General features: G+C 40.4%; 49 protein-coding genes and 4 pseudogenes (1 of these 53 cut by a window edge). 33 read left to right on the top strand and 20 right to left on the bottom strand.

What is annotated here, in order from left to right; all coding sequences use genetic code 11:
• Both ACM0OW_RS12745 and ACM0OW_RS12740 read left to right on the top strand, forming a co-directional pair.
• A protein-coding gene (locus ACM0OW_RS12745; protein ID WP_414550471.1) for an ABC transporter substrate-binding protein crosses the window boundary here: on the top strand, positions 1-364 show its 3' portion. It extends 839 nt beyond the left edge of the window; only the last 364 of its 1,203 coding nucleotides appear in the window; the start codon falls outside the window, past its left edge; the stop codon is at positions 362-364.
• A gap of 31 nt (positions 365-395) precedes the next feature.
• Positions 396-1,496 (top strand): iron chelate uptake ABC transporter family permease subunit, encoded by a 1,101-nt coding sequence (locus ACM0OW_RS12740; protein WP_414550470.1) that lies wholly within the window; start codon positions 396-398, stop codon positions 1,494-1,496.
• Between the two features lie 37 nt (positions 1,497-1,533).
• Here the strand turns inward: ACM0OW_RS12740 and ACM0OW_RS12735 are convergent.
• Together ACM0OW_RS12735 and ACM0OW_RS12730 are read right to left on the bottom strand one after the other, a co-directional pair.
• A pseudogene (locus tag ACM0OW_RS12735) lies at positions 1,534-2,319 on the bottom strand (precorrin-8X methylmutase); the annotation flags it as partial.
• A 179-nt stretch (positions 2,320-2,498) separates the two neighbouring features.
• Positions 2,499-2,807, bottom strand: a pseudogene (locus tag ACM0OW_RS12730) (MerR family transcriptional regulator); the annotation flags it as partial.
• A gap of 126 nt (positions 2,808-2,933) precedes the next feature.
• On the opposite strand from ACM0OW_RS12730, the gene ACM0OW_RS12725 reads away from it, so the two are divergent.
• From ACM0OW_RS12725 to ACM0OW_RS12715, 3 genes are all read left to right on the top strand, one after another.
• On the top strand, positions 2,934-4,841 hold the full coding sequence (locus ACM0OW_RS12725; RefSeq protein ID WP_414550469.1) for a heavy metal translocating P-type ATPase: 1,908 nt from the start codon (positions 2,934-2,936) through the stop codon (positions 4,839-4,841).
• Positions 4,842-4,958: 117 nt separating this feature from the next.
• Entirely contained in the window at positions 4,959-5,396 is a 438-nt protein-coding gene (locus tag ACM0OW_RS12720; protein WP_414550468.1) for a DUF6918 family protein, read from the top strand.
• Positions 5,397-6,167: 771 nt separating this feature from the next.
• A complete protein-coding gene (locus ACM0OW_RS12715) occupies positions 6,168-6,839 on the top strand; it encodes a PEP-CTERM sorting domain-containing protein (protein WP_414550467.1) in 672 nt (223 codons plus the stop codon).
• Between the two features lie 308 nt (positions 6,840-7,147).
• Here the strand turns inward: ACM0OW_RS12715 and ACM0OW_RS12710 are convergent.
• Positions 7,148-7,261, bottom strand: a pseudogene (locus ACM0OW_RS12710) (carbohydrate porin); the annotation flags it as partial.
• Positions 7,262-7,956: 695 nt separating this feature from the next.
• Here ACM0OW_RS12710 and glyS point away from each other — a divergent pair.
• The 7 genes from glyS to ACM0OW_RS12675 all read left to right on the top strand — a co-directional run bounded on the left by glyS (position 7,957) and on the right by ACM0OW_RS12675 (position 19,011).
• Positions 7,957-10,107, top strand: a complete 2,151-nt coding sequence (gene glyS, locus ACM0OW_RS12705) for a glycine--tRNA ligase subunit beta (protein WP_414550466.1) — start codon at positions 7,957-7,959, stop codon at positions 10,105-10,107.
• Positions 10,108-10,544: 437 nt separating this feature from the next.
• Positions 10,545-11,912, top strand: coding sequence for a UDP-N-acetylmuramoyl-L-alanine--D-glutamate ligase (gene murD / locus ACM0OW_RS12700; RefSeq protein WP_414550465.1), 1,368 nt, complete (start codon positions 10,545-10,547; stop codon positions 11,910-11,912).
• 142 nt (positions 11,913-12,054) lie between these two features.
• Positions 12,055-13,776, top strand: a complete 1,722-nt coding sequence (locus tag ACM0OW_RS12695) for a protein kinase domain-containing protein (RefSeq protein WP_414550464.1) — start codon at positions 12,055-12,057, stop codon at positions 13,774-13,776.
• 29 nt (positions 13,777-13,805) lie between these two features.
• Complete coding sequence (locus ACM0OW_RS12690) at positions 13,806-15,911, top strand: protein kinase domain-containing protein (RefSeq protein WP_414550463.1); 2,106 nt, start codon at positions 13,806-13,808, stop codon at positions 15,909-15,911.
• Between the two features lie 54 nt (positions 15,912-15,965).
• Positions 15,966-17,693, top strand: a complete 1,728-nt coding sequence (locus ACM0OW_RS12685; RefSeq protein WP_414550462.1) for an ankyrin repeat domain-containing protein — start codon at positions 15,966-15,968, stop codon at positions 17,691-17,693.
• A gap of 107 nt (positions 17,694-17,800) precedes the next feature.
• Positions 17,801-18,772 (top strand): deoxyhypusine synthase family protein, encoded by a 972-nt coding sequence (locus ACM0OW_RS12680; protein WP_414550460.1) that lies wholly within the window; start codon positions 17,801-17,803, stop codon positions 18,770-18,772.
• Between the two features lie 20 nt (positions 18,773-18,792).
• Positions 18,793-19,011, top strand: a complete 219-nt coding sequence (locus ACM0OW_RS12675) for a type II toxin-antitoxin system HicB family antitoxin (RefSeq protein WP_414550458.1) — start codon at positions 18,793-18,795, stop codon at positions 19,009-19,011.
• 80 nt (positions 19,012-19,091) lie between these two features.
• On the opposite strand, the gene ACM0OW_RS12670 is transcribed toward ACM0OW_RS12675, so the two are convergent.
• Positions 19,092-20,294, bottom strand: coding sequence for a phosphoglycerate kinase (locus ACM0OW_RS12670; protein ID WP_414550456.1), 1,203 nt, complete (start codon positions 20,292-20,294; stop codon positions 19,092-19,094).
• Positions 20,295-20,383: 89 nt separating this feature from the next.
• On the opposite strand from ACM0OW_RS12670, the gene ACM0OW_RS12665 reads away from it, so the two are divergent.
• The 3 genes from ACM0OW_RS12665 (at position 20,384) to ACM0OW_RS12655 (ending at position 23,896) form a co-directional block, all read left to right on the top strand.
• Positions 20,384-20,791 carry a universal stress protein gene (locus tag ACM0OW_RS12665; RefSeq protein WP_414550454.1) on the top strand — a complete coding sequence of 136 codons (408 nt, stop codon included), beginning with the start codon at positions 20,384-20,386 and terminating at the stop codon, positions 20,789-20,791.
• Positions 20,792-21,497: 706 nt separating this feature from the next.
• Positions 21,498-22,481 carry an RNA polymerase sigma factor, RpoD/SigA family gene (locus ACM0OW_RS12660; protein WP_414550452.1) on the top strand — a complete coding sequence of 328 codons (984 nt, stop codon included), beginning with the start codon at positions 21,498-21,500 and terminating at the stop codon, positions 22,479-22,481.
• Positions 22,482-23,104: 623 nt separating this feature from the next.
• Complete coding sequence (locus tag ACM0OW_RS12655) at positions 23,105-23,896, top strand: hypothetical protein (RefSeq protein WP_414550451.1); 792 nt, start codon at positions 23,105-23,107, stop codon at positions 23,894-23,896.
• Between the two features lie 6 nt (positions 23,897-23,902).
• On the opposite strand, the gene cobO is transcribed toward ACM0OW_RS12655, so the two are convergent.
• From cobO to ACM0OW_RS12640, 3 genes are all read right to left on the bottom strand, one after another.
• Positions 23,903-24,589: a cob(I)yrinic acid a,c-diamide adenosyltransferase gene (gene cobO / locus ACM0OW_RS12650; protein WP_414550450.1), complete on the bottom strand. Its 687-nt coding sequence runs from the start codon at positions 24,587-24,589 to the stop codon at positions 23,903-23,905.
• 726 nt (positions 24,590-25,315) lie between these two features.
• Complete coding sequence (locus tag ACM0OW_RS12645) at positions 25,316-26,623, bottom strand: vWA domain-containing protein (protein WP_414550449.1); 1,308 nt, start codon at positions 26,621-26,623, stop codon at positions 25,316-25,318.
• Positions 26,620-27,876 carry a vWA domain-containing protein gene (locus tag ACM0OW_RS12640; protein WP_414550448.1) on the bottom strand — a complete coding sequence of 419 codons (1,257 nt, stop codon included), beginning with the start codon at positions 27,874-27,876 and terminating at the stop codon, positions 26,620-26,622. The genes ACM0OW_RS12645 and ACM0OW_RS12640 overlap by 4 nt, the downstream gene beginning before the upstream one ends.
• A 282-nt stretch (positions 27,877-28,158) precedes the next feature.
• On the opposite strand from ACM0OW_RS12640, the gene ACM0OW_RS12635 reads away from it, so the two are divergent.
• The 5 genes from ACM0OW_RS12635 (at position 28,159) to ACM0OW_RS12615 (ending at position 31,578) form a co-directional block, all read left to right on the top strand.
• Positions 28,159-28,821, top strand: coding sequence for an ATP-dependent Clp protease proteolytic subunit (locus ACM0OW_RS12635; protein ID WP_323214542.1), 663 nt, complete (start codon positions 28,159-28,161; stop codon positions 28,819-28,821).
• A 73-nt stretch (positions 28,822-28,894) separates the two neighbouring features.
• Entirely contained in the window at positions 28,895-29,488 is a 594-nt protein-coding gene (locus tag ACM0OW_RS12630; protein ID WP_414550447.1) for an ATP-dependent Clp protease proteolytic subunit, read from the top strand.
• Positions 29,489-29,951: 463 nt separating this feature from the next.
• The gene (locus ACM0OW_RS12625) at positions 29,952-30,656 is read left to right on the top strand and encodes a phosphoribosyltransferase (RefSeq protein WP_414550496.1); all 705 of its coding nucleotides are present in this window, start codon (positions 29,952-29,954) and stop codon (positions 30,654-30,656) included.
• A 69-nt stretch (positions 30,657-30,725) separates the two neighbouring features.
• A complete protein-coding gene (locus tag ACM0OW_RS12620; RefSeq protein ID WP_414550446.1) occupies positions 30,726-31,355 on the top strand; it encodes an HPF/RaiA family ribosome-associated protein in 630 nt (209 codons plus the stop codon).
• 4 nt (positions 31,356-31,359) lie between these two features.
• Positions 31,360-31,578 carry a hypothetical protein gene (locus ACM0OW_RS12615; protein ID WP_414550445.1) on the top strand — a complete coding sequence of 73 codons (219 nt, stop codon included), beginning with the start codon at positions 31,360-31,362 and terminating at the stop codon, positions 31,576-31,578.
• Between the two features lie 317 nt (positions 31,579-31,895).
• Here ACM0OW_RS12615 and ACM0OW_RS12610 read toward each other — a convergent pair whose 3' ends face one another.
• The 3 genes from ACM0OW_RS12610 to ACM0OW_RS12600 are packed head-to-tail and all read right to left on the bottom strand — an operon-like array spanning position 31,896 to position 33,128.
• Positions 31,896-32,411 carry a hypothetical protein gene (locus ACM0OW_RS12610; RefSeq protein ID WP_414550444.1) on the bottom strand — a complete coding sequence of 172 codons (516 nt, stop codon included), beginning with the start codon at positions 32,409-32,411 and terminating at the stop codon, positions 31,896-31,898.
• 21 nt (positions 32,412-32,432) lie between these two features.
• The gene (locus ACM0OW_RS12605) at positions 32,433-32,636 is read right to left on the bottom strand and encodes a ChaB family protein (protein WP_414550443.1); all 204 of its coding nucleotides are present in this window, start codon (positions 32,634-32,636) and stop codon (positions 32,433-32,435) included.
• Between the two features lie 42 nt (positions 32,637-32,678).
• Entirely contained in the window at positions 32,679-33,128 is a 450-nt protein-coding gene (locus ACM0OW_RS12600; RefSeq protein WP_414550442.1) for a pyridoxamine 5'-phosphate oxidase family protein, read from the bottom strand.
• Positions 33,129-33,579: 451 nt separating this feature from the next.
• On the opposite strand from ACM0OW_RS12600, the gene ACM0OW_RS12595 reads away from it, so the two are divergent.
• From ACM0OW_RS12595 to ACM0OW_RS12585, 3 genes are all read left to right on the top strand, one after another.
• Positions 33,580-33,807, top strand: coding sequence for a hypothetical protein (locus ACM0OW_RS12595; RefSeq protein ID WP_414550441.1), 228 nt, complete (start codon positions 33,580-33,582; stop codon positions 33,805-33,807).
• 118 nt (positions 33,808-33,925) lie between these two features.
• Positions 33,926-34,435, top strand: coding sequence for a DUF5132 domain-containing protein (locus ACM0OW_RS12590; RefSeq protein WP_414550440.1), 510 nt, complete (start codon positions 33,926-33,928; stop codon positions 34,433-34,435).
• 269 nt (positions 34,436-34,704) lie between these two features.
• The gene (locus ACM0OW_RS12585; RefSeq protein ID WP_414550495.1) at positions 34,705-37,716 is read left to right on the top strand and encodes a cation-translocating P-type ATPase; all 3,012 of its coding nucleotides are present in this window, start codon (positions 34,705-34,707) and stop codon (positions 37,714-37,716) included.
• Positions 37,717-37,875: 159 nt separating this feature from the next.
• Here ACM0OW_RS12585 and ACM0OW_RS12580 read toward each other — a convergent pair whose 3' ends face one another.
• Positions 37,876-39,129 (bottom strand): NAD(P)/FAD-dependent oxidoreductase, encoded by a 1,254-nt coding sequence (locus tag ACM0OW_RS12580; protein ID WP_414550439.1) that lies wholly within the window; start codon positions 39,127-39,129, stop codon positions 37,876-37,878.
• Between the two features lie 3 nt (positions 39,130-39,132).
• Positions 39,133-39,465: a lipopolysaccharide assembly protein LapA domain-containing protein gene (locus ACM0OW_RS12575; RefSeq protein ID WP_414550438.1), complete on the bottom strand. Its 333-nt coding sequence runs from the start codon at positions 39,463-39,465 to the stop codon at positions 39,133-39,135.
• A gap of 285 nt (positions 39,466-39,750) precedes the next feature.
• Here ACM0OW_RS12575 and ACM0OW_RS12570 point away from each other — a divergent pair, with 285 nt between their 5' ends.
• Entirely contained in the window at positions 39,751-40,488 is a 738-nt protein-coding gene (locus ACM0OW_RS12570) for a PRC-barrel domain-containing protein (RefSeq protein ID WP_414550437.1), read from the top strand.
• 8 nt (positions 40,489-40,496) lie between these two features.
• Here the strand turns inward: ACM0OW_RS12570 and ACM0OW_RS12565 are convergent, their stop codons facing one another.
• The 3 genes from ACM0OW_RS12565 to ACM0OW_RS12555 form a co-directional block, all read right to left on the bottom strand.
• Complete coding sequence (locus ACM0OW_RS12565) at positions 40,497-40,922, bottom strand: hypothetical protein (RefSeq protein WP_414550436.1); 426 nt, start codon at positions 40,920-40,922, stop codon at positions 40,497-40,499.
• Positions 40,923-41,002: 80 nt separating this feature from the next.
• Positions 41,003-41,212, bottom strand: coding sequence for a hypothetical protein (locus ACM0OW_RS12560; protein ID WP_414550435.1), 210 nt, complete (start codon positions 41,210-41,212; stop codon positions 41,003-41,005).
• 253 nt (positions 41,213-41,465) lie between these two features.
• Entirely contained in the window at positions 41,466-42,833 is a 1,368-nt protein-coding gene (locus tag ACM0OW_RS12555; RefSeq protein ID WP_414550434.1) for an ATP-binding protein, read from the bottom strand.
• Positions 42,834-43,007: 174 nt separating this feature from the next.
• Between ACM0OW_RS12555 and ACM0OW_RS12550 the strand changes: the two genes are divergently transcribed.
• The 4 genes from ACM0OW_RS12550 (at position 43,008) to ACM0OW_RS12535 (ending at position 46,468) form a co-directional block, all read left to right on the top strand.
• Complete coding sequence (locus ACM0OW_RS12550) at positions 43,008-43,700, top strand: response regulator transcription factor (protein ID WP_414550433.1); 693 nt, start codon at positions 43,008-43,010, stop codon at positions 43,698-43,700.
• 516 nt (positions 43,701-44,216) lie between these two features.
• A complete protein-coding gene (locus ACM0OW_RS12545; protein ID WP_414550431.1) occupies positions 44,217-44,528 on the top strand; it encodes a hypothetical protein in 312 nt (103 codons plus the stop codon).
• A gap of 711 nt (positions 44,529-45,239) precedes the next feature.
• Positions 45,240-45,485: a hypothetical protein gene (locus tag ACM0OW_RS12540; protein WP_414550430.1), complete on the top strand. Its 246-nt coding sequence runs from the start codon at positions 45,240-45,242 to the stop codon at positions 45,483-45,485.
• An 11-nt stretch (positions 45,486-45,496) separates the two neighbouring features.
• Positions 45,497-46,468: a hypothetical protein gene (locus ACM0OW_RS12535; protein ID WP_414550429.1), complete on the top strand. Its 972-nt coding sequence runs from the start codon at positions 45,497-45,499 to the stop codon at positions 46,466-46,468.
• Positions 46,469-46,549: 81 nt separating this feature from the next.
• Here the strand turns inward: ACM0OW_RS12535 and ACM0OW_RS12530 are convergent, their stop codons facing one another.
• From ACM0OW_RS12530 to ACM0OW_RS12520, 3 genes are all read right to left on the bottom strand, one after another.
• Entirely contained in the window at positions 46,550-47,713 is a 1,164-nt protein-coding gene (locus ACM0OW_RS12530) for a PAS domain-containing protein (RefSeq protein ID WP_414550428.1), read from the bottom strand.
• A gap of 473 nt (positions 47,714-48,186) precedes the next feature.
• A complete protein-coding gene (locus ACM0OW_RS12525; RefSeq protein WP_414550427.1) occupies positions 48,187-48,606 on the bottom strand; it encodes a hypothetical protein in 420 nt (139 codons plus the stop codon).
• Between the two features lie 622 nt (positions 48,607-49,228).
• On the bottom strand, positions 49,229-50,470 hold the full coding sequence (locus tag ACM0OW_RS12520) for a glycosyltransferase family 4 protein (protein WP_414550425.1): 1,242 nt from the start codon (positions 50,468-50,470) through the stop codon (positions 49,229-49,231).
• Between the two features lie 269 nt (positions 50,471-50,739).
• On the opposite strand from ACM0OW_RS12520, the gene ACM0OW_RS12515 reads away from it, so the two are divergent.
• The 5 genes and pseudogenes from ACM0OW_RS12515 to ACM0OW_RS12495 form a co-directional block, all read left to right on the top strand.
• Positions 50,740-51,762: an Npun_R2821/Npun_R2822 family protein gene (locus ACM0OW_RS12515; RefSeq protein WP_414550424.1), complete on the top strand. Its 1,023-nt coding sequence runs from the start codon at positions 50,740-50,742 to the stop codon at positions 51,760-51,762.
• A 39-nt stretch (positions 51,763-51,801) separates the two neighbouring features.
• The gene (locus ACM0OW_RS12510; protein ID WP_414550423.1) at positions 51,802-52,578 is read left to right on the top strand and encodes a glycosyltransferase family 2 protein; all 777 of its coding nucleotides are present in this window, start codon (positions 51,802-51,804) and stop codon (positions 52,576-52,578) included.
• A 37-nt stretch (positions 52,579-52,615) separates the two neighbouring features.
• On the top strand, positions 52,616-53,536 hold the full coding sequence (locus ACM0OW_RS12505; RefSeq protein WP_414550422.1) for a polysaccharide pyruvyl transferase family protein: 921 nt from the start codon (positions 52,616-52,618) through the stop codon (positions 53,534-53,536).
• A gap of 36 nt (positions 53,537-53,572) precedes the next feature.
• Positions 53,573-54,520 carry a glycosyltransferase family 2 protein gene (locus ACM0OW_RS12500; protein ID WP_414550421.1) on the top strand — a complete coding sequence of 316 codons (948 nt, stop codon included), beginning with the start codon at positions 53,573-53,575 and terminating at the stop codon, positions 54,518-54,520.
• A 72-nt stretch (positions 54,521-54,592) separates the two neighbouring features.
• A pseudogene (locus ACM0OW_RS12495) lies at positions 54,593-55,123 on the top strand (cell division protein FtsK); the annotation flags it as partial.
• Between the two features lie 231 nt (positions 55,124-55,354).
• Here the strand turns inward: ACM0OW_RS12495 and ACM0OW_RS12490 are convergent.
• Positions 55,355-56,101: a ParB N-terminal domain-containing protein gene (locus ACM0OW_RS12490; protein WP_414550420.1), complete on the bottom strand. Its 747-nt coding sequence runs from the start codon at positions 56,099-56,101 to the stop codon at positions 55,355-55,357.
• Positions 56,101-57,465, bottom strand: coding sequence for an AAA family ATPase (locus ACM0OW_RS12485; RefSeq protein WP_414550419.1), 1,365 nt, complete (start codon positions 57,463-57,465; stop codon positions 56,101-56,103). Before ACM0OW_RS12485 ends, ACM0OW_RS12490 begins: the two co-directional genes overlap by 1 nt.
• Between the last annotated feature and the right edge of the window lie 206 nt (positions 57,466-57,671).

Below are 57,671 nucleotides of genomic sequence, written 5' to 3'. Positions count from 1 at the left end.
TAAATATCTCAATGACGCTGGCGCAAATTATCTGTGGAATGATGATAACACATCTGGTAGCCTTCCCCTATCTTTCGAGATTATCTTAGAACGTGCTGCTAATGCTGACTACTGGCTGAATTTTAGTCAAGCTTGGCAGAATTTAACAGATTTATTGAATGCAGATAATCGCTATGGTGATTTTCAGGCTGTAAAAATAGGCAACCTTTATAATAATGATGCTCGATTAAACGAACATCAAGGAAACGACTATTGGGAAGGTGGTATTAGTAACCCTGATGTAGTTTTAGCTGATTTAATTAAAATATTTCATCCTGAATTATTACCCAATCATCAACTCGTTTATTACCGTAAATTAACTTGAGGACTAAAGTCCTCACTACGAATTTTAAACAATGCGTGAAATCCTCTCTTTCTTCTCTTGGCGTACTTGGCGCACTTGGCGGTTCGTTAAATTCCTAACTCATAAAAAATCAACCAAACAATATCTAATTTTCCTCACCTTACTATCAGCCTTAATCTTCGCCTTTTTACTAGATTTAGGTTTTGGTTCAGTCAATATACCCGTCAACCAAGTCCTTAGCATCTTACTAGGAGGAGAACCAGAAAAAGCCACTTGGACTAATATTATCCTCAAGTTTCGCTTACCTAAAGCCTTAACAGCCACCTTAGCCGGCGCAGCTTTGGGAGTCAGTGGTTTACAAATGCAAACCTTATTTAGAAATGCTTTAGCGGGACCTTTTGTATTAGGAATTAGTTCTGGTGCAAGTTTAGGAGTAGCTTTGGTTGTTCTGACCACAAGTGCTACTGGTGCTGGTGTTATGTTTAAAGGTTTAGGAATAATTGGTGATTTAAGTTTAGTTATAGCCGCCAGTTTAGGCGCAGGTTTAGCTTTAGGTTTAGTTTTACTGGTGGCGCGTCGGGTTCAAGATACAATGCAATTGCTGATTTTAGGTTTATTGTTTGGCTATGCTACCAGTGCTTTAGTGAGTATTTTGCTGCAATTTAGTGAAACGAATAATATTCAAACTTACTTACAATGGACTTTTGGCAGTTTTGGCGGTGTGACTTGGACACAAATTTTAGTTTTAGCCCCTGTGGTGGTTTTGGGGTTGGCTGTGGCTATTCTGTTGTCGAAACCTTTGAATGCGCTGCTGCTGGGTGAATCTTATGCTAGCACTCTGGGTTTGGCTGTGGAACGGACTCGGTTTTGGTTGATTACTAGTGCTTCTATTTTAGCAGGGGCGATTACGGCTTTTTGTGGACCGATCGCTTTTTTGGGGGTTTCGGTTCCTCATCTTTGTCGGAGTTTGTTTAATACTTCTGACCATCGGGTTTTGGTTCCTGCGGTGACTATGATGGGGGGTATTTTGGCTTTGGTTGCAGATTTGGTTTCTCAGTTACCTGGAAATCAGTTGGTTTTACCTCTCAATTCGGTGACGGCTTTAATTGGGACTCCGGTTGTTACTTGGTTGGTTTTGCGGCGGAGGGGGTAGGAGGAATGTTTCGCGCAAAGGCGCAAAGTCGCAAAGGTTAGGAGGTAAGATGGCAGTGGCAATGGGGTTTATTTATTAGGGTTTCTAGTAGGGAGTTGAGGGTTGTGGCGGCTAGGAGTCCTCCGCCCAGGGTTCCTTCTATGGTTATGTATGGTATGGGTTGTTGCATGAGTCTGCGTTTGGCTGCGGGGGCGTGACTGAAGCCTATGGGTAAGCCGATGATGAGGGCGGGTTGGATTTTTTTCTGGTCTATGGCTTGGCAGATTTCTAAGAGGACTGAGGGGGCGTATCCTATGACTAATATACTGTTGTTAGTGATTTGGGTAAGTTTTTTTCGCCATTTCTGCTGTTGCCAAAATTCTGTTTCGGCTTCTGGGGCGGTGGTAATATGGGGGTTGTCTATTAAGGTGATGGTTTCACAACCTAGATGGGTGAGTCTGGTTTGATCTAAGGCTGCGGCGACGGTGGGAATATCTACGACGATGTTACACCCGGATTTGAGGCTTTCTCTACTGGCGGCGATCGCACCTTGACTAATTTTCACAAAGGAGACTAAACTAACATCACCGCAGGCTATGACTAATTGGGCAATTAAATCTTGTTCGATTTCGGAACGCTGGGATAAGTCGGGTAAAATTCTCTGCAATGATTCGGTGAATGATTCTGGATGATGATGTACTTCTGCATCTAAGCCATTCCACAGCTGATTGAGTTCTCCTACTCCGATTTGGGTTTCTACTTCTAAATGTTTGAGTTGCGATAGAACTTCGGCTTGCATGATTTGACAATGGCGATCGCGTCCGAGTAAGTTCTCTAATGCTGAGGGGAGCAACGCGAAAATGTGAGATCGGATTTTATATCTCAATTACCAGGGCTGATTCCTAATAAACCCTGGTTGAAATTCCCTATTTTTACCTTTTCTAGGTAGCGATCGCTCAAAACTTAGGTAACTTATATTACCAAATTTCCGAACCTCACAAAATCGCGTTGCTCCCATGCTGAGGCTGTTTGTCGGAGTTGGGTTATTTGCTGCATCACAGCCCGATATTGCTGCTGGAGTTGTCCTATGAGGTTGTCTGTCTGTGGTTCGGTTTCTAAAATGTGGCGAATATGGTTGAGTTGGAAACCTTGATTTTTTAAGGCGACGATACGCTGCAATCTGATTATATCTCTATCTGTGTACAGTCGGTAGTTGCTAGGCGATCGCTCTGGTTGTGGTAGGAGTCCTAGTTGATGGTAATGTCTCACCATGCGAGGGGTGATGCTTTGTCCTACTGCGTCGGTGAGTTCTTTGATGGTTAGGGTTTTCATTGTTTTTTTAACGCAAAGGTACGCTGAGGTTAACGCAGAGGTGCGCGGAGAGGTTTTGGTTGTGGGGTTGACATTGACAGTAATGTTAAGGTTTAGGGTGAGGAGGTGATGATTTAGGGGATTTTTATGCTTTACCCTCAGCGTTTTCGAGAATTTACTCAGGAACATTCTGATACTTTAGCAGCTTTGGTTTGTGGAATGCTGTTGTTTTTGGGTTGGTTGGCTTTACATATTGGTTGGTTGGGATGGGCTTTGCTGTTTTTACCTGCTGCTTATGTAATTGGTGGTTATGACAGCGCCCGTGAGGGTTTGACTACTCTTTTTAAAGAAAAGGAATTGGATGTTGATTTGCTGATGATTGTGGCGGCGCTGGGGGCTGCTAGTCTGGGTTTATGGCGTGGGGAATATTACCTAATTATTGATGGGGCGATTTTGATTCTCATCTTTGCCATTAGTGGGGCTTTGGAAGGTTACGCCATGCGGCGCACTGAACGCAGTATTAAGGGTTTAATGAGTCTGACTCCAGATACAGCTAGGGTTTTACTGAAGGGAGAGGAAGAAATGCTTCCCATTACTCAGCTGAAGGTGGGTGATGAAATTATTGTGAAACCAGGTGAGTTGATTCCTACTGATGGGATGATTATCTCTGGTTATAGTACTCTAAATCAAGCCGCAATTACAGGGGAGTCTTTACCTATTGAGAAGTCGGTAGGAGATGAAGTTTTTGCGGGGACTCTCAACGGTTTTGGGGCTTTGAAGCTTCAGGTACATAAACCAGCTTCTAGTAGTTTGATTCAGCGCGTGATTCGATTGGTGGAACAAGCACAGACGGAAGCACCTCCTTCTCAAGAATTTATTGAACGATTTGAACGGATATACGCGCGGGTAATTGTGGTAGCTGGTTTATTGTTAGTATTTTTACCACCCTTTATTTGGGGTTGGACTTGGGAAGTGACGATTTATCGGGCTTTGACTTTTTTGGTGGTGGCTTCTCCCTGTGCGCTAATGGCGGCAATTATGCCTACACTGTTATCAGGAATTGCAAATGGGGCGCTACAGGGGATTTTGTTTAAGAATGGGGCGCAGTTGGAAAAGATTGGTAAAGTTCGCGCGATCGCTTTTGATAAAACTGGTACTTTAACTACAGGTAATGTCCAAGTATCTCAAGTAATTCCTAGTAGTGAATATTCGGTGAATGAAGTATTAAAAGCCGCAGCCGCTTTGGAATCTTGCTCAGAACATCCCATAGGTAAAGCTATTGTCCAGGCGGCTGGGACAGATTGGGTGCGTGGGGTTGATGTCCAAGCTATACCGGGACAGGGAATTGTCGGCTTTGTCAATAACCAACAGGTGTTTGTGGGGAATACAACTTTTGTCCAGCAATATGTGACCCAGTTCCCAGAGGAATTGCAGAAATCGGCGCAATCTATGGAAAGTGAAGGTAAAACGGTGGTTTGGGTAGCAAAAGCTGAACAAGTTATGGGTGCGATCGCCATTTCCGATATGCTCAGAACAGAAGCAAAAGTTATGATTACCCGCTTGCGAAAATTGGGAGTTGAGCAAATTGTCATGATTACCGGCGATAATCAACGCACGGCTGACAGTGTAGCGCAAACTGTGGGTATTGACCGAGTTTATGCCGAACTCCTCCCTGAAGATAAGCTGGATGTCATCCGTAAGCTCCAGGAAGAGTATCAAACCGTGGCAATGGTGGGGGACGGAATTAATGATGCTCCAGCCCTCGCCCAGGCTTCTGTAGGTATTGCTATGGGCATCGCCGGCAGTGATGTGGCCTTGGAAACCGCAGATATCGTTTTAATGGCAGATAAGTTAGAGAAACTCGCCACAGCCATAGAATTGGGCAGGCGATCGCACTCTGTGGTCAAACAGAATATAGTTGTAGCGCTAGGGTTTATTCTCTTGTTATTAATCGGTAACTTTTTAGGCAACATTAACCTACCCATCGGCGTAATTGGTCATGAAGGTTCCACAGTCTTAGTGACACTCAGTGGATTAAGATTACTGAAAAATTAAATTGAATAGAATTCCGGGTTTGATCGGTAATCACGTGGACATGATATAAGCTATTAAAATTAGCTAAAATTTCCCTTTTCTAGGGTAATTAATTGCATTGAATTCAGGAGGAATAAAATGGGATTGAGTGATCAGGTGTTAAGTCCAAACAACAAGGCTATGGTTGTAGATGATTGCTGCAAAATGATTGACCAGCAACTAGCTGCCAAATCAGGGATGAGTGGTATAGCCATCAAAACAGCCTTCTCAGCCTTGAAAGGAGTAAAACCCGGATACATCCCCTACATTGTCGAACAGCTACTACCGCAGTTCTTGACAGCCCTTGACCCCCTGTGGAGTGAGGGTATAGAAAAGGGTGATCCCGCTGCCCACCTCATCGCCAGTCGTTCTGATACAGCAGATGCCATGCTAGGCATTACCGATGCTAGGGTGAAGAACACACAGCGTCAAATTATCAAAGGAACCTATGAAAAATTCCGTGGTTCCGCTAAGAAACACGTAGAAGAAGCCGTACCAGACTTAGCTAAGATAGTCGATAAATATACTAAAGTCTAATCAAAAATTACGTAATTTTATCCGATTTAATTCAGTTTCGTAGGGTGTGTTATGCCGTAGGCTAACGCACCATCCATCCTATTAACCAGTTAAATTTTTACAGATAAACCTCAATCGGCTTTACTCGGATTTCTCACAAAGAAATCCGGGCTAAAGGTTTGCTTAACGCTAACCCATGACTAAACTTCCTCTTGCCTCCGATTGAGTGGCACTCTCGCACGGTCAGGCTTTCATGGTCTGCACTCCATCAGATTTATTACTTACTACTGATGTGACCCTTTTATGTGGGGACTGAGGGGAAGGAACCCCAGGAGGAGACAGCTTTTCAGTAAAATATGCTACTGCCTCTACGCATAATTTTCACGTCGTGCATCTCGCCTCAATATCTACTGAGAAGACAACGCGGAAAAAACTGTTCAGGCCAGCTGTGGGAGGCTGGCTTTTTTGTTGGATACTTTTCAGTAATTTCCGTATGGTAGTTTTTTAATTTAGTGAAATACACCATCACATTTTCTTTGTCCTCCTTCTGAAAGACTTAAAATTAGTAAATTATACTGAGATTTTTCTGCTTTATTGAAATAAAATATACTAGCATACCTTTGTTTAGCGTAGATATAGTTTCTTCAAATAAGCTTTTTTGAATATTTTTTTATCATCTTTATATTCCTATATATAAATATATTTTTTATGTAAAAGCTCTACTCAATCACTATACAAAAATCTGCTTCGTATGCCAAATTGTTTACATCAATCATCCGTAAAAATAAATCAATGTCTCTTCTACAAAAGCTATCATTGGCGTTAATCGGTACTTCTGTTGTTTTCATGGGTGCTAACCCAGCTAGTGCTATTAGCCTGACTAAAGGAGGTTCTACCCCTGTTCTTAATCAAGGTCAATATACTAATATTCAAGGAGCTACAACCATTAACTTTAATGATGGAATAGCACCTGATTCTGGATATGTTAGTTATTCTGCAAACAGTGCCATTGTCCAAGGAAATTTATCAGGACAATATGCTACCCCTTTTGGTAATACTAGCAAATATCTCACAGTTTCTCCACGCACCGGTGATGTGACTATTAATTTTGCTGCGGCTATCGATTATTTTGGTTTCTACTGGGGGTCAATAGACGCATATAACTTTGTGGATGTTTATAGCGGAGGCACTCTACTCCAAACGTTCACTGGCGCAAATGTTCCTGGTGCGCCCGCTAATGGTCAACAAAGTGACGACGCGAATAATGTTTACGTTAATTTGTTGGCCGATCAAGGAGAATCTTTTGACAAAGTAGTTTTCCGGTCAACCAGTTTTGCATTTGAAACCGATAACCATAGCTATAGATTAGCTAGTGTTCCTGAACCGACTACTATCTTAGGTCTATTAGCATTTGGTGTTGTAGGTACTGGATCGGTGATCAAACGGAAATCAAAAATAGCCTAAAATCTCAATTGGAAGGAAAAACTAGGGGTAATTAATAATCTTTACTCTAGTCTTGGAAAGAAAATTCTTCCCAAAATTGCTGCCCCGAAGTTGGGGAATTTTAAATGTGAGCAATTAATATCATACAAAAAAAAAGACGCAACCTGATTCTTTGCGTCTTTTCTGCATTTATGGAAATTAGAACCTAAGTAAGTCGGCACAAATAAACCTAACTATGTAACAAAATGTAAAAACTTCAAAACCCTTGTGATTGCTTCATTCCACTCCGTTCCATTCGCAGTGACATACATTGAAACTTTCACACCGACTTACTTAAATGTAGTTCGCAACGCACCAATCACAACATTACTGTTGTTATTATGGTCTAGAGATTTCAGCCAGATTACACCAGGAGTAATGGTGATATTGTCACTTACCTTGTAAATGACTTTTCACGGGATGTGGAAAGTCAGGTAATCAGATGGGGTAGTTGGTTAGTAAGAGTTTTGGTTAGTCTTTTGAATCTATCCAACTAATAATATTTTGTTGATCCAGATGTGGATGGTGGCAAGGTCTATGAATACGTCAAAATACAGCGCTTCCGTCTGTAAATGTATATTTCAACAAATCCGGTATCTGAGTCTCTCGGTAAAGAGCTAATCAGCCAGGATTGTTAGATATATTGGTATTTTTCTTGTCCTTTTTTTTATCAGCATCTTTTTTGGGTTTTTTAACTTCTTTATTGCTCTTTCTTTCTTTAGACATAATGACTCTCCAGTGTGGTGATAAATAAAGTAGCTACAACGCTAGGAAACTCTTTCTCAAAAAAGATTCTTTTACAAAGAAATTTGTTTCTAAATCAAGAATCTTCAAGTTTTCTATTCAGCAATAATAGATATTTTATTAAATCGTAGGCTCTTACTATAGCAGTTATATATACTAAATAATTGTATATAAGTAAAACTCATTATTTTGACACTTAGCTGTTTTTTAGCTTTCAGGCTGAGTTGATACAGAATGCTACCAGTTAAAAACGTGTAAAATAGCTGGCGATGGTGGCTAAATTTGGGTGAGGATGTCTCCCGCCTCGTGCCAAATGTTAGTAAACTGTGGGAACGCCAAGTTAAAACATTGTCCTATGACTGCATTTTTATTAGAAGTTGGTACAGAAGAACTACCCGCAGGTTTTCTCAGTGATGCCATATTACAATGGCGATCGCGCATTCCTCAAAGTTTAGCAGCCAATAGTCTCAGCAGCGCTGCTGTGGAAGTTTACGGTACTCCCCGGCGGTTGGCAATTCTCATCACAGGTCTACCGTCCCAGCAACCAGACCGAGAAGAGGAAATTAAGGGACCTCCCGCCCAAGCTGCTTTTAAGGATGGTCAGCCCACACCAGCCGCTACAGGGTTTGCTAAAAAGCAAGGTGTGGATATCGCCGCTTTGGAAATTCGCCCCACGGAGAAGGGGGATTTTGTCTTTGTGAAAAAAAGCATTCCCGGTCGTCCGTTGGCGGAAATTCTCACAGAACTAATTCCTGAGTGGATTTCGGGTTTGGAAGGAAAGCGGTTAATGCGCTGGGGTAATGGGGAGATGAAGTTTTCTCGCCCTATTCGCTGGCTGGTGGCTTTGTTAGATGATATAATTTTGCCGATTGAATTGGTGAATGGATCAAAGACAATTACAAGCGATCGCATTACCTACGGTCATCGTGTCTTACATCCCGCAACTGTGACTATTTCTGAAGCTACAGATTACGTCAAAACTTTACAGGATGCTTCTGTCATCGTTGACCCAGAAGCACGGGCAAATATTATTCAAAGGGAAGTAGAAGCCGCAGCTAAGAAAGCCGGCGGTTCTACAGTATTTTACCCCGATTTGTTAAAGGAAGTCACCAATTTAGTAGAATATCCTTCTGCCGTCGTCGGTAAATTTGAACCGGAATTTTTAGAGTTACCTACTGAGGTAATTACAGAAGTAATGGTTACTCACCAGCGTTATTTCCCGGTATTTAAAGCGGCTGAAACTAAAGAATTATTGCCTAATTTTATCACAGTTTCTAACGGCGACCCCACGAAAGCAGATATTATAGCTGTGGGAAATGAAAGGGTAATTCGTGCCAGATTAGCTGATGGAAAATTTTTCTACAAAGCTGATTTAGCTAAACCTTTAGTCAGCTATTTACCGCAGTTAGAAACAGTCACTTTTCAAGAAGAATTGGGTTCAGTTCGTGATAAAGTAGATAGAATAGTCACCATTGCCGATTACATTAGCCGACAATTAAAATTAGAGCCAAACAAACGCGAAAAAACCGAACGAACGGCTTTATTATGTAAAGCTGATTTGGTTTCTCAAATGGTGTATGAATTCCCAGAGTTGCAAGGCATTATGGGCGAAAAATATGCTTTAGCTAGTGGGGAAGATGCGGAAGTAGCCAGCGCCATTGTTCAACATTATTTACCCACAGGCGCAGGTGATATTTTACCGGAAACTCTCACAGGTCAAATTGTCGGTTTAGCTGATAGATTAGATACTTTAGTCAGTATCTTTGGCTTGGGTTTAATTCCCACAGGTTCCTCAGATCCTTTTGCGTTGCGGCGGGCAGCAAATGCGGTAGTTAATATTACTTGGTTTGCGAATTTGCAGATTAATTTAGATAAGTTATTAACGCAAATAGCCACAGATTTTGCTGCGAAATACCATAAGGAACAAGATAAATTAATTGCAGCTTTGCAAGAGTTTTTCTTACAACGGATTCGCACCTTACTACAAGATGAAAAGCAAATCGACTATGACCTAGTAAACGCCGTTTTGGGAGAGAATGACCCGGAGTATACAGAACGGGCGTTACAGGATTTGCTAGATGTGCGCGATCGCGCCTTATATCTGCAACAAATCCGCAAAGATGGTACTCTAGATAAAATCTACGAAACTGTCAACCGTTCCACCAGACTAGCCGCCCAAGGTGATTTAGATTTCCAGCAGCTAGAACCCACAAGTTTAATTCAGCCCGAACTATTTCAAAAGTCTTCTGAGCAAGCATTTTACAACGCCATAGTAGAATTAGTTCCACAAACTCAAGCCGCTAAAGAAACCCGCAATTATCAATTGTTGATAGCAGCACTAGAAAAAATCGCGCCCACCGTGGCTAGTTTCTTTGATGGTGAAGACAGCGTTTTAGTCATGGACCCCAATCCAGATATTAAACGCAATCGGCTACACTTACTAGGATTATTGCGGAATCATGCCCGTGTGTTAGCTGACTTTGGTGCAATTGTCAAAAATCTGTAGCCTCAAACCTAACCCCCTAGCCCCCTTCCCACGTAGGGAAGGCTACGGTGTACACACAAATAATCTGATCCCCCTAAATCCCCCTTAAAAAGGGGGACTTTAAGAAATTTTCCCCCCTTCTCAAGGGGGGCTAGGGGGGATCAAAACGTGATGAGGCAACTTGATAAGACTTGTGTGTACACGGTAGTTCAAGGGAAGGGGAAAAATTCAAAGCCTCTCTCCTTGTAGGCTACGGTGTACACACATCTTGAACCAAAGAGATTTTCCAGTCCTAAAAACAAATGTAACTGTAAATCCAATTCCCCTCCTCGCTTGCGGGGAGGGGTTAGGGGTGGGGTCTTATAAATTTGTAGCCTAACGACACAAAAAATTGGTGTAAATGTTGCCAATAAGCGTTAATATAATGAGTGCTTAACCAGGGAATTCTGCTACAGTCTATGCCTAGAGCTTCAGTAATTGGATTGGGAAAGTCCGGTGTTGCTACGGCGAGATTGTTGAAACGGGAAGGTTGGGAGGTTGTGCTAAGTGATAGTAACACCTCCTCTAGCCTCCTAAAACAACAACAAGAACTCGCTACTGAACAAATCACTGTAAAATTGGGGCATTCTCTTGATTTAAATGGCACTGATTTATCTGATTTAATAGTCGTCAGTCCTGGCGTACCTTGGGATATTCCCGTGTTAGTCAAGGCGCGAGAATTAGGTATTGAAACTATCGGCGAAATGGAACTGGCTTGGCGATACTTACAAGCTTCCCCTTGGGTTGGTATTACTGGCACGAATGGTAAAACCACGACTACCGCTTTAATTGCCGCAATATTTCAAGCCGCCGGATTAAATGCTCCCGCCTGTGGTAATATCGGTTATGCTGCCTGTGAAGCTGCGTTATCTGAAAAACTTCCAGATTGGGTAATAGCAGAAATTAGCAGTTATCAAATAGAATCTTCAGTTACTCTCGCCCCCCGCATCGGCATTTGGACGACTTTTACACCAGACCATCTCGCCCGTCATAAGACTTTAGAAAATTACTACAATATCAAAGCGAAGTTATTACGTCAGTCCCAGTTGCAAGTATTTAATGGTGATGACCCCTATTTAAATAAAATGGGTATCAGTCATTGGCCGGATGCTTATTGGACAAGTGTTAAAGGGAAAGATTTTTTAGTTAGTGAACAAGGCTTTTATATCGAAGATGGTTGGGTGGTAGAAAAGTTAACACCAACCTCTCAACCAGAAAGAGTAATTTCAGCCTCAGCTTTGCGAATGGTCGGAGAACATAACCTGCAAAATCTCTTAATGGCTGTTGCTGCGGCGCGGTTAGCAGAAATTGCACCCGATGCTATTGATACTGCAATTCGCAAATTTTCTGGTGTTCCCCATCGTTTAGAACATATTTGCACTTGGGACGGGATTGATTTTATTAACGATAGTAAAGCGACTAATTATGATGCGGCTGAAGTCGGGTTAGTCTCTGTGAACAGTCCCGCAATTTTGATTGCTGGTGGTGAAGCTAAACCGGGTGATGATACTGGCTGGTTAAGCAAAATTCAAGCTAAAGCTGCGGCGGTGTTATTAATTGGTACTGCTGCTCCTGCTTTTGCTCAACGTCTGCAAGCGGTGGGTTATACTAATTACGAAATTGTGGAAACGATGGCGAAGGCTGTTCCTCGATCAGCAGCATTAGCTAAGGAATATCACGCTTCTGTGGTGTTGTTGTCTCCGGCTTGTGCAAGTTTTGACCAGTATCCTAATTTTGAGGCGCGGGGTGATGATTTTCGCCATTTGTGTCTGGCTTGGGTGGGGTGAAGGTTCACGCAGAGGCGCGGAGGCGCAGAGAGTTGAGAAGATATTTTGATGTAGAACAAAAACCAATGTCTGGACAATAGCCGTAACTGTAACTGCAAGACTTGTAGTAAATTAATAAAACCTTAGTTGAGCCTTCAGCATCATGCAGGTATATTGCAGTAAACAACACGGAAACAACGGTGGGAACCGTTTTTGTATCCACTGTGGTGAGCCATTACCTCTGGTTTTTGGGCAGGTTGTAGATCGTCGTTATCGCATTATCCGTCAATTAGGTCAAGGTGGCTTTGGTCGCACTTATTTGGCGGAAGACAGTCATAAATCGAATCAAGCTTGTGTGCTGAAGGAATTTGCGCCTCAAGTGCAAGCACAGCAGGATTTAAAGAAAGCTCAAGAATTATTTGAGCGCGAAGCCAGTGTTTTGAAAAGTCTCCAACATCCCCAAATTCCCCGTTTTCACGCTTCGCTACAAGTGCAGATAGGGAGTAAAGATTTTTTCTTTTTAGTGCAAGATTATATAGATGGTATTAATTATGACCAATTATTAGAGCAGCGCCAAAGTCAAGGAGAAGTTTTTAGTGAAGAAGAAGTAGTAAATTTATTGAAACAAATTTTACCTGTTTTGTCTTACATTCACTCACGGGATGTAGTTCACCGTGATATTTCTCCTGATAATTTGATTTGGCGGCGTTCTGATAATTTGCCCATGCTGATTGATTTTGGGGGTGTGAAGCAATTACCAGCTGCGCAAGGTTTTTGGTTGACTCAGTTGGGTGGAAATAACACACTGTTAGGTAAAATGGGCTACGCGCCAGAGGAACAGCTAAGGCAGGGTAAAGTATTTTTTAATAGTGATTTATATTCTTTGGCTGTGACGGCTTTAGTTTTGCTTACAGGTAAGGAACCACAAAAACTCTACGACAGCTATGAGGGAATTTGGGACTGGGGAAAGGAAATTAAAGTCAGTAGGCAGTTAGAATCTGTGTTAAAAAAGATGCTTGCTTATAAGCCGAGCGATCGCTATGAAAAAGCATCGCAAATAGTCCCACATTTACCTTTTACCTCCCACCAACCTATTAATAGTTCCGTCACTAAAATTGCCCAAAAACCAAAGAATACTTATGTCACTAAGCTGAGGACAATGGTGGTGGCTCCTGGACGAAAACGTGTGAATAATCTCATCAGTAAATTCCACAATCAAACGTCAGGAGTGAATCAAACTATTACCATGCCAGTTTGGATGCGCCCTTTTGCTGTCAGTCTTGGGGGAACAGCTTTAGTTGTTTTAACTGGTGCAGGAACTTGGGCAGTGGTAAATTCAATAATTCGTAGCGTCGCTTCGGTCAGCATACCGACAATTTCTTTACCTTCACTTCCTAGTTTACCCAATCCTTTAGGCAGTCCAGACCGTGACAGAAGTGCTAATGACATTACCCAAATTTTCAGCCGTCGCCAACAGTTAGAAATACCAGAAGTATTTTTTATTCAGTTTGTCGATGATTTATTTTATGCTCAAAACCCAGATTTAAATGGACGCAGCCTCACTGCTGGGCAAGCAGATGCCAAATTAAGAGATGAATGGGCTGGTATAGCTGGTAACTTATTAACTCAAATAGAACAGGCTAATCTTAGTGCAGCAGCTCGTCGGCAACTGGGACGTTATAGTTCAGAAAATGAGAGAATTTGGAGACAACAAGCCAGAAGCGGACAATGGAGGAACTATACAATAGACCAACTCAACAAAGATACAAATGAAAAATTTGATCAGTTGTTTCCAGGACAGCAGCGTGGGAAACTGAATCAGCGAACTTTCGGTCAACTGTGGTATGCGATCGCATCTGATCAAGTCAGTAAAGTAAAAAGATAATTTTCCTCATGACCAATGACTAATAACTTATGTATATAAATAATAGTATTCAACCGGGTCTAACTTTAAGCGATCGCTATGTAATCGTCCGTCAAATTGGTCAAGGTGGTTTTGGACGCACTTATTTAGCTGAAGACATTAACCGTTTCCGTGAACTTTGTGTTTTAAAGGAATTTTCCCCTCAAGTTCAAACGGACTACGTGGTGCAGAAAGCCGAAGAATTATTTGAACGGGAAGCCAGTGTTCTCTATCAGCTGCAACATCCCCAAATTCCCCGCTTTCGGGAACTGCTGCGAATTAACTTAGAAGGTAAACAATACCTATTTTTGGTGCAGGATTATGTCGAAGGGCAAACTTACAGTTCTTTATTAGAGACACGTAGACAGCAAGGGTTGCGGTTTACAGAGTCGGAAATTCGGCAATTATTGCAGCAAATTCTGCCAGTTTTGGAATATATCCACTCAATAGGGGTAATTCATCGGGATATCTCACCAGATAATTTAATTCTTCGCACCATTGACCAATTACCAGTATTAATTGATTTTGGTGGTGTGAAACAGGTAGCAGCAACCGTCGCTTCGGAATATTACCAACCCGAACAATATGCTTCTCGTCCATCACCGACCCTACTAGGGAAAGTAGGATTCGCACCTCCAGAACAGATGCAAACAGGATTAGTGTCAACTCACTCTGACTTGTATGCTTTGGCTGTGACAATCCTAGTTTTATTGACAGGTAAACAACCCCAAGAACTGATTGATAATTATAATCTGACTTGGCAATGGCGACGGGAAGTCAACCTCAGTCAGGTTTTGGGACAGACATTAGATAAAATGCTATCTCCCCGACCAGGCGATCGCTATCAATCAGCGCGTCAGGTATTAGAAGCCCTCAACTCGCCACCAGTCAGCTATCCCCCACCAGTCAGCTATCCCCCAACACAATACCCCAGCACTCCACCACCAACATCTGCCACAGTTGCCGTTTCTCCAGCTGCACCACCTCCCTCATCACCCTCATATCCCTCATCCACCCCATCCCCTTCATATTCTCCCCAACCCACACCCTGGTGGACACCCGCAAAAGCCCTGGTCGCAGGATTAGTAGTGGCTAGTGCCGTGGGAGGGATTTGGTTGGGAGTTAGTAGAAGCGATCGCGATCCTGGAGAAGTTCAACCCACACCCACCCCCACAGTTGACCAACCCACTGATTCCTCAAATAAATTTTCCGCAGCAGAACGACAGCGCAAGCAAAGATTAGAAAATCGCCGTCAACAATTGGGGATTGATTCTCGCTTCTACATCAATGTGGTAAATCAAATATTTTGGGACAATAACCCCAGTTTAAGGGGAAGTACTCTCAGCGAAGACCCGAAAGATGAAAGTTTACGCGCAGAATGGGATGAAACAGCCGCCGAAGTACTAGAAAAACTGGCTCCATTAAGTAATGGGGCGCGTCAGCAATTAGGAACTTACACAGCAGCAGAACGCGAACGTTGGCGAGTTGAAGCCAACAAACTCAATGTTAGTAGTACTGCTTTATACGATTTAGGAGATGCTGCTTTCCTCAATAAATTTCCAGAACAGCGTGGCAAAGATTTTATTAATCAACCCATTGGGCAAATTTGGCACGGGTTTGTTAGCGATAAACTCAATGCTTTGATTTCTCGCACAGCTTTGGAAAGAATTACCTTTGATGCAGGTGCTACCAGCAGAACCATGAAGGGTAATCTGCAACCGGCTGTTCACCCAGCTGGTGGTAAAATTTTTATTGCTAACCTGGCTCAAAATCAATTGATGACAGTGAAGCTACAAGCCAGTTCTCAAGTTTTGCTATCAGTATACTCTCCCTCTGGTAAATTCAAAATTTTAGAAGATTCTACAGAACGGGATCTATCCACTAAATTACCAGAATCGGGATTTTATGAGTTTGTGATTGCTTCCACCGCATCAGAACCACTCAGTTATCAACTGACAATTACGGCGGAAACTGCTACCCCGGAACCGACACCTACCCCCACACCTACCCCCACACCTACCCCGGAACCGACACCAGAACCCACACCTACACCCACACCTACCCCAGAACCGACACCAGAACCGACACCCACACCTCCTGAAACTGAGTCCAACTGAAGTGAATTGCAGAGGTTCAGAGACGCACAGAAGAGGAGTTAAGGAGTTATTGAGATGCCAATTCACATTTACGCTGAACAAGGAAACATCGCTAAAGTCCAACAGGAAATTGCTGATGGTGTTGATATTGATTCTTCAGATAACTATGAATCCCGAACACCATTAATGTTTGCCGTTTCTAGCCCTCATGCGAACATTGATATGGTGCGCCTACTGGTGGAAAATGGTGCTGATGTCAATGCTGTGGACACCTATCACAATACAGTCTTAGCATTAGCTGTACAATCAGGCAATCTGGAAAAAATTCAATTTATCTTAGATGCTGGCGCTGATATTAATTACCAAACACCTAGCGGTTATGATGTCTTAATCAACGCGATGTATGGGCGAGATATTACCAAAGATGAAAACTTACTGGCAATTATTGATTTATTAATTACCAGAGGCGCAAAAGTAACCGGTGTCAGCGATTATGGTGAATCTGCACTCAGATGGGCTTCACGTAGAGGCAGATTTGATGCAGTCAAAATATTATTAGACGCAGGTGCAGATCCACAACAATTAGAATGGACAGAATTAATCTACGCCATAGTTTTTGGCAGTTTAGCAGATGTCCAAAGATTAATCGCCCAAGGTGCTAATTTATCTGCAATTGATGGTTACGGTAGAACTCCTTGGTTATTCAGTCTTCAGGTAGGAGATTTAGCAAAAGCAAAATTACTATTATCATCTGCATCGAATGATTACGAACAGACAAATTGTGGCAGAACTCCATTAATGTATGCCATAGAAAACAATCGGGTAGAAATTCTCAAATGGTTAATTGAGCAGGGATTTGATATTGAAGCTACCGATCAATTTTGTACGACTCCTTTAATGGTAGCAGTCGAATGTGATCATCCTGAGTGTGTAAAAATTCTTCTAGAAGCTGGTGCTAAAACAGATAGAAAAAATAGCTGTGATGAGAAAGTTATTAAACAAACAAACAATATCGAAATTGCCAGAATGTTACTGGCTGTAGGTGAAGATATTAATGATGTTAACGATGATATGCTGCGATTACTCATGGGTGTCAGTAAAAATGACATTCTGCATATATCAAAATCACAGTATTTAGCCGGAAAACATCGGCGATTTGGGACAAAGAATCCAGAACTGATGGAAGTGGATTTCTGGAAAGCAATGGTGAGTACTGGCTTTTCGGGTTATAAAGCTCAATACACTTTCAATGATACAAATGATCATCAATCTCAACCAGTATGGTGCTTTGATAGATTTGGGAAGACAGTTACACAGTTACCCGATGGCAAAATAGTAGTAATTGCTGGGGAACATGAAGATTTTTATGACCCAGATTTTTGTATTTATAATGATGTAATTGTTGCTCAAGGTGATGGGGACTTACAAATTTATGGTTATTCAGAAGATGTTTTCCCGCCCACTGATTTTCATTCAGCAACATTGGTAGGAGAATACATATATATTATTGGCAGTTTAGGTTATCTAGACAAGAGAATTTGCGACCATACACCAGTTTATAGACTCCATTCTGAGACTTTCACAATCGAAAGAGTTCAGACTTCTGGGGAAAATCCAGGATGGATTCATAAACACACAGCCTGCTATGAAGAACCCAATAAAATCTCTATTATTGGGGGTGATATTTTTGCGATAGTGAATCAAGAGCAACAGTATTTAGCTAATGCTAATAACTACACTTTGGATTTAAAAAATTTTCGTTGGACTCGCGTGATATCATCAGATGAAGTTGAGTATAAATAGCGATAATGGCTTCCAGAATTTGATAGGCGATCGCATAGGACTTCACGCTATACTTTTACGCGATAGCTGGATATTCTTTAATCATTGAAAGCAAAGGGTGACATCTGATGAGCCGGACTATTTCTGAATTTATCGAAAAGAATTTTTTACATTTTAACGCCGCCGCCCTGGTTGATGCAGCTAAAGCATACAAAGCCCATCTTGAGGATAACGGTAAGATGATGATTACTCTGGCTGGAGCCATGAGTACAGCCGAATTGGGGATATCTTTAGCAGAAATGATTCGCCAGGATAAGGTGCAGATTATTTCCTGTACAGGGGCGAATCTGGAAGAAGATATTATGAACTTAGTCGCCCATAATCACTATAAGCGTGTCCCTAACTATAGAGACTTAGGCCCCGAAGATGAATGGCAACTTCTGGAACAGGGATTTAATCGAGTAACTGATACTTGCATTCCAGAAGAAGAGGCTTTTCGGAGAATACAGAAGCACATTTTCCAACAATGGCAAGAAGCAAATGACAAAGGGGAAAGATATTTTCCTCATGAATTCATGTATAAGATGCTTCTGTCTGGTGATATGGAACAATATTATCAAATAGACCCCAAAAATAGCTGGATGTTGGCTGCTGCCGAAAAAGGATTGCCAATTGTTTGTCCTGGTTGGGAAGATTCCACAATGGGCAACATTTTTACTTCCTACTGCATGAAAAAGGAACTTCAACCCAGCACCATGAAGTCGGGAATTGAATATATGATGTGGTTGGCGGATTGGTATCCGCAAAATTCTCAAGGTAAAGGAGTGGGATTTTTCCAAGTTGGTGGGGGAATTGCGGGCGATTTTCCCATTTGCGTTGTCCCGATGCTTTATCAAGATTTGGAAATGACTGATATTCCATTCTGGTCTTATTTTTGTCAGATTTCAGATTCCACTACCAGCTATGGTTCTTATTCTGGGGCAGTACCGAATGAGAAAATCACTTGGGGTAAGTTAGATAAAAACACACCGCGTTTTGTTGTGGAGTCTGATGCCAGTATAGTGGCTCCTTTAATGTTTGCCTATATTCTGGAACAGTAAGTTAGCAGGGAAGAGGATTTATGAGTCGATATAGCATGATTCTTCAATGGTCTAATGAAGATCAGCTTTTCCTGGTGACAATCCCAGAATTTTCTGATTTAGTTGTGATGCCTTGTACTCACGGAAAAACGCGTGAAGAAGCAATTCACAACGGTGAAGAAGTTATTGAAATGTATTTAGAAGCTTGGCAAGCAGAAGGTGAGGCTATCCCTGAACCAGTAACGCTTCAAGTGGCCTGATAAAAGACAGTTGTGTGTCCGAAAGCTAACAGTGATCAGCCATCAAACTTTTAGACTGATCACTGTTAACTGTTAACTGATTATGCTTCGTCTAAAGCGGCAATTCCAGGTAATGTCTTACCTTCTAGCAACTCTAAACTTGCACCACCACCGGTGGAAATGTGGCTCATTTGGTCAGCTAAACCAACTTTTTCCACAGCAGCTACTGAGTCACCACCTCCGATGATCGTGGTTGTACCAGTTTTGCTAATTTCCGCCAGAGTATGAGCGATCGCCTCTGTACCTGCGGCAAATTTATCGAACTCAAACACACCCATTGGGCCGTTCCAAATCACGGTTTTGCAATCAGCCAAAGCTTCTTGGAACACTTTGATCGAATCGGGGCCAATATCTAAACCCATGCCATCAGCAGGAATATTGTCAATGCTGACAGTTGTAGCATTAGCATCGGGGGCAAACTTATCGGCTGAAACGATATCCGTAGGAAGCAGTAAGGCCACGCCACGTTCCTTTGCCTTAGCTTCCAAAGTCTTGGCTAGTTCTAGTTTGTCTTCTTCCACCAAAGACTTACCAACACTCAAACCACGGGCTTTATAGAATGTAAAAATCATCCCACCACCAATGATTAGCTTGTCGCACTTCTCTAGCAGAGTTTCAATTACACCAATTTTGCTGGAAACTTTGGAACCGCCAATAATTGCTACCAAAGGACGCTGGGGACTTTCAATCGCGCTTTGCAGATACTGCAATTCCTTCTCGATCAAATATCCACCCACAGAAGGACTCAAATAATGAGTTACACCTTCAGTAGAAGCATGGGCGCGGTGTGCAGTCCCAAAAGCATCATTTACATAAAAATCAGCATTGGCTGCTAGTTTTTTGGCAAATTCTGGGTCGTTCTTCTCTTCTTCTTTGTAAAAACGGACGTTTTCTAACAGCAGAACTTGTCCATTTTGTAAAGCACCGACTTGGGCAGTAACTGCATCGCCGATACAGTCATCAGTTTTCACAACTTCTTGACCAAGCAATTCTGAGAGACGTTTAGCAACTGGGGTCAAACGCAACTTATCATCTACACCCTTGGGACGACCAAAATGGCTGGCTAAAATTACTTTAGCTCCTTTTTGCATCAAATCTTTGATGGTGGGCAGTGCAGCGCGAATGCGAGTATCGTCTGTGATGTTTCCTTTGTCATCCAGAGGCACGTTAAAGTCAACTCGGACTAAGGCACGTTTACCGGAGATTTCAGCCGCAGACAAATTTGCTAAAGTTTTTTTGGACATAGATGGACTCTCCTGATTGCCTTTTTGTTATTGTTTTGAAAGTAGAACCATCAAGATTTTACCGGAGTCAGGGGTGCTAGGAGAGAGATATGTTCAAAACAGTACTATTTCCAATCGATCAAAGCCGAGAAGCACGGGAAGCTGCTGACGTAGTTACCAACGTTGTGCAGAAGTACGGTAGTCGCTTGGTGCTGCTGTCTGTGGTGGAAGAAGCGCCCGCAGATGCACCAAGTCCAGATCCAATGGTGTCGTCAGAAGTTGTATCCAAGTTGCTGGAAAATGCCCAAGCCTTGTTTTCTCAGCAAGGAATTACCGCCGAGATTCTGGAAAGACAAGGTAAACCCGCCTTTACTATCTGTGATGTTGCTGATGACATTGGGGCAGATTTAATTATCATGGGCTGTAGAGGGTTAGGTTTGACTGAAGAGGGCGCAAGTGATAGTGTGACAAGCCGGGTAATTAATCTTTCACCTTGCCCAGTGCTAATTGTGCCGTAGAGAGTGCTGATTACTGAGTGCTGTTAGCGGGGCGTTGAGTGGAGAGAGTGCTGAGTGGGTAGGGGCGGGTTTAAGCAGTGAGTTTGTGGTTCGTCGAAATCCTTAGTAAACCCGCCCGGACACCGAGTTATGAGTTCTGAAGGGGTTAAGGGGCGTGAGCTAGTTTGGTGTTGATCCCTAAGCTAAGTTGGGGATGGTTTGAGCATTCTCAATTTCAAACATTCGTAACATCCCTCCATTTTCGCAGGTGACTCAGTTCGGTTATCCGGCTACTTGTAAGCAACTGAGCAGAGGGTTTTAGCGTCACTATAGATATAGCTAGTGAGGTTAGGAAAATTTAATTTTTTTTAAACAAAGCAATTTTACATTATAATTGTAAGATTTGTCTGAGATACTTTACTATCCGCTTGATTTGTCTTAATATAGAGTAAGTAGAACTCATATCGACTTCATATTTTACGGTTGCAGAACGCAACTGAGGATAAAAAGAATTTTCACAAATAACTAAGTGTGCTTCTAAGAGATTCAAAAATTTAGGGAAGGTCAAGGAACCTATATCAGGGATGCATCTTCATCTTCCATACGCGGTGTATGAATTGAGTTCTTTTGGTAGCGCCCTATGTTCCGTGATATGTGTACTACCTTTCTAGACCAGATTTAGTTATTAAAGATCCGTCGTGTTTACGGAGTAGAGGACAACGCACCAATGGCTATTGTTAACACCAAAACTGAAAACCACAATACCAAGTTCACGGCTGATATGGTACGAACCTATCTGCGGGAAATTGGTCGTGTACCCTTGCTGACTAGAGATGAAGAGATTATCTTTGGCAAGCAGGTACAACAAATGATGACGCTTCTGGATGCTAAACAGGCTTTAGCCAAGGAACTAGATCATGAACCTAGTTTAGCAGAATGGGCTACCCATGTTAACCAACCGGAAACAGAAGTCACACAGACTGTAGCTCAAGGTAAACGAGCCAAGCAAAAAATGATTGAAGCCAACCTGCGCTTGGTTGTGGCGATCGCGAAGAAATACCAAAAGCGCAACATGGAGTTTTTGGATTTAATCCAAGAAGGAACTCTAGGTTTAGAAAGGGGCGTAGAAAAGTTTGATCCCACACGGGGTTATAAGTTTTCCACCTATGCTTACTGGTGGATTCGCCAAGCAATTACCCGCGCGATCGCTCAACAAGGACGCACCATTCGTTTACCGATTCATATCACCGAGAAACTCAACAAAATCAAAAAAGTACAACGCGAATTGGCTCAAAAGTTTGGGCGATCGCCTACACCTAGCGAAATTGCTCAAGAGTTAGAACTAGAGCCGATGCAGATTCGCGAGTACCTGAACATGGCTCGTCAACCAGTGTCGTTAGATGTGAAAGTCGGCGATAACCAGGATACTGAATTGCAAGAAATGCTTGAAGATGAAGGCCCATCTCCAGAGTATTACACCACCCAAGAATTCTTGCGTCAAGACCTGAATAATTTGTTAGCCGAACTCACCCCGCAACAACGACAAGTTTTAGCCCTGCGCTTTGGTTTAGAAGATGGTAATGAAATGTCTTTAGCCAAAGTGGGTGAACGCTTAAACCTTAGCCGTGAGCGCGTTCGCCAGCTAGAACACCAAGCTCTTGCTCATTTGCGCCGTCGTCGCGCCAATGTTAAAGAGTACGTTGCTAGCTAAAAGCAGACCGCTTTCGGTGACGCGCCTCCTGAAGTCAGGGGGCGATTTTTTACACAAATTTTATAGCAAAGGGCTGAGTGGCGAAAGTGCTGAGTAGGGGCGGGTTTTCAGATATGCTCAATTACTAATAATAATTTTAATAAACCCGTCCTTACATCAAGGCTTTGGGCAATCAACAATGTCCTAACCTGCTTGGCGGTTGCTGTAATTAAAAAAATATTCGCATTCATTCGGAATATAAATATTTGCTGTTGTAGCTTTCTATAGCGAGGTACTGAGTATAAACCCGGTTGCTTCACTGTTTTGAGCTATCAACGCTGTCCTTACATATCTGACTATGGCTAGATATACTGAAACATCTTAAATGATACAATGCTCGAAAATATTTATTTAAGACTTTTCTCCCGAAATCGGGTGAATCTGCTGAGGGACTTATGAAGGATTTTGATGATATTATACAATTAAAGTTCAAAATTACATAAAAACTTCATTTTTCAGACGTTATTATTCTAGACAATAGAAATATAGATCAAACCTTTGACAGAGCCTTGAACAATAATTACTTGGTTATGGTTTAAGTAAGTTGCAGAGTAAAAAGTTATTTTTTTGACAGGAGAAATCGGGTGTTTACCAACATTACTACATTCTTGACTGCGCGTCGGTTAAGACTCCCCATTTTGGGCTTACTTCTCACACTAGGTGTTGTGGGTGAACAAACTAAACCAGTATTAAGTAACCAACTACAAACAGCATCTAATTCCATTACTCTAGATGGCGATTTTGCTGAATCAGGTGATCAAACGCCTGTTTTAACTCGCCTTAGACAAGTTAAAGAACAAAGAAATCTGATTCGGGGAATTGCTGTTGAAGAACAAAGTGAAAACAATATTCAACAGTCGCCAGTTGAAACCTCAAACACTGACAGCAATGAAGTTACACGACGGAGTAAATTAGTATCCTCATCCCAATTATTGAGAAATATCAGAAATACACCGGAAGTTCCGGCGCTAGTTACCCGCATTCCCGGATCTCCAAGAGCAAATTTCCCGCAAAAAGATGGGACTTATCTCTATGGGGAATCGCCACAAGCTAACCAGATAGGGCAGTCCTATATTCTATTTGAGAATCGCCAAGGTAGAATAACGGGTGCGTTGTATATGCCTCAATCTGACTTTAGTTGCTTTCAAGGGGCTATAAACCCATCTGGAGAATTGGCCATGACAGTTACAACTTCTCCAGGAGATGTTGGTGTCAATCAACTAGCTACAGCTAATCAATTTCAAATACCTAGCTACACTGATGACCAAATGATTAGCTATCCTTATTCTGTGGGACTGCAAGATTATCATCAGATCAACTCTATCAGCACTAACGACCAACGCATTTTGCAAAGCTGTAAAGCCGTTTACCAGTGATGCTAATTAAAACTCAATCCCTGGTTGCGCTTTCACGCCTTGATCCCGGAAAGGATGCTTGATCAGAGTCATTTCGGTGACTAAATCGGCTTGTTCGATTAAAGCAGCTGGTGCGCCTCTACCTGTGAGAATTACGTGCTTATTAGGTGGTTTTTGTGCCAAACCTGCTAAAACTTCGTCTACCTGTAAATAGGCCATTTTTAGGGCGATATTAATTTCGTCCAATAGGACTAGCTGGAAATCTGGATTGCGGATATATTCTAAGGATTTTTCCCAAGCAGCGCTGGCTTTATCGAGGTCGCGATCGCGATCTTGAGTTTCCCAGGTAAAGCCTTCGCCCATAGCGTGAAATTCAATCTGGTTTTCCCAAAGGCTGAAAACTTTTTTTTCTGATGGTTCCCAAGAACCTTTGATGAATTGAATGATCGCTACTTTATAGCCGTGACCAAGCGATCGCAACACCATTCCCAAGGCCGCAGTAGTTTTACCTTTACCGTTACCAGTATTAACTATAATTAACCCTTTTTCTGGCACAGCCTCCGCTATCCGCCGATCCTGTACCTCTTTGCGGCGCTGCATCTTTTTGCGGTACTGTTCATCAGTTAGGTCAGTTAGGGTTGAGGACATCACTTCGTCTATTAAGCGTTCAATTTCTTTATCTGAGTTTAACTCGAATGGTGTATCACTTTTCATCAACCTTACCTGAAAAATAACTGCTTTAATCAGTAGAATATGGATCTTTATCACGCAGAGGCGCAGAGGCGCAGAGAGTTAGTGTTGGAGAATACGAATTTTTTTAGGTGGGCTATCAAATTATTTGTCATTTTATAGCGGTTCTTAAATATATAAACCAACTCATGGTTTCATCAGGTATATGTAACTATAAACATTCTATCTATTGGCAGAATTTAAATAATTCAGAATGTAGAAAATACCAATTTCTTCCTTCTTGAGGAACGACTGAAGAATGATATGTTAATTTAGAAGTATATCTTTTTGATCTATCCAAAAATGTTGAATATCTACATTTTCGGAGGATTTTATTAATTTTATTTTTCGAGAATGTTCACCTGATATCGGACTACTATTTGATTTTTGTTGGCGTAGCTTGCCCTTGGCGCTTAAAGACACGTAGTGAACTGACAAGCCTAAAATAGTACATTAGACGTAGGTTGGGTTAAGCGCAGCGCAACCCAACGCTGTTAATGATATTGGGTTTGATTACGTCAAACGCCAGTTGCTCATGGGGGAAACCCCCAAGATCGCACTGGCTCCCCAACCTACAATTTTATGCAACATTTTAAGCTTGTCACGCCACTACAATACTTATTTTTTCCATAAATAAAATATGATTCCTATATAGCAAAGTGCTGAGATTTCTATGCAATTGCTACCAATGGCCAGGTGTCCAACATCTGGCTAAGAATCTTGCAAAACTGTCTTTGATGCCATCCTAGTTTTTTTGAGGTCTGCTTCCGAAAGTTCTCCCCCAGCTTGCAGACGCGTCGCAGAAGTTTGCAATACTGTGGCTGCACCTTGATCTCCTATTTGTAAGGCCGTGTTAGCAGCAGTTTGTAACATTGTGGCTGCACCTGCGCGATCGCCTTGTTGTAATTTCGTTTCGGCTAACTGTGTTTGTCTATACTTAGCTAATGCCAAAATAGACTGCTGGACTGCGGGATTGGGAGCAGGTCGATAAGGCTTGACCACATCTACATAGATCGCTACCATCGGCGAAACTAAGTCCTGTTTATTCTCAGATGGATCATCGTAGCGGATTTGTAAATGTCCGATTACCTGTTTGCCTTCTGGTAATTGTCCCAGATAAATATTAGCCAAAACTACCCTTTCCATATCTTGCATTAAATCACCCAAGCGCACAGCAAAACCCCCATGAGTTTCCGTTTGCACTGGTAATTCAATAGTGTCTGGAGAAACTTGGGCAATGGGTTTAAATTCTGCTAGGCGGACATCAGGAACCAAAGACAGCAACAGGTAGGCATTGGTGAGCCTCACAGACTGAATGCGCCGCAATAAATGGCGAAACTGATCCAGGGCTTGTTCAGGACGTTCAATGTAGGCTAGAGTGCCACCCCCGGCATCAGCAATTTTTTCCAACAGATCCTGGTTCCAATCATTACCAAAACCAAGGGTGTTAATAGTCAAATTGATTTTAGCCGCTTTGTGAGCAAATTCTAGACAGCGCTTATTGTCATCTTTACCAATTTCAAATTTCCAAATCCGCAAACTACTTTCGCCATGACCATCTGTGAGTAGAAACGCTTGGGAAACTGCGCCTCTAGTCCCTTTCATCAGTTCTGTGATTCCCAGTTGTAACCCTTCGGCAATTGCTGTCCCGCCGCTAGCTTTGAGTTTCTTTTGAATCTGGGCTTTAATCCCGGCGATATCTTGGACTTTTTGGTTAGGGATAATTACTTCCGCACTACCAGCAAAGGCTACAATCGAGATGCGGTCGCCGGAGGTGGGCGTTTCGCTATCACTTGGCTGTAGCCGATCCAATAATTGCTCCACGGCCTGAATTACTGTGGCGATGGGTTGACCATGCATGGAACCACTCTTATCGAGAATAAAGCATAAATTGAGTGGCAAATGCTGATCAAGTTCACCAGCGAGTGCAGAAATTGAAATAGACAGTTGACGTTGGTTGCTCGATTGAGCCGCATCAACATTAGTATCATTTAAGGCACAGAGCAATTGAACTTTCATTGGTGAGGAGTATCTTGCAACACGGTTTTTGAGACAATTCTGGTTTTCTTGCGATCGCTCTCAGATAAGTCACCACCAGATTGGAGTTGAGTAGCCGAAGTTTGTAACACTGTCGCCGCACCTTGATCCCCCATTTGCAGAGCAGTTTTCGCCGCAGTTTGTAACATTGTGGCTGCACCCGCGCGATCGCCCTGTTGCAATTTTGCCTCAGCTAATTGGGTTTGGCGGTACTTGGCTAAGGCCAAAATAGACTTCTGCACACGGGAATCTATCTGTGGTTGGTAAACCCCAGTTACATTGGCATAGACTGGGATATTATCTGTACATAAACCCTTATGATTTTGGGCAGGGTCATCGTAACGGACTTGAACTTGAGCGATCGCCTGTTTACCTTCTGGCAACTGTCCCAGATAAATATTAGCCAATATCACCCGCTCTGAATCTTTCATTAAATCTCCCAAGCGCACAGCGAAGCGTCCATCGGCTTCTTGCTGTATGGGTAACTCAATGGTGTCTGGGGCAACTTGGGCAATGGGTTTGAGTTCCGCTAGCCGGACATGAGGCTGGAGGGTAATTAGTAAATAAGCATTGGTTAATCCCACTGTTTGGACTCGGCTGAACAGGCGGTTAAAATGGTCTGCGGCTTGTTCCGGTTTTTGAATGTGGGACAGACTACCTAAGCCAGCATCAGCGATTTTTTCTAAAACATCCTGATTCCATTTGTCACCAAATCCTAACGTGTTCAAAGTCAAATTATAGCCAGTCGCCAGTTGAGCAAACTTCAAACAGCGTTGGTTATCACCGTGTTCATTTTCGCCATCAGTTAACAAAAACGCTTGAGAAACAGTTTCTTTTTTGCCCTTGGCTAATTCTTCAATTCCCAAACGTAAACCTTCATCAATAGCCGTTCCACCGTCCGCAGCTAGGCTATTAATTTGTTTTTTAATTTGTTCTGGATTAGTAATCGTTTGATTAGGGACTAAAACTTTAGCACGGTGATCAAAAGCTATAACACTCAGGCGATCGCCAGGCTTAAGTTTATCAACCAGACCAATAGCGGCTTGCTTCACAGTTTCTAAGGGTCGCCCGTGCATTGAACCACTATGATCGAGAATTAAGCATAAATTCAATGGAATATTGCGGTCTTCTATTTCTGCGATCGCGGAAATCGACACTGCCAACTGACGTTGACTGCTCGGTTGATGCGCGTCTAAATTACCATCATTCAAGGTAGGCTGCAAGTTGACCTTCATAACCCAAAATTCCTATTTAGCATATCTATATAAATAACTTCAAAACGCCACATCAGCACTACGGAAAAATTAGGGCGCGGCGGGAAGAGGCTGGGGGCTGGGCGCAGGGGATAAGAGGCTGGGGGGCTGGGTGCAGGGGGCAAGGGGGAGAAGATTATGACTTCCTAATGACCCTGGATCAATGACTAATGACTAATTAGCGAGAAATCCACACTTGATGTAGGCTAGCATCGCGTTAGGATGTATTACAGTTAACGGCATACTTTCAGGCGATCAGTTGCTATGGACAATTCCCCCATCAAGGCTGTTCAAGCCCCTTATCAAGGTGATAGTTTTTACCGGACACCGCCGCCAGATTTACCTTCCTTATTAATGAAGGAAAGAATTGTATATCTGGGAATGCCATTAGTGCCTGCGGTTACGGAATTAATTATCGCCGAATTGCTTTATTTACAGTCAGACGACCCCGAAAAACCCATCAAAATCTACATCAACTCCACGGGGACTTCCGGCTACAGTGGCGAACCCATTGGCTTTGAAACCGAAGCTTTCGCCATCTATGACACCATGAAATACATCAAGCCTCCCATCCACACCATTTGTATTGGTTCGGCAATGGGTATGGCAGCGATGCTACTCAGCGCTGGCACAAAAGGTTGTCGCGCCAGTTTACCCCACTCCTCTATTATCCTGCATCAACCTAAGAGCTACGCCCAAGGTCAAGCAACGGATATTCAAATTCGGGCGAGAGAAGTTCTGATCAACAAAACTTCCTTAGTTGATATTCTGGGTCACACCACAGGACAAGCACCAGAGAAAATTACCAAGGACATGGATCGTTTGTTATACATGACTCCTTATGAAGCCAGGGACTACGGTTTGATTGACCGAGTTTTTGAGAAAGAAGAACTCGCCAATCCCCCATTACCTGCCAGTGTTCTTTAATGACTGCTGAGTGCTGAGTGCTGAGTGGAGAACTTGCTCATATTCCCAATTAATTACAAGCGGAGTCACGAAGATGCCTATAGGTGTTCCTAAAGTTCCTTACCGGATGCCCGGAGGACAATATACAGATTGGATTAGTATTTATGATCGCCTTTACCGGGAACGGATTATTTTCCTGGGACGAGATGTTGATGATGAAATTGCTAACCAAATTATCGCTGTCATGCTGTATCTGGATTCAGATGATCCAGGTAAGGATATTTATTTATACATAAATTCCCCCGGTGGGATGGTGACATCCGGCATGGCAATTTTTGACACCATGCAACACATCAAATCAGATGTGGTGACAATTTGCGTCGGTTTAGCCGCTTCAATGGGATCATTCCTGTTAGCAGCTGGCACGAAGGGAAAAAGAATGGCATTGCCTCATTCTCGGATTATGATTCACCAGCCCTCTGGTGGTACTCGTGGACAAGCCAGCGATATCGAAATTGAAGCCAGAGAAATTCTGCGGATTCGTCACCAGCTCAATGGTATTTATTCCGAGAAGACTGGTCAGGCTATAGAGAAGATTGAAAAAGATATGGATCGTGACTTTTTCATGTCTGCTGCTGAAGCCAAAGAATACGGTTTAATCGACCGTGTAATTGAAGAGCGTCCGTAGAATCATGGGAATTAGGAGTAAAGAACCGCAAATTTCATCACTCCCCATTTTCTAGACAAAACCCTCAATTAAATAACGTGCAAATCTGTTTTTTGACCTCACCCCGGCTTTAACTTGCATCAAAGCTCCCCTCTCCTTACCAAGGAGAGGGGTTGGGGGTGAGGTTCTATATTTTGTTAAATCCGCACACCGTAGCTAAATATTTGCTGACTATTATTAACTAATATTGACAAAAAAAACAGCATAGGGGAATTTTAATGACTCTCTTCACCCTACCCCCTGCCCCTTTTCCTCCATTAGATAGATCCGTAGATTGATGATGTCGCCTCGTTAGTCAGAGGTTGTGCAAGGTATTACTTTCTATGATCAATTTAGAAACAGTAGCAACACTTGATGACTAGTATTAGTAAGCATCACCAGTGAGGCACTGAAATTAATCTGGAGAGAAAATGCCCGTTCAAAAATAAAACTTTATTGTTGGGAAAAATATCAGGAGAATTATACCATGCTATTTAAAAATCGTACAATAGCAGGTCAAATTTTAGCCGGAGAGTTAGCAGATTATACTAATCGTTCCGATGTCATCGTCTTAGCTCTACCCAGGGGTGGTGTACCCGTCGCCTTTGAAGTTGCCAAAGCCTTGAATGCGCCCTTAGATGTGCTGGTGGTGCGGAAACTGGGTGTGCCTGAGCAAGAAGAGTTGGCAATGGGTGCGATCGCATCCGGCGGAGTACGGATTATTAATGAACATATTGTCAACTTGGTGAACATCTCCGAGGACACAATTGCCAGAGTAGCGGCGCAAGAAGAACGGGAATTAGAACGTCGGGAACGTCTTTATCGAGGCGATCGCCCATTCCCTAATTTAGAAAAACGCATAGTCATCTTAGTAGACGATGGTTTAGCTACAGGTGCAACCATGTGGGCGGCAGTAGCATCTGTGCGGCGACAACACCCCGCGAAAATAGTCATTGGTGTACCCGTGGCTGCTAGCGCCACTTGCCAAGAGTTACAAGTTGCGGTGGATGAAATTGTCTGCGCTGCCACACCCGACCCATTTTATAGTGTTGGTTTATGGTACGAAGACTTTCCCCAAACTACAGATGATCAAGTTCGTGAGTTGCTGACAAAAGCCCAAACCAGCCATCAACCATTAACTCTTACCTAGACAAGTTTTGACCTTTATAAATATCAAAATTGATGCTTGCTAATAGCCTATTTAGAATTTAACAAAAGTATGAAAGTACCACCAGAAATTACCTATCGCAACGTCGAGAAAACAAATGCGATTGATAACCTAGTGCATGAAAAAATCGCCAAATTAGAGAATGTTTGTGATCACATAAGTAGTTGCCATATTGCCATTGAAAAGGTACATGATCGCCCCCGGAGTGGTTCACCTTATCGCGTGCGGATTGATATGACTGTACCCCCCGGTCACGAACTGGTAGCAGAAAGAAATCCCGCAGAGAGTAACCAATACGACCCTTTAGATGCGGTGATTCGGGATGCTTTCAATGCAGCGCGTCAGCAACTAGTAAAACTTAATGAACGGCAACATGAAAGCGACCGCGCTCAAAATCAAGAAGAAGCTGAGGAAACAACCGCACTAATCACCAAACTGTTTAAAGATCGGGGATATGGCTTCTTGAAAACTTTGGACGGTCATGAAATCTACTTCCACCGTAACAGTGTGATCCATCATGACTTTGACCGCTTAGAAATTGGGACAGCCGTGCATTTTTCCTTTGTAGAAGGCGAAGAAGGCCCCCAAGCCACCACCGTTAAGATTTTTGATAAGCCAGGTGTTCGGGCTGGTAAGTCGGAGCAGACCATGATTGAACCGCCATTGGGCTGGAAGGAATAAGCCTATGAACTCACAAGTTGATCAACTCAAACACACGGCATCTCAACTGTTAGCCGCCATGTTATCCAACCCGCATATTTACCCAAAAGTCAGTGATGAGGGCAGCACTGGGCGCATGGAACAGCAATTAATTATTGTCGCCGTGGAGATGGCCCAAAGTTTAAACCAACAGATAGAACATTCTCATCCCCACGGTACAGCCCAACTCAACCAAAAAAACTAAATTATTCACAGCGTAAGGGAAGCGCCTGTGAGCGTTTGATTCCCTATGCGTTTGTTTCTTCCCAATCCTTTTTTTGTAGGGTGTGTTGTCGCGTAGCGCAACGCACCATCCTAAATTATCGGTGCGTTAGACGTAGGTTGGGTTAAGCGCAGCGCAACCCAACGCTACCGATGATGTTGAGTTTCCTTACGTCAACCCAACCTACAATTTTTTGCATCATTTTAAGCTTGTCACGCCACTACTTAAATGAAATGTTTTTTACCAGCGTAGGTCATAGGGTGGGGAGGATGTTAACTCAATTCAAAATTCCCAAAAATTCAAGCAGTTCCTAATTCTGCATAACCTTGAATATTTTCCGGTTCAAATTGGCGCAGGATGCGAGTAGCTTGGCGGATTAAGTCTTCATTTCCTGTGACTACAATCAGATATTTGCCAGCATTTAAACGGTTACGGTAGGTCAAAGCATCGCCACTACCAACTGTTAAACCAACTCCCCCACCAATAAAATAAGCACCTAACGCACCAGATGCAGCGCCTAGTAAACCACCAATAATTTCATTTATTAATGGATTAGCTTGGGGCAGAATGTCAATTCTCGTGAGCAAGTTGAAGGCAAAACCAGCGATAAATCCAAAGGGAATCAGCCAGTAAATTAGTTTATTTACTTGTTTACTGGCTTGTTTATTTGGATCAATAAATCCAAATTCGTCAGCGCTTTTATAACCTTTGCCTAAAATATCAACTTGTGACATGGGCAAATTTGATTTTTCTAGTGCCGAGTAGGCGGTTTCTGCTTCTATTCGGTCAGGTAATACTGCAACCAGGTAATTCATCTCAAAACCTCCGGGACTTTCTTATTCAGGCTTTTTGTGCCAATTGCCATCTTCGCCTTTTTCGTAAACTCGCTTAACTGCACTCCAAGCAACACGAAAGGCTCGTTCTTCTTCTTCATATTGTTCTTCAGCACTATTAAATGCGGCTTGAAAAATTTCTTGGCCGTGTTGGGGTAAGTTTTCTTTAACTAAATCTGGTAAATCTTCAAGATGTTGGTAAGGCATAGATATTACTTTTTAGCCGCAGTTGTTGTGAAGATGAATTTATCAAGAATCAACTCCAATTGTTTGGGGGTGAATGCTTGATGGAGTATCCCAATAATCAACTTTGTGAATATTCACTTTGAGTAAAACTAAGTCTGGTTCGTCTAATCCTTTGGGTAGCCAAGTCTGAAGTTCTGGTTGCCATTGTTCTTGCATTTTGTTACGGTCATTAATTAGTTCACCTGTACCGGAAACGGAAACATATCTCTGTTTATCAGGTGAGGTAAAACTAACGTTTAGCTGCTGATTGCGTTTAATATCATTTACCTTTTGAGTATTGGCGGAGGTAAAGAACCAAATTGCGCCTTCAGAGTTAATGTCACCACTTTTGTACATGGGACAACTGTGCAAGCAGCCATTTTGATCAATTGTGGTTAACATCCCACAGTTAATATCTGCAATCAATTCACCCAGCTTTTGAATTTGTTGTTCGTGGTGTGTAGAAGTTGTCATGATTGTTTTATGGATATAACTTTTCTAGACGAGTAATCTGTGAAATTTAAATGGCTGAATTAGCAAATTTGGAGGATAATAAACTCCTTTTCACTTTCAATAATTACTAATCATAATCTCCAAAAACTACTAATGACAATTTGGAATTCATCATAAGTGCAGAATTTATCTATGTTTTTGGATGAATCTTGGATAATTGCTATCCAGCCCTTTCTTAGTATTAAGGATGTTTATGATTAATTACATTACTCTAGAGGTATAATTATGCTAAATTCTATTTCTTCCATGTATGCCTCTAGAGGTAAAATATCTATGTTTAGATTGATCACAGGTTGAAAAAAGCAATTCAGTAAAATTATTATGAGGTTATTTCATGGAACTTTTTATTAAGAAAGGTCTACTCACAAGTTTTGTTATGATCGGGATCTTGCTTGTAGTTGCCCTTCCTACAATGAAGTCCAGTTCTAGTCATTCTCTGATTACATCAATTAAAAAATCAGAGAAAAATTTAGAATGTAATATCAAAGGCAATATCTCCGTTAAGACAGGTAGTAAAATCTATCACCTTCCGGGTATGAAATATTATGAATCCACAGTTATAAATCCAGCCCGTGGAGAAAGGTGGTTTTGTACAGAATCAGAGGCGATCGCCAATGGTTGGCGTAAATCACGCAGGTAGTCATGCAGCAAAATAACGCTGTTGAGGATCTAGTTTTGCGACTTTAGGCTGATGTAAATCAAGATAAAATTCATCAATCTTGATATATTGATGCCCTACTTTCGGAGAAAATTGGCAGATGACATCTACGTTTGATTTGCAAGAAGTTAATGTACCTGAAATTGTCGATAGTCTGGCAACAATAATTTTTTCACCTCTAATTATTCCTGTTGCTGAAGCTGTCAAACAACCTATAGTTAGAACTACTATAACAGAGGGTATGGCTCTATCTGAAAGGTTGGGGCAAGTAGTTACAGCAGCCAGCGAAGCTTTAGAAAAGATAGCAGCAGAAGTAAATCCAGATTTGACTAAAAACGGAGTGGAAACATTAAGTTATCAAAGTAATCAACACAATTTAACAGATGGTAAATCCGCCATAGCCCAGGATTTAGAGAATGTCATGTCTGATCTCAACGCCGATGTTAATCACATGACGAATGGTGTTGCTGATTTACGGTTACTAGTACCTCTAGGTTTGAGTTTATTTGCTATTGGACAATTGCTCAAGCAGGGGCTGAAATTTGAAGAAATTCCCTGGTATATATTAGCATGGTTGGCTTTTGATAGCTTTGTAAAACTTAATGATTAAGAATTATTAAAGTTAGTCAAGGTAAAGGAAAATTAGATAAATTTATATAAAAATAATACTTTTTTGATTAGACTTTGCAAGTCTTAATACTGGATTTATTCCTGAGCTTGAGTATAGCAACTATAATAATAATTAAGCATACAACATTAAACTATACGAATCCGATTTGATTGTTGAAAAAATCTAAGTATATGTAGGGTGTGTTTCATAAATCCAATATGAGTCCTATATGCTTAGTGATTATGGGCGATACAGGAGCAAAAATTGCGGTGATTCAAGCAATACACACTAAAGTTAAAGGGAGAGCTAGATACAAAGTTAATCAACTTTATCGTTCACCATCTTTAGCAAGATATTTGGAGCGATCGCTTGCCAAATACCCAGAAATATTCTATGTTAATGCTAATTCATTAACGAGTAATATTCTAGTTAGTTTCAAGGCTGAAAAAAGCTGGCAGAACATCGGCTTACTCATTGATAAAACTGTCAGACATTATCATAATAATCCTAGTTTAGCTCAAACCCAAAAACTTACCAAATCTTTCACAAATAAAAATGCCCAAGACCAAAAAAGCGATAATTGGCATTTAATCACAGCAGATAGAGTTATTGATACATTAAATACTTCAAAAACATCAGGATTATCTAGTGAATCTGCTACAATAAATCTGATTAAATACGGTTCTAATATTTTATCTGCAATCCCAACCCGTTCCTCTGCAAACATTTTAATAGACCAGTTTAAATCTTTGCCAGTTGCTTTACTGGGGGCGGCGGCGGGAATTGCCATTATTACTGGTGGTATGATAGATGCGGTCGTGATTATGGGTGTGGTTGGTTTGAATGCAGCGATTGGATACGTCACAGAAAGCCAATCAGCAAAAATCATTCAATCTCTCAAAAATCAAGAACAGATATTAACTGGGGTAATTAGAGAAGGTCAGCAGATAGAAATTCCTACAGAAAATGTAGTTGTTGGAGATATTTTATGGCTTAAATCTGGTACTTACATAGCCGCAGATGCCAGAATTATCGTAGCTGATAACTTGAGTGTAGACGAATCCGCCCTGACTGGTGAAAGTATCCCCATTCTAAAAACTATTGCGCCTTTGTCTGGTGGAAATATTCCCTTAGCTGACCGCTTGAACATGGTCTATAAGGGGACTTTTGTTACTGGTGGTCAAGGATTTGCTGTGGTTGTAGCCACAGGTAAATTTACAGAAATGGGCAAAATCCAACAACTTGTGAATCAGGCTACCTCTATAGATACTCCCCTAGAAAGACAACTAGATGAGGTGGGAAGTCAACTGGTTTTAATCGGTATGGGAATTTGCAGTTTAGTCTTTGGTTTGGGAGTGCTGCGGGGATATGGTTTAGTGACAATGATGCAATCATCTATATCTCTCGCAGTAGCTGCGGTTCCCGAAGGTTTGCCCACAATTGCTACCACATCCCTAGCTTTAGGTATCCGTGAAATGAGAAAGAATAATGTTCTCATTCGCAGTCTCAGCGCGGTAGAAGCTTTGGGTTCTGTACAGACAATTTGCTTGGATAAAACCGGGACAATTACTGAAAATAAAATGTTAGTGGTGGAAATTCGGACAACCACTCAACAGATTACTGTGGGGGAAGAAAATGTTAACCCCTATAGGAATGATGAACTGTTAAAGCTGATTCATATATCGGTTCTCTGCAATGAAAGTGAAGTCAGTCAACAGGATAATGGGGAATATTTGGTTACAGGTTCGCCAACAGAAAATGCTTTGATTAATTTGGCAATTAGTGCTGGAGTTGATGTTATCCAACTCAGGCAAAAGTATGGACTGCTAGAAACTAACTTGCGAAGCGAAAACCGTAACCTCATGAGTACAATTCATGAGATTGACAATCACCACAAATTGATTGCAGTTAAAGGTAATCCCGCCGAAATGATTAAGATATGTCAATGGTGGATGAAAAATGGCAAAGTTGTGCATTTAACAGCCGAAAATAGGCAGGCGATCGCACAGGAAAATGATCGTTTAGCTGGACAAGCACTGCGCGTCTTGGGAGTAGCCTACAGCCATATTGATCATTATGACAACGGTAATAATTATGAAACAGACCTGATTTGGCTGGGTTTAGTGGCGATGACAGACCCCATTAGAGTCGGGGTGAAAAAATTAATTGGGGAGTTTCATCAAGCTGGAATTGATACAGTGATGATGACCGGAGATCAAAGTTCAACTGCTTATGCGATCGCCCAAAAATTAGAATTGAGTCGCAATGACCAACTAGAAATTCTCGATGCGACTAACCTTGATCATCTCACACCAGAGGAACTGACAGCAATGAGCAACAAAGTAAACGTTTTTGCCCGCATCAGTCCTAGTAATAAACTGCAAATAGTCCAGGCTTTGCAAGCAGCCGGAAAAGTCGTGGCCATGACCGGCGATGGAATCAATGATGCACCGGCACTAAAGGCGGCACAAGTGGGTGTAGCAATGGGTAAAGGTGGAACCGATGTGGCGCGTGAAGTTGCAGATATCGTCCTCGAAGATGACAGACTAGAAACCATGATTATTGCGGTCAGTCGGGGGAGGACTATCTATAACAACATTAGAAAATCTGTGCATTTTCTCCTGTCCACCAACCTCAGCGAAATCATGGTGATGACCACTGCTACAGCTGCTGGTATAGGCGAACCCTTGAATGCGATTCAACTGCTGTGGCTAAATTTAATCACTGATATTTTCCCTGGTTTATCCCTGGCGATGGAAGCACCAGAACCTGATGTATTGAGTCAACCACCCCGCAATCCTGATGAATCCATCATCAAAAACTCCGATTTTGGCAGAATTATCTTTGAGTCAGCCACAATATCTGTCAGTACCCTAGCAGCATACACTTATGCCATCCTCAAATATGGCATAGGGGCGCGGGCTAGCACAGTTGCTTGTATGACTCTAATAACGGCACAACTACTGCATACTATTAGCTGTCGTTCCGAAAATCACAGCATATTTAGTCAAGATAAACTACCAAATAATCCTTACTTAAATGCTGCCATTACAGGTTCATTTGCTGTACAAATCTTAGCTATATCCATCCCACCACTGAGGAACCTGTTAAAGATTACCCCCATTAGTATTGTAGATAGTGCTGTAATTGGAAGTGGTGCTTTATTACCCTTCCTCCTCAACGAAAGAACAAAGATTCAGACCTTCCCGCCTGCAAAAATTGGCGTTATATCAATTAGACATCGAACGAATTTAAATATGCGTAACCTGAAACCCTTGTAGAGAAGTTGCATGGAACGTTTCTACAATTTTTTCCACCAAATGATGCAAAAAATTGTAGGTTGGGTTGACGTAACCAAACCCAACATCATTGACAGCGTTGGGTTGCGCTGCGCTTAACCCAACCTACGTTTAATACACTATTTATTGAATTTTGCTCAACTACTTTGCATCATCCACTTTATTCACAGAAAACCTGGACATCCAGTTTAATAAAAAGCCAAATTTCGACCTCAACTTTCTCAAAGCATAACTCCAAAAACCTTTATATACCTTCTCAAAACGGTAGTAAAACAAAATATTAACAATATCTTCCAGCTTCATAGGCTTGAGATAGGAAACGACCCTATCTACCAAAGTATCAGCATCCTCAATGTATGTCTTGATTGCCAGTTTTTCTGAGATTGTCCATTTTGCCAGAAAGATTCCGTGCATTTCTTCCTGATAGCCATTAAAGTCTTTTCTTTCTTCTCCAAGAAATTCATTAATGTATCTGCTAGCAACTTCAGAACTCAACATAGCGTGACGAATACCTTCACCTCCCAGAAAATTCACAGTTGAAACCGTGTCACCAATTGCGATAACTCTGCCTTCAGCATATATGTCTTGTAAGCCAGAACTGTATCGCAGTGTTTCGCCATGTACATCCAAAACTTTGTAAGTATCTGGCTTGAGATACTCTTTGATTAAAAGGTCAATATAATACTTTAAAGGCTTAATATCTGTAACTAATTTATGGCTTTTATTTAGTATTGCTGCACCCACTTTGAGTTGATTATTCCCCATTGGAAAAATCCAGGAATATCCTTTTGGCATCCATTTATAACCCAGTAAAAAAGTTAAAGTTCCTAAATTTTGTTTATATGCTTCATCATTAACTTCTATCAGGTACTCAATCCCAGTTCCCGTCAAAAACTCAGGTTGTGGTTTGCCTTTGCGACAAGTAATAGCCCTAGCAGGCCCTGTGGCATCAACTAGAATCTTTGAGGTAACATTTACCTCTTCGTTGACAAGATTATTTTTAATAGTAATTAAAATTTGATCATCTTGTTCCCAGTGATTCATGTAGCGACATCCCAGCCAAACTTCGCCACTATTGTTCTTCACCTCATCTGCTAAAAACTGCCGCAGCTTAGAAAAGTCTAAGACACTTCCTTGAGTTGTATCAGACTCCCAGACACCTTGCTTGTTTGAAGTCACAATCACAAACCTATTCCAAAAACTTCCCACAACACTTTCAGGCAAATTAAATTGCTTGAGTGTTTCTGAGGGAGTTACACCACTAGAAAAACTATTGCGACTAAAATCTTTAAATCTTTCTATTAGCAAAACCTTATAACCAGTTTTTGCTAATAATCTAGCGCAATGACCACCAGCCGGACCAGCACCTACTACTACAACATCAAAGTTATACATATTTTATTGATTTTCCTTTAAATTTAGATGCCTTTCCAGGTTTTCAATTCTTTGTCGCTGATGGGTGATTGTTTCTAGATATTTATGCGATTCATTCTCTAGTTCGGCAATTTTTAGTTTAGATTTAGAAATTTTTGAACTTCGTTTAATTACACTAGGAATTGACACAAGTAAACCGATTAAAATTCCTATGCCCAGAGTCAAGATTAGCACAATTGCTAGTGAAGCCTCAAAATTTACATTAAAAAATTTCACGCTGATAGTAATAGCATTTTGAAATGCAAACACTACAGCTAATAATGCTACCAAGACGGCAATAATGGAAAATATCCGCATTGTTGATGACCTCTCGCTTCAATAAGTAGTACAAGTCAGCGTAAATAAACAGAACATTCAAAATTAATGAAAAGCCTATGTATCAGCTTTTTGAATTTTGTTGTACGGGCGTATTGCAATACGCCCGTCCTGAATTCACGACGGTACTAGCCTGGGGATGATTTGACTGGCAATTACCAGAATATCAAGATCAGATAATTATCAGAACTTAATACAGACACATTGCTATTGAATTGCGAGTATAATGTTATCATTAATCATTAATACTTGGTAAGTATTTTTAATATGTCTACGCCATCTCAAGTTTTAAAGCACAGTGAGTTGCTAAAACGTTTAGTGCTTGACCGTGAAACAGTGGAAGAAGTTGGTCGGGTGTCACAACTTTTACTAGATAGTCAGGCACAAAGAGTGGTGGGATTCGCCTGTAAATCAGGATGGCTTGGTACTAAACAAAAAACCTTTGCTTGGAGAGAAATTGAAGCCATTGGTGCTGATAGCGTTTTAGTCAGCCGTCAGGATAATCACACTCCAGAAATTGCAGAATCAGTTAATCCAGTATTGGGAAGTGAGGTGTGGACAGATAGTGGTAATAAAGTCGGAAAAATCCAGGATTTGATATTCAATGTGGAGACTGGAGAAGTTGTTAACTATATGTTTTCTCATAATGGTTGGCAGGGATTAATGGAAGGGACATATTTACTTGCACCGATCATGATTTCGAGTGTAGGCGATAAGCGCGTGATTGTCTTAGAGAAAGCTGTGAAAAATCCCCCGAAATATACAGAAGGCTTGAGTGAAAAAATCAGTCAAGCTACGGAATTTATTCAAAAAGACTATGAACAAACTAAACAGGATTTGAAGTCTGTAAAACCAGGATTCCAGAAAGCTGTTGTTCAGGATAAAGATGGCGATCGCATCAACGCCGATCAGGTAGAAGAAAATATTTCTGGGGCTGAGACTAAATTGCAGTCAGAACCATCGCAACTTAGTCCCGAAAATGATACTTTTTCTGATAAAATATAATTTTGTTTCTATGTTGATTGTGGTTGTCGTTCCGAAGCTAGGCGATCGCAATATAAAGCCCAGACGACCCCAAATAACCCACTCAGGGAACCTGCGATCGCAGCTGTCACACCCCACCCCAAAGGCCCAGTCCAGTTAGTAATTTCCTTCAAAATAGCCGTACTAGCTTTAGTCACTATATAGGCTGTCCCGGTGGCGCTGACCGTCACTAAACCTAATTCAGCCAAAATATCTACAAGACCTTGACGAGATAAATCTTCCTGAAAATAAATTCTCCAAATGCTGATATACATGAGGATATCAGAAGCCGTGAGAATCAACTGTCTAGGAATTTCCCCTCCTGGAGTTGGTGCAGCTGAAGCCGTACCACTACCTATAGAATAAGTAGCGATCGCTAAAACAGCCTCCAACCTTTTCTTCCCAAAATCACTCATAATTCTGATCCCATAACTCATAACTTATTTAATCATTCTCCCCTCTCCTTACCAAGGAGAGGGGCTGGGGGTGAGGTTCATTATTCCTCCTGTTTCACATCCTCCCCAGGGCGTTGAATAGCGGGAGGATAATCGACAAACTCTTGAGTTCTGGTTGTATTTGTACTCGCACCTTCCGGTAAAACCTCATCAGGATCGATGGATTTATCAGCAGCAATATCCATGCTACCTTCAGTATTAGTATTAGGTTTATCCGCAGTGCCTTTATGACTGGCGTGACCACTAGGCATAATCAATTCCTCTACAATGCAAGTGATATCCTCAGCCTAAACGCCTCGACTGTGCAGCATACACTGTCAGAAGGCTGATATAATATAGCCTTTTTTAATCATCCAAGCCATATCATAGCCCCCTCCTCGCTTGCCTACGGTGTACACACAAGTCTGAAAATTCCCCCTAACACTTGGTTTCGCCGTCTAGCTCTTGGCTGTAGGATTACGCCGAAAAGTCTGTCGTTCCTCCTCGCAATGACAAGATAATTCTTTATTTATTCTGATGCGGAATCTTCACCGTAAAAGTTGTTCCCACACCTACAGCACTTTCCATCGTAATTTCACCTTGATGTCGTTCCACACATTTTTTCACCACAGGTAAACCCAAACCAATACCAACAATATTTTCCACATTTTGACATCGATATAAAAGCTCATAAATTTTTGGTTGTTCCTCTGGCGGAATACCTATACCTTCATCTATTACCTGAAAAACTATATATTCAGCGTCAGAATCTAAAATTAAATATATATGACCACCTGCAAAGGAATATTTAATAGCATTCAATAGTAAATTACTCAAAATAGAGTACAGCAACTTTTCATCTATATTGGCACGAAAACACTGACCATGATTTTTGAATTCCATTACATGGGATGTTGTGCCAAAAAGCTGTAAATCTTCTACCAAATTTAAACAAAAATTTTCTACATTAATCAATTGAGGTGTGTAATCTAGTTTATCGGCTTCAGCCCTAGTTAAAGTTAATATATCCGTTAATAAATGATTCATTAATTTAGCTGAAGACTGAATCCGGTAGAGATTTTTTACCTGCTGCTCATCTACCACATCCTTGAGAGTTTCATTTAACAACTGCGACGACAGCAAAATAATACTCAAAGGTGTGCGAAACTCATGAGAAATCATCGCAAACAAGCGCAGTTTTAACTCACTAAATTCTTTTTGTTGAGCCAGAGAAACTTCTAAAGACTCAATTTGATCGCGTTTTACCCATTGACGATTTAGGATAACACATAAACTAGAAATAACGGCAAGACTTAAAATTGTCCCCAATATTTCGATCCAAATTCTGAAATTAATACTATCATGAGATTGTTCTAGTGTCGCTCTGAGATAACTTTGTTCTTCAGCTTTAATCTCTGCTATCACTGGACGTATTTCTTCTCTAAGTTTTACGCTACGCTCAGTAATATCATTTTGCATTTGCAATGCAGTTTTATCTGTCTGATAGAGTTCTATAGATTCTTCTAAAAGAGCTAATCTTTGATTTACTAATAAATTCAACTGTGAAAATCTTTCTTGTTGACTCAAACTAGGGTGTATCTGCTCCTCTAACAGCTTGAGTTCAGTTTGCATATTTGCCACTTCATTTTGATGTCGCTGTAAATCTTGACTACTTCCTAAAAATATATATCCTCGCCGGGCTGATTCGGCTGCTGTCATCGCTGCATAAAAATTGGTCAAACTATTGAGGGTTTGATAAGTCTGCTGTACTCTATCAGCCCCCTGTTTGATTTCAGTTGTGCTTTTAAATGAAGCAAAGGTAACTACACCCATCAGCAACAAGGTTAAACCAAACCCGCCAATAATCCATTTTCCTGGAAAAGACCATTTCATAAATTTCTGGTTCATAAAATTGGTGAAAAAATAACTCGTTTAATCGTTATAATTGCGATCGCTTACAGTTAAATTGTTGTAATTAAGTTCGTAGTCAGGGCTTTAGCCCTTCCTTATTTGAAGACTAAAGTCCTCACTACAAACGTTTAATTTTTGCTAAATAAAGGATATATTATGCGAATTCTTGTAGTTGAAGATGATATCCAACTGGCGGAAGTCCTAACAGAAGCTTTAATTAGAAGGCAATATGTAGTAGATATTGCCAAAGATGGCGAAGCAGCTTGGAATTCAGCAGAATCAATGAAATATGACTTAGTGCTGTTAGATGTCACACTGCCAAAACTAGATGGTATCAGGTTTTGTCAACGCTTACGCACTGCTGGCACAAATCATCCAGCACATCAAAACTGTGGCGCACCAGTGTTAATGTTAACTGCTCGTGATACTGTCGCTGACAAGATAGCTGGCTTAGATGCAGGAGCCGATGATTATGTGGCTAAACCCTTTGATTTAGAAGAGTTAATGGCTCGAATACGGGCTTTACTCAGACGAGGTAGTTCTGCAAGTACAGTAACATTATCTTGGGAAAAATTGCATCTTAATTCTAGTACCTATGAGGTGATTTATAATAGTTACCCTTTAACATTAACACCAAAAGAATACGCAATTTTAGAATTATTGGTTGCTAATGGCAGAAGGGTGTTGAGCCGTTCTAGCATGATTGAGCAGGTTTGGTCTGTGGATGATTCCCCAGTGGAGGAAACTGTGAGGTCTCATATTAAATGTCTCCGGCAAAAACTGAGAGCTTTAGGTGCGCCAGAAGATTTTATTCAAACAGTTCATGGACTAGGTTATCGCCTCAAATAAGAATCATATTTGATTTATGAAAAAAATAAATATTGTAGTGGACTGACAAGCCTAAAATAGTGCATTAGACGTAGGTTGGGTTAAGCGCAGCGCAACCCAACGCTGCCAATGATGTTGGGTTTCCTTACGTCAACCCAACCTACAATTTTTCAATTTTTTGCAACATTTTAAGCTTGTCACGCCACTACTGGTTTGTTCTGACTTTTCACGTTATGTGGAAAAGCTAACGTGAAACCTAACCCCCTAACCCCCTTCCCTGGTAGGGAAGGGGGAAATTTTAAAGCCTCTCTCCTTGCAGGGTAGAGGAATGGAAGCGGGGTTTTCCAGATACCGTTAAAAGTCAACGTGTTTGTTCAATAATCAAATAGTATTTTTATATGTAAAAAGTGTTACCTAAGTTTTCTACACAACTTCTGCACAAATTCTGCACAGTGATTGCATATATAGGTTATATAATTTGATTCGCATGAAAAGCAGGTAAAAACCTTAATCACTGAACTGAGAGACGAATTGTGGATGAAATGGCAAGATTCATATCATGGTTGGTTAATTGAATTAATACTATTGCCTGAAGGTTATGCATTTAAGTGTTGGATGCCAAATGAGCAAATAGGAATTAGCAATAACCAAATTTATCCTGAATTATATCAAGCTATCAGGGCAGGAAGGAAAAGGGCAAAACTAGAATCTGCAAGTTTAGCACTTATCTGTTTTTTAGAGGATTCTTATGAAAACTGCCATCTTAGTCATGAAGAACATATAGCTCTGGTAAATTCAATTTATGAATTTACTACCTCAGTTAGTAAGTTTAACAATCAAGATTTTTAAATTCAGCAGATGAATAACCAATTTTTTTGTTTCGATCAAAACGCAAGTTATCAAGTTAAAAAACTCAATGATGATATAAACTATTTGAAATTACATTGGCTTGATCCCATCAAGTTAGATCGTGGCAGTGGTAGGTAATCTTTGCCGTCTCCTTAATAGGTGAGCAATTTTTAGTTGGAGTCAGCTTGAATCTGTACAACAAGACACTTTGTATAAGGTATAAATCCTGACTACGAAGTGTCTTTTTTTAATCTAGGGAAAATTATCAAATCTTTCGCAAAGTAGATTCTAAAAGTTCAGATGCCCACTTCACAATAGCAGAGGTGTTTTTCATGACATTTGCTGACCAACATAAAAACCGAGAACCTGACATGAGTCGTAAGGGCGCAAGGCCTTGCGCCCCTAGCGCGTGGTCGATTTACCTGAAAATACCTGTAAGTCCAAGATGAATACTCTTGCCAATTTGTCATAAATTTTTGATAAATAGTCCGAATTTCTATATTTAGTAACCCAGAGGTATAGAAGCGATAGACACTTGAATGGTGATAATTAACTATATGTATCTCAAGCAGATAGTATCTTAGTTACTCCCAAGTTAGTCTGAGCCAAAATCATTGATTGGAATAAAACTTACAATTGAACATACACGGATACGATTTAATTTGCTTGAATAGCTATATTGATAGGAATCAAATTCACTCTTCACCGATTATGCCTAGTAAGTTCATTGATGTTAGGGAATATACTGTCCGGGCGCATAAAAGACAGATTCATACTCGTGTTTTCCATTTTGTCTGTAAGCAATGCGACCAAACTACACAACGTGAAACTTTTGGACCTCGCCCATTATATTGCGAGGAATGCCGACCACCTCAAGCGCCAAAAAAATCTCATCAGTCATCTCAAAGAGCCAAACCTAGAGCCATGACTTACAAAAGTGATATAGATTTAGGATAATTCAAAGCTTTATGAATAATCTCTTACCATCAAAACCCCCGGAAGCTTTTATCTCTCCACTGTTGGAATTACGAGACTACTATACTCGCCTTGTAGAAGAGTATGAAAGCTTATACTCACAGGCGCGATCGCAGCTCGATCATGTGGATGCTTTGTTGTCTAACTGGTCTTCTTCATCAGATACTAATGGCAATGGGGCTACAGTTAAGATGCTGCGAGAGGGTTCCTCCCCACCTCCTGCACCAGATTCACTGTTATCCATCTCCGAAGAAACTCTTAGCTCCACTCAGTCAGAATTTCCCAGAGCAAACAACTTGGAGAGGGATAATTCAGATGTGACAACGACAGAGAGTCAAGATCAATCAATCAAAGTGCCAGATATTCCCATGCTCCCGGAGTATCAACCTCAAACTCGGATGGAAGCTATCAAAAGCCTACTGCACGATCATCTTGGTACAGTTTGTCATATAGATTTTATCGTGCGATCGCTTTATGGAGATTTAGACCCGCCCATCTTCAAAGTCGTTAAAGGTAGAGTCCAATCCTCACTGACACAGGGTAGAGAAAGAAAGGCTTGGTGGGGGATTCCTGACGAACCTGGTTGTTATACTCTGAATTTAAATTTAGTTAACTCCAACACAACTAAAGGTTACTCTCAAACTGGCAAGTCCAACAGGAAGAAACCACTTCCCACCGCAAATACAAATGTTGTACCCATGCTGCCAGAATTTGAGGGTCAATTTTTGATAGATGCTCTTTCTGATTTCTTAGAAAAACATTCAGGCAGAGTTTTCAGTGTTGCGGACATCATCACTGGTCTTTTTGGTGAACTAGATGAGCAGGGAGTGCGAGAAGTAAAAACCAAAGTACTGAATGAACTATCACGAGGCTATCGCACCGGGCGATTTTCGAGAGTACCTGAAAAAATTGGCTACTACACTTGGGACTCAAAGTTGATGTTAGAAGTCAGCCGAGGGAGATAAGAGGGATAAAGGGGAAAATACTTGATTTTTCCCTGCTCCCTGATCATTCCTAAATCCGATATTCCCAGATTTTTATCCAAATTAATCCTTAAAAATCACATATTTTTTAGAATCAAAACTAATTACACCTTCTTGCTGTAATTTTCCCATCAATCGGGTAATTGTCACTCTGGTAGTACAGCAAGCACTAGCGATATCTTCATGAGTCAAGCGCACACTTAAGCGAGTCCCTCCTGCTACAGACTCGCCGATTTGCTGTTTTAAAAGTTGCAATAAATGGTAAAGCCTTTCTTCTACCCGCCGCTTACCAGCAATCACTAAAAAAGATTCTGTTTGTTGTAATCGTTGATTAATTTTTGGTAACAGAAGATGGCTCAACATGGGGTTTCCTGCAATTTCTGATACATAAATTGATACTAATTCCACATCTGATAAGGCAGTGGCTTGATAAATGGGTAGAGAAGTCATATTAGAGCCAAAAATCATATCTTGTGTCGCTAACCCTATCAATATTTCTTCGCCAGTTTCACAAAAAGTATTGAGCTTAACTAAGCCCTGGCGAACATACCAAACGACTAAAGGATTGAGAGGAATAGTTTCTCCTTTAGTATGTTTATGTACAGGGCGATCCTGAATTAGACTACTTTTATCGTCGATTAATGCGGTTTTCTGTTTCTGACGTTCACTGATATTACGCAATAACCAACGCAAGGAATTGGCGCTACCCTGTTGATTACGCACGACAGCCACTGTTATAGCTGCGTCAAAAAATTCGCCGTAATTTTGTTGCAGACGCACTACTAATTCTCTAACTCTGTCCGTCTGGCATAGCTGGCTGAGTTCACAGCGAAAGGGTTGTCTTTCTTCCAGGGGGACAAAATTAACTATGGGTTTACCTATGAGTAACTGCCTGGAAACGTTCAGCAATTGCGCTGCGGCACGATTAGCTTCTTGAATAATTCCTGCGGTATTAGTGACTAAATAGCCGTCTGGGGCAAACTCGAATAAATCTTGGTAGCGTTGGCGTTCAGCTTCTAGCCAATTGCGTGTTTCGATCAGTTCTTCATTTTGCTGATAAAGTTCCTCTGCGGCTAATTGCACCATTTTAGAGGTGCTATATAGTTCTTTAAAAGCTTGGGGCAGCAGTTCGGGCGGAATCCAAGGTAAAACGCTAGCGGTTTGATACAAATCTGCTAAACGGCTATGCAGTGCTTCTGTGCTTTGAATGAATTGTTCTATGTTCACCTTAAATTCCCGCTACTTGCTTGCAGAGGTTGACCAAAAAAGTCCACTAAATCAAGACTGGGATTAATTGGGTCACTTTTGAAGATGTCCAATGATCAAACTTTGAATCATCTGCAATTGCTGCCCATAAGAACCATGAATATGTAGAATATTCTAGTACAACACGGCATAATTAGGAAAATCATCGGAAATCAATGAAAAGCTTATAGAGTCAGATTTTTGAATTTTTGTCCGGGCGTATTGTACTATTCCCCTCCTGACTCCGCCTTGCAGTTCTAGTGTTATACTAATTATTCAATTAATTACCACACAATACATAGCGCATAACTTTGGTAACTAAAGTGTGGCAATTACAGCTAAAATATTAACTGTTTGTAGATGGCAGATTGAGAATTACATAGTACAGATTAATTATCTTTATTTACATTATTTTATCCTCTTAAAACTTTAATATTTACCATAAAAACTTACTTCTATCTTTGGTGAGACAATTCTGAGGATTTAGCTAGATAGGAACGTAAAAGTCTTCGCCCTAAGATGTGGCCGATTTCTGACCAAACCCATGCAGCCACAAAACTTGTGCCGATCAAAGATATTAAATAAGCAGGCAGAGTTGGTAAGCCAAAAATTTCTAACATGGAGGCGCAAGCGATAGAAACACCAATGGCAGTTCCCACAAAAGGAGTTAAAAGTTGTAATTTTGCCCATCTAGGTAGAGTCTGAGGAGAATGATTTTTAATCCAATCTTGCACTCGTTTTTGCAGAGTTATCACAAATGGCAATCCACAGAGCAGGCTAATAAATAAGCCAATTAAAAGTAAAAAGTATGGTGGTTGGGGAAATTTGAATAATAGGAAGTCTTGGAATTGTTGGAGATTTTCTGACCAGTCCATAATAAATATGCCCCCGGTTTTCAATGCTTGTATTATCAGCTTCTTAATTAATAGAAATGCAGGTATTTCTTGAGAAGCAAATGGATGTAAACCAGATTTTTACGCGATTTTAGGGATTTTTACCACTAAAATTCTATTTCTCTATATCTCAGTTTCCCAAATTTAACTCTTTCTTTAACCGCTTTGTATCTAATCTTTGTGATTATTTTTGCCTTCATTTATGACGTTAGCTACCATTTTTGTCTCTAACGTCCACCCCAGGAGTCAGTCTACTACTAAGTTCGGTATAAGGTTCATTTTAAGTTATATTGTGTTCTGTAATACAATTAATCTGCTATGCCCAGTCCTTACAGCTATTTTCAGACCACGCGGTATGGGCGCAAGGCCTTGCGCCCCTAAGACAGATGTGGTTCATTTAAGTGCATACCGCCATATCTCGAACCATTGTATAGGTAATCACAGAATAACTTAATAATTATTAGCAACTTTAGTTAGATAAAAGTTAAAAATTAATTTGCTGTATTTAGAAATAAGCATAACAGCTTATCAACGCGCGAGGTCAAAGGAGTGTAGCGGCGGTATAAATATGCTCACTGCTGCTCACTCCTCTTTTCTCAATTTTTTAATGTTGGTGATTAAGTCCCAAACAAACTTGTTCATAACGTTTTCCCGCTATGTCCCAAGTAAATTCGGTTTCTACTAGTTGTCTACCATTATGCGACAATTGATTACGCAGTTGGGGACTTTCAAACAGTTGACTAATGGCGGCGACATACTCATCTGGTTTATTGGCGCGTAATGCCCGAATGGGGGTGTCTATAGCTAGTCCTTCTAAACCGCGATCGCTTGCCACTACAGGCACACCAGCAGCCATTGCTTCTAAAGTTTTATTTTTAATGCCAAAGCCTGTCCGCATCGGCACAACACACACTGTTGATTGGTGTAAATAATCTACCATTGAAGGCACTTTGCCAGTGACATTAACTCCTGGTTTTTGTGTAAGTGCTAAAACTTCTGGTGCAGGACGAGAACCGACAATATCAAAAGTTGTTTGGGGATATTTTTTTTGAATTTCTGGTAAAACTTGATTGGTAAAGAAGCAAACGGCATCAATATTTGCTAAATTATCCATTGCACCGATAAATACTAATTTATATCCTCCGGGGTCACTGGTACGGTTGGGAAATGTGACTAAATCAACTCCATTGGGAATAACTGTAATTTCACTGTGAGGATGAAATTTTTCTAGTTGACTTTTGTCGTCTTCTGTCGTGACAACTATTGATGAAAATTTCGCGCCATATTTTTGTTCATAACGACGTAAAAGCGGCAGATTAATTTTGTCCCGGAGTTTATTTTCGGAAACGCCTGTTGTTAGTTGGTTTAGACAACTTCCATAGACAGAACTGTGAATATTGACTATGGTTCTGAGAGATTTCTGAAAATGCGATCGCACATAAATTTCATTGACGCTATGTTCGCAGGTAATCACATCACATTTTTGCTCCTGGACACAGTTATCAATCCATGCTTGCATCTGGACTGAGTAGCGGCTGAGTACGCTGGGAGGGGTTCCCTCTAGGTAAAACTGGCTCAAGCGCTGTACTTTCTTCAGTATTCCCGATGTAGTTCCAGATTCTGGGGGACGATCAAATACAACCAGATGATTTACGCAGTCCCGCAACTCGGCAATTTCTGCTTCCGTGACATCGCGATCGCGCAGATCGCCGCAGGCATCGCGTTGAGTCACCAGGGTGATATCATGACGTTGACTCAAATATTTCAGTAAATTAAACGTTCTGACTTGAGTTCCCCCCTGTGTTGGCGGATAGGGAAAGGTAGAAGACAGCATTAAGATGTGCATATAATTAAGTAATTATCCGTAAATTAGACTAAATTAAATGATGACACATATACCATGCCCTGATTCAAGGCTGGATGTCATCATAAATATCGCTTATTCATTTCTGGTAAAGTTTTCATAAAAAATCACCAGTCAAAAGCTTACAGCTAAATATTTGACAAATATGATGAATTTTGTGTATATTCACAGAGGAATTGTTGCTTTTACTGATGATTCTTAGGTAAATAAATGTTATTACTGGTTTTGTCAGTCAATTATAATTTACTAAAATGAAACCTTTCGGTATTTATACCCTGGCTAATGATGTTGTATATGACCAGCTAGTTGCTTTGTTAAACAGCATTGAAATCAATGTCAGCCCAGATATTCCTATTTGTGTGATTCCTTATAATGACCAATTAGAGAAGGTGAGCCAGGAAATTAAATCTCGTAAAAATGTCACCCTGTTTGATAATGGCGAATCTATCCAACGCTGGGATAATTTTGCCAAAGAAATTTGTGCAGTGCATCCAGCCTTCAAACAAGGAAATTCATCAAGTAATACTTGGAATCGTACCCCTTTATTGAGAAAGCTATGTGCTTTTGATGGTGAATTTGATAAATTCGTATTTTATGATGCTGATAGTTTAGCCATGAAACCAATAGATAGTCTATTCGCTAAACTTGATGATTATGATTTTATATTTGATGATTGGGAGCATAAAAAATCTAGAGAAAAGACAGCTTTGAACTTATCAATTATAGAAAACTCTGGTTTGTATAAAGAACAAGATATATATCCTAATTTACATTGTTCTAGTTTTTTCGGTTCTAAAAAAGGTGTTTTTCTACTGCCTGAAGTTGAATTTATTAAAAAGTCATTGGTTGAAAACAATGAAATAAAATGGTTACCAGAATCTCACTTTTCAGATGCATTTTTGCTTTGCTACATGACGTTAAGGTGCGAACGTCCATTATTTAACTATACACTTAGCCCGAATGGTCAAGATAGAACTGGTAATTGTGCCGATGCAGATCCTTTTGTCAACATTGACAACGTTCTTTACAATCAAGAAGGATTAAAGCCAATTCATCGTCTTCACTACATGAATTATTCTTCTAAAGATTTTGCTAGATTATCTCAAGGAGAAGATGTGAATATTCGTTATCGAGAAGAGTTTTTACATTATCGCTTTCTCAAAAATCCAGAGCAAAAACCAAAAGAGCTAAAATCACCTAGCATGGTGACAAAATTTAATCGAGTCTTACATAAAATAATCAAAAAAATTACCCCTACTGCACTTTCAACTTAGCTATAGATAGTAACTAATTACATAAAATAGGGATATCCAATGCTAGTATTTATCATACCGCTTAAAAGCAAACAAGTTTGCCAGTCATGGGAAAGTGTATGTCGGTTATTTGAGAGAACCATAAAATCAATTTGCAATCAAACGACAAACAGCTTTAGAGTAATTGTTGTTTGTAATGAAAAGCCAAATATTAAATTCACTCATCCTAATATCACATATATTGAACGTGATTTTGTTATACCAGAAGCAGATTGGCGAAATAAAGATTTAGATAAAACTCACAAATTAATAACTGGGCTAATTCATGCCAAGAGTATAAATGCATCACATATTATGTTTGCCGATGCTGATGACTGTGTAAGTAAACATCTAGCAGAGTTTGTAAATCAACATCCTCAAGCTACTGGATGGTTGGTCAGAAAAGGTTATATTTATCGTGATGGTAGTAAACTTATACGCCTGATGAAAAAAGGTTTTGACAGATACTGTGGAACAAGTAACATAGTTAGATATGATTTGTATTATGTGCCAGAAATTATAGATGAAATAACTGAAAAGGAATACAAATATTGTATATATAATAACTATTGGCATCGTACAATTGAAGAAACATTGAATCGAAAAGGAGCTTCATTAGAGTCTTTACCATTTGCAGGTGCAATTTATACTCAAAATGGACAAAATATTTACCACGGAATAGAAGATCAAAACAAAGCTATTAATTTAAAATCAAGGTTTTGGAGAGCGAAAGCTTTATTGGATTATCGATTGGTAACACAATCAATACGTGAGGAATTTCAATTATACAATTATTAGCTATAAACTCAATATTTTTGCAATTATAAGTACAAAGATGAAGCTTTTTTATTTTCAATTTCCCAACGGGATTAGCAATTTTGGTGATAATCTTAACCTCTGGATGTGGAAACGATTGCTACCTGGGGTGTTTGACCAGGATAAAACGACTATATTTGTTGGCATAGGTACATTACTAAACAACCGTATTCCCAAAACTGATAAAACGGTAGTATTTGGATCTGGCGTTGGTTATGGCAAGGGCTTACCCAAAATTGATGAATCTTGGAAAATTTACTGTGTAAGAGGGCAACTCTCAGCAAAAGCATTGGGGGTTCCATCTGAATTAGCGGTGACAGATAGCGCTGTACTTATTAGGCGGTTGTATCAACAGGCTAGTAGCAAAGTAAATCAATTCGCTTATATGCCTCACATTGATCACGCCATCGCAGGGGATACCGCCTGGAAACTCATCTGTGAGCAAGCAGGAATCGCATATATCGATCCTCGTTGGCCAATTGAGCAAGTTTTGTCTGCTATGAGCCAAACGGAAATCTTACTAGCTGAAGCAATGCATGGTGCTATCATTGCTGATGCTCTCAGAGTACCTTGGATTCCTATCTTAACTAGTACCAGAATGTTACCCTTCAAATGGCAGGACTGGTGTTCATCAATAGATATAGAATATAAACCCCAGTACGTCATGCCTGATAGCAAGCTGTATCCGCCAGGACCAGGAGTGCGTTCTTCCTTGCGCTATTCAATTAACTGTGTAAAGCAGGCTCCACAAAGATTTTTCAAAGCATTTTGGGAAGGCGAGTCTAATAAAATGGCAATCCAATTAGCTGATATAGCCAAGACTTCAAAACCTATTTTGAGCAGTGAGTCTCGCATTGAGCAATTAACTGTTGAACTTGAAGAAAGGCTAGAGCAATTTAAACAAGATGTAGCATCTAGGTGTTTTCATCATTCTGCTTAGATGCTTGCTTATTATAGTTCTTTAATGGTCAAAATTGTGGCTAAAATTAGTGTTTGCATTCCTACATTTAATCGGCAAAATCTCCTGCCTTACGCCATAGAAAGCGTACTTCAACAATCTTATCAAGATTTTGAACTAATTGTTTGTGATGATGGTTCAACTGATGGCACACCTGAATTGATGTCACAGTACACAGACGACCGGATTAAATATATCCGTCATTCGCAAAATATTGGTAAAAGCAATAATATGCGCTCTGGTTTTGATGCGGCGCAGGGTAAATATTTTATTAAATTTGATGACGATGATCGGCTAACAACTAATTTTTTAGCACAGACTGCGGCCATACTTGATCAAGATTCTAGCATTGATTTTGTTGGTACAGACCATTGGATAATTGATATTGAAAATATCCGGGATGAGTCCAAAACTCAGGAAAATTCTCGTCGCTGGGGTCGGGCTAATTTAAAAGCTGGGATAGTAGACAATTTATTAGAGGTAGTTTTTATCAACCAAAGCTTTCAAATTGGGGCAACTTTATTTCGTCGTCAGACTTTACAAGAAGTGGGTTTTATGCTGCCCAATATTCAAAATTGTGAAGATAATGATTTATTTGTCCGGCTGGCTTTGGCTGATAAAAAGGGTTATTATTTAGCGGAATTATTAATGGAATATCGCTACCATGCAGAACAACAAGGTATTAATAGAGAAGTTCCTTATTTGTTTGATAAGATTCGGTATTTAGAAAATTATCACTTTGAATCGGAGAAGTTAGAAAAAGTTAGACAAAATCGCCTAGCCGAATCTCAATTATTATTGGGTTTGCGTTTAATTGAAAAAGGTGAAACCCAAAAGGGGAAAGAACTGGTTTTGGCGGGTAAGTCTTTTTCTACTGCTAAGGCTTTGACTGGCTTGGGTTTGTCGTTTTTACCTGTTGGGTTAAGGAGTCAGGCTGTTAACGTGCTGCGACAAATCAGGGGGTAATGTCTCACGCGTCAGCGAATGTTAATTTGTTTGATTGCTTAAATTTAATTGTTTATGACAACTTTTTAGTCAATGCACTACCTGACAACAGCAACAGAAATCCGAGAGTTTATCTCTACATTAACATCTAACAAAATTCTGTGGTTAGATACAGAAATTGCCGATTTTACTACTCATTATCCCAGATTATCGCTGATTCAGGTATTGACTGATCATACAGATTCTACAGGCGTATCTGCTTACCTTCTAGATGTACTAGATAAACATGATTTGGCAGAATATTTCATTAACCAAATCATGTTTAATTCAAATATTGAAAAGGTTTTTCACAATGCTGGTTTTGACCTCAAGTATTTAGGAAAAAAACTCGCACAAAATATTACTTGTACATACCAAATAGCTAGAACAATTACTCGTGAACGCCTGGAAGTTTCCAATTTAAAGCTCAAAACTTTAGCATCAGAACTTTGTTACTTTGTCAATGTTGATGCAGATGAAGGAAGCAGCGATTGGGGAATGCGTCCTCTGAGTGACAAGCAACTAAAATATGCTGCAATGGATACTGTTTATTTGGCTGCTGTGCATCGGAAGTTATTAGAAATAAAGATTTTGGATTCCAGTTTATCCATATAAAATTCCAATTCTAAATAGTTAGAATGATGTTGAAAATAACTAGAAAAATTCGGTTTGATTTATGAAAAAAACAAATATTGTAGGGTGTGTTAGGATGAAATCCGTAACGCACCATTATTAAGATTTTGGTGCGTTACGCTACCGCTAACGCACCCTACCTGCTATACGCACCCTACGTTTTAATTGACTAGCAGCATCAAGTCAGATAGTAGCTTCAGAAAAACTATCGATAATCTTAAGCATTGTTTTGTCACCTAAACCTTTAATACGATCAACTACATTACTAAAGGATGTAAAATTTCCATTAGCTTTTCGTTCGCTGACAATTTTTTCAATTATTTTAGTTGTGACATTAACCCGTTTTAGCTTATCAGTTAACTGATTTAATTCTAAGGTATTAAGTGCTGCTAACGGTTCCATTGGTTTGGGAATTCTTGTTTCAATTTCTTGTAGTCTGTCATTAAATTTTTTTATCTCATTTCTGAACTCGGTTTGTAATTCATGAGTGCGATTGTCAAAACGTGATTCAACATTTGTCATGCGAGATTCCATATTCATAATTTTTAATGCTGTATTTGTTGAGGTAGGATTTTTGTTATCTAAATCGGTGGATACAGCATTATTAGGAATAATAGATTTCGATTTTCTAAATAATTCTACTTGCTTGGTTAAAAATTCCTCATTTTCTGGCTCAATAATAAAGACACTTATCATCTCTCCTTGACGAGGGTCTATCTCTCTTGCTCTAACAGCAGCATAGTATTCAAAGACTCCATCTATTAACTCGTAGGATTTTAGACTTGTTCGACGAACCACTATAGGGTTAATAACTCCTTCAGATTCTAAAATAGACTGAGCAGCTTTTTCTAACTCATCATCTGAAAAAATTGAGCGAGGCTGAGTGCAAGTAATTTTTTTGACAGCTACAAGCGAAGCAGATAATTTCATTAATATAATCCTATTTTTTGTAATACTTCTTTAGCTAGTAATTCAAATTCTTGGGCAGAGGTAGAACCAGGTTTAAAGTCCAGAACAGACATAGGATCTGGTATTTCCATATCTCCAACCATTAAAAATTTTTCTGCACATTTAGCCAAATCATCTCTTTCATAAATTACAGTATCCATCATTGTAAGATCATATCTTTCCGGAATTTTTTCCATGCGTTTTTTTAATGTAGATTGTACAAACTTATTATTTGTAGATATTTTTGAAGCAAGAACTCCTAATATTTCAATAGGTGGTTTTCTTACTTGTTTCCTAAATCCATTAATTGTTTTTACGAAATCTTTAACATTTATCAATCCTTGATTCGCAAAAGGTTTTAAATCTGATGGTATGATCAGATAATCTGTAGCAATTAAAGCAATTTTGGCATACAAATTTAAAGAAGGTGGAGTATCAATTAATACAACATCATATTGTTCTTTTACTTCCTCCAGTTTTTCAATGAGTATAAGTCTACTGTAGTCAAGATCATTCAGTTCAGTCTCTTGTTTTATCAAATTTATATGTGCAGGAAGTACCTCAATTCCTGGGTCACAAAAATTGGATTTTCTGACAATTTCTGAAACTGGGAAAAAATCCTCTGAATGTAATATATGAAAAATATTAGAATCTTTAATATCATCAAATTCTTCATCATCAAATTTAACTAAACCAGTAGCGAATGTAGTATTAGCTTGGCTATCAAGGTCAATTACTAAGACTTTTTTACCTTGTTTACGGATAGCAGCAGCTAAATTAACTACAGTTGTTGTTTTACCAACACCACCCTTATTATGGTACACTGCGATTATTTTCATAGGATTTTGCCTTTTGTTTTCCAAGTTTAAATTATTCTGAAATATTTGAAACTTTGAGCTATCTAATAATTTTCTCTCTTTCAGACTTTCTCTACCAATTAAACGTGTAATCTCCTGTATGTTTGTTTCAACATCCTTCCCATCACACTCAAAGACTAGCTGAATATCATAGTGCAATTTTTCATAAATTCTGATTTTTTTACCATTAGTCAGCAACCCATATCGCGCATTCAAACTGGTTAAATAATGCCTGAGTCTAAGGACATGATTATTTAAGTTTTGCTTTGGATGCTTTGCCTCCATGACAACACTCATTGGCGAATTAGCATCTAAAACCAAGGGAATAACCTGTACCGCAAATGCTAAGAAATCCAAACGAATGCTACCCAGTGCAACTTCTTGATGCCATGTATCGGGTGTATACCCTAACTGCGGCAGCAAATACTGAACTATGAGTTTGCTTTCAACTTCGCTTTCATTACGACACAGTTCAGGATTAAACGGCAATATACTTTACCTCAATAAAATTGCTACATTGGCAAAAACCGTATGCAGTTTAAAATATAACACAGATACTTAAGAGTGTGTGATAAAAATTGCCTAATGATATGTATATAAATAAGACTATGCTTAGTATTTTTACAAAAAATGAGAATATTATAATTTTGGCAAATAAAATTTATATTTGCAGTAATTTCCCTAAATTTCACTTA

Origin of the sequence: Anabaena sp. CCY 0017 (assembly GCF_963920885.1) — a bacterium.
GTDB lineage: Bacteria > Cyanobacteriota > Cyanobacteriia > Cyanobacteriales > Nostocaceae > Nodularia.
The sequence above is the reverse complement of the archived record's forward strand: the minus strand, read 5'-3'. Positions and strand labels throughout refer to the sequence as shown.

Bases quoted from the DNA above. Each gene is read 5' to 3' on its own strand.
- ACM0OW_RS12740 (WP_414550470.1), top strand. From the start codon at position 396: ATGCGTGAAATCCTCTCTTTCTTCTCTTGGCGTACTTGGCGCACTTGG.
- ACM0OW_RS12725 (WP_414550469.1), top strand. From the start codon at position 2,934: ATGCTTTACCCTCAGCGTTTTCGAGAATTTACTCAGGAACATTCTGAT.
- ACM0OW_RS12720 (WP_414550468.1), top strand. From the start codon at position 4,959: ATGGGATTGAGTGATCAGGTGTTAAGTCCAAACAACAAGGCTATGGTT.
- ACM0OW_RS12715 (WP_414550467.1), top strand. From the start codon at position 6,168: ATGTCTCTTCTACAAAAGCTATCATTGGCGTTAATCGGTACTTCTGTT.
- glyS (WP_414550466.1), top strand. From the start codon at position 7,957: ATGACTGCATTTTTATTAGAAGTTGGTACAGAAGAACTACCCGCAGGT.
- murD (WP_414550465.1), top strand. From the start codon at position 10,545: ATGCCTAGAGCTTCAGTAATTGGATTGGGAAAGTCCGGTGTTGCTACG.
- ACM0OW_RS12695 (WP_414550464.1), top strand. From the start codon at position 12,055: ATGCAGGTATATTGCAGTAAACAACACGGAAACAACGGTGGGAACCGT.
- ACM0OW_RS12690 (WP_414550463.1), top strand. From the start codon at position 13,806: ATGTATATAAATAATAGTATTCAACCGGGTCTAACTTTAAGCGATCGC.
- ACM0OW_RS12685 (WP_414550462.1), top strand. From the start codon at position 15,966: ATGCCAATTCACATTTACGCTGAACAAGGAAACATCGCTAAAGTCCAA.
- ACM0OW_RS12680 (WP_414550460.1), top strand. From the start codon at position 17,801: ATGAGCCGGACTATTTCTGAATTTATCGAAAAGAATTTTTTACATTTT.
- ACM0OW_RS12675 (WP_414550458.1), top strand. From the start codon at position 18,793: ATGAGTCGATATAGCATGATTCTTCAATGGTCTAATGAAGATCAGCTT.
- ACM0OW_RS12670 (WP_414550456.1), bottom strand. From the start codon at position 20,294: ATGTCCAAAAAAACTTTAGCAAATTTGTCTGCGGCTGAAATCTCCGGT.
- ACM0OW_RS12665 (WP_414550454.1), top strand. From the start codon at position 20,384: ATGTTCAAAACAGTACTATTTCCAATCGATCAAAGCCGAGAAGCACGG.
- ACM0OW_RS12660 (WP_414550452.1), top strand. From the start codon at position 21,498: ATGGCTATTGTTAACACCAAAACTGAAAACCACAATACCAAGTTCACG.
- cobO (WP_414550450.1), bottom strand. From the start codon at position 24,589: ATGAAAAGTGATACACCATTCGAGTTAAACTCAGATAAAGAAATTGAA.
- ACM0OW_RS12645 (WP_414550449.1), bottom strand. From the start codon at position 26,623: ATGAAAGTTCAATTGCTCTGTGCCTTAAATGATACTAATGTTGATGCG.
- ACM0OW_RS12640 (WP_414550448.1), bottom strand. From the start codon at position 27,876: ATGAAGGTCAACTTGCAGCCTACCTTGAATGATGGTAATTTAGACGCG.
- ACM0OW_RS12635 (WP_323214542.1), top strand. From the start codon at position 28,159: ATGGACAATTCCCCCATCAAGGCTGTTCAAGCCCCTTATCAAGGTGAT.
- ACM0OW_RS12630 (WP_414550447.1), top strand. From the start codon at position 28,895: ATGCCTATAGGTGTTCCTAAAGTTCCTTACCGGATGCCCGGAGGACAA.
- ACM0OW_RS12620 (WP_414550446.1), top strand. From the start codon at position 30,726: ATGAAAGTACCACCAGAAATTACCTATCGCAACGTCGAGAAAACAAAT.
- ACM0OW_RS12615 (WP_414550445.1), top strand. From the start codon at position 31,360: ATGAACTCACAAGTTGATCAACTCAAACACACGGCATCTCAACTGTTA.
- ACM0OW_RS12610 (WP_414550444.1), bottom strand. From the start codon at position 32,411: ATGAATTACCTGGTTGCAGTATTACCTGACCGAATAGAAGCAGAAACC.
- ACM0OW_RS12605 (WP_414550443.1), bottom strand. From the start codon at position 32,636: ATGCCTTACCAACATCTTGAAGATTTACCAGATTTAGTTAAAGAAAAC.
- ACM0OW_RS12600 (WP_414550442.1), bottom strand. From the start codon at position 33,128: ATGACAACTTCTACACACCACGAACAACAAATTCAAAAGCTGGGTGAA.
- ACM0OW_RS12595 (WP_414550441.1), top strand. From the start codon at position 33,580: ATGAAGTCCAGTTCTAGTCATTCTCTGATTACATCAATTAAAAAATCA.
- ACM0OW_RS12590 (WP_414550440.1), top strand. From the start codon at position 33,926: ATGACATCTACGTTTGATTTGCAAGAAGTTAATGTACCTGAAATTGTC.
- ACM0OW_RS12580 (WP_414550439.1), bottom strand. From the start codon at position 39,129: ATGTATAACTTTGATGTTGTAGTAGTAGGTGCTGGTCCGGCTGGTGGT.
- ACM0OW_RS12575 (WP_414550438.1), bottom strand. From the start codon at position 39,465: ATGCGGATATTTTCCATTATTGCCGTCTTGGTAGCATTATTAGCTGTA.
- ACM0OW_RS12570 (WP_414550437.1), top strand. From the start codon at position 39,751: ATGTCTACGCCATCTCAAGTTTTAAAGCACAGTGAGTTGCTAAAACGT.
- ACM0OW_RS12565 (WP_414550436.1), bottom strand. From the start codon at position 40,922: ATGAGTGATTTTGGGAAGAAAAGGTTGGAGGCTGTTTTAGCGATCGCT.
- ACM0OW_RS12560 (WP_414550435.1), bottom strand. From the start codon at position 41,212: ATGCCTAGTGGTCACGCCAGTCATAAAGGCACTGCGGATAAACCTAAT.
- ACM0OW_RS12555 (WP_414550434.1), bottom strand. From the start codon at position 42,833: ATGAAATGGTCTTTTCCAGGAAAATGGATTATTGGCGGGTTTGGTTTA.
- ACM0OW_RS12550 (WP_414550433.1), top strand. From the start codon at position 43,008: ATGCGAATTCTTGTAGTTGAAGATGATATCCAACTGGCGGAAGTCCTA.
- ACM0OW_RS12545 (WP_414550431.1), top strand. From the start codon at position 44,217: ATGAAATGGCAAGATTCATATCATGGTTGGTTAATTGAATTAATACTA.
- ACM0OW_RS12540 (WP_414550430.1), top strand. From the start codon at position 45,240: ATGCCTAGTAAGTTCATTGATGTTAGGGAATATACTGTCCGGGCGCAT.
- ACM0OW_RS12535 (WP_414550429.1), top strand. From the start codon at position 45,497: ATGAATAATCTCTTACCATCAAAACCCCCGGAAGCTTTTATCTCTCCA.
- ACM0OW_RS12525 (WP_414550427.1), bottom strand. From the start codon at position 48,606: ATGGACTGGTCAGAAAATCTCCAACAATTCCAAGACTTCCTATTATTC.
- ACM0OW_RS12520 (WP_414550425.1), bottom strand. From the start codon at position 50,470: ATGCACATCTTAATGCTGTCTTCTACCTTTCCCTATCCGCCAACACAG.
- ACM0OW_RS12515 (WP_414550424.1), top strand. From the start codon at position 50,740: ATGAAACCTTTCGGTATTTATACCCTGGCTAATGATGTTGTATATGAC.
- ACM0OW_RS12510 (WP_414550423.1), top strand. From the start codon at position 51,802: ATGCTAGTATTTATCATACCGCTTAAAAGCAAACAAGTTTGCCAGTCA.
- ACM0OW_RS12505 (WP_414550422.1), top strand. From the start codon at position 52,616: ATGAAGCTTTTTTATTTTCAATTTCCCAACGGGATTAGCAATTTTGGT.
- ACM0OW_RS12490 (WP_414550420.1), bottom strand. From the start codon at position 56,101: ATGAAATTATCTGCTTCGCTTGTAGCTGTCAAAAAAATTACTTGCACT.